The following is a 57671-nucleotide window of genomic DNA, read 5'->3' as shown; positions in this document are numbered from 1 at the left end:
CGCCCCGGTTATCGCGATAGTCAGATAAAAGGGGGCGCCCCAAACGCTCAGCCGATTGTGGACATCGGCCTGCTGTAAGCGTGGTGAGGCCTTGAGACGCAATGCAAACGCGTCTTTAAAAATACGTGGGTGAGATAAGAAACCGGAAATGATCAGGCCGCATAACATGGCGCCCAGTATGCTCACCACAATCATGCCAAAGCTGGTGGGTAGATGCAGGTACAGGTGTAAATCGGTGAGTACATGGGTCCAGTCGTGGGCGACTTTTTCCCCGAGTGTACCGTCGGCGTTTACAAACCAGCCCTGCTCATCGTCAGCCACAACCAGGCGCGGGTTATCCTCGGTTGGCATCAATACGTAGCGGTGATGGTGGTGATCTCCATCATCGGTTGCGTCAGCATCCACCTGCGCAGTTTGCGCGACAAGAGCGTCATAAGCGCGCTGCGCTAAGTCGCCGCTAACAGCGCTAACGGGCTCGACACGCGGCTGCTCCCAGCGTTCAAACTCAGGGTAAAAAACCGCAATGCTGCCCGATAGGCAGACCAAATAAAGCATTGCGCCCATGGCAATACCGAGCCACGAGTGACTGCTTAGCGATTGTTTAACTAAGCTTGGGGAAAGTAACTGTTTCATAGGCATCACACGTAAATAATGGCGGCACCAAGTGCGCCGGCCAAAGCAATAGTGGCGGATGGACGATATTGGTTTGGGTCTGCACAGAGCCAATAGGCGGCCGCGCCCCAAACAACGGGAGTAAGAAATACGGCCAACACAATGGCATTGACCGGTGAGGTGGGTAACCAGGTGGCAAGTCCCATACAAAAGAAAGCGCTACTAACACCCGCGAGCACAACGCCGCCGACCACCCGCGCGCTGTGGCGCAACAAGGCGGTGAATGAAGGGCGCTGCAAACGCTCGCGACCTTGTATTTTAACTTTTTGCCGGCGGGTGTCGGCGGTAAAGGCCATGACAACCCAGGCCAATATCGGCAACAGAATTAAGCTAAATGTTGTGCCAAATTCGGTTCCGGCAGACTGTGACCAGCAAGCGATGGCGCCGGCAAGGGCAATCCAGCCAGAGGCCTTAAGTGCGGTGGAGCGGCCCACTGAGCGCCAAGAAACATAAAGTGTCGCGACGCTTGCGCATACCAATAAAATCGCTGCGAGGGAAAAGTACATACATAGATCTCTTTGTCGGGCTGGTGACCAGATTGCATTCGGCGCAATGACTGTCGCGGATACTCGTCAGTGCATACATGCTAATGATATTGATTCGTAATAGCAATATCTAAAGAAGGGGATTTGCAGTAATCATAGTGAGGTGCGGTTTGGCAGGGCTATTCGGTGTTCATCTTTTTGGGCCAATAACGGCTTTTAAGTGCTTACTCGGCGCCACAAGACCATTTAACGTGGCCGCCACATCACGACTGCAACGTCTTGTTGAGAGCGCTGCGCCACTCATTGAGTTGAGTTGTGCGTATGGCTTCTGACATTTTGGGCACGGCAAGGCGTTCGAGTTGCCAGCGATCGGTGATGTCATCCAACCCCTGATAAATCCCCAATTGTAACCCCGCTAAAAATGCGGCTCCTTGTGCGGTTGTTTCTGTAATACTGGGCCGCTCGGCGGAGCAGCCGGTAATATCGGCCAGCGCCTGCAGTAGCCAGTTATTGTCGATCATGCCGCCGTCAACGCGCAGGGTTTTAATGGGCATCTGCGCATCTTCTGTCATCGCCTGTAGCAAATCGTATGTTTGATAACAAACAGCTTCGAGTGCGGCGCGAGCGATCTCGGCTCGGCCACTGTCGCGGGTCAGGCCGCAAATGCTGGCGCGGGCGTCGGGTTGCCAGTGCGGGGCCCCTAGGCCAGTAAAGGCTGGCACCAGATACACGCCTTTATTGCTGGGCAGGCTTGCTGCTAGTGCTTCTGTGTCACTGGCGTTATTGATAATGCCGAGCTTGTCGCGCAGCCACTGCACTGTGGCGCCCGCCATAAAAATAGACCCTTCGAGGGCGTATTGCGGTACCCCAGCCAAGCGATAGGCCGTGGTCGTCAGCAGGCGGTTGCTGGACGGCTGGGCGGTGTTGCCTGTGTGCATCAGCGCGAAGCAGCCGGTGCCGTAGGTGCTTTTAATCATGCCTGGGCTGAAGCACCCCTGACCTATCATTGCGGCGTGTTGGTCTCCGGCCACACCAGCAATAGGTAAGTGCCTACCGGCGAGCCCCTCGGTCGCCATCCCGAAATCCGCCGCGCAATCTTTTACCTCTGGCAGCACCGATGCAGGAATATTAAAAAGTTTTAATAAGGTGTCGTCCCACTGTTGGGTATGGATATTAAACAGCAATGTGCGCGATGCGTTGGTGGCATCGGTAGCGTGCACCTTACCGTTGGTAAATTTCCAAATCAGCCAGGTGTCTATCGTGCCAAAGGCTAACTCGCCGCGGCTTGCTTGTTGGCGGGCGCCCTCCACGTGATCGAGAATCCAGGCGAGTTTGCTGGCGGAAAAATACGGGTCGAGCAATAACCCGGTGCGGTCGGTAATATCGGGTTCTTTCCCGGCACTTTGCATGGCCTTGCAGGTCTCGGCCGTGCGTCGGTCTTGCCACACAATAGCGGGATAAATGGGTTCGCCGCTGGTGCGATTCCACACCACTGTAGTTTCGCGTTGATTGGTAATGCCAATGCCGGCCACAGCGTCACCGCCTGCCAGTTGCGCGAGTGCGTCGCGACATACCTGCGAGGTGACCTGCCAGATTTGCATAGCGTCGTGTTCAACCCAGCCATCGGCGGGGAAGTGTTGATCAAACTCCTTTTGGGCACGACTTTTAACCTCGCCGCTGGCACTGAAAACCATGGCCCGGGAGCTGGTTGTGCCCTGATCTATCGCCAATATATTGGGGGTCATAAGAGTTTCCTTTACACAAATGATTCATCTACTAAGGCAAGCATAGTCGCCCTCTAACTCAAAAAACAGTGGGGGGAATCATCGGATAAATATGACGTGTAAATCCTCCGTAATGCAAAAAAGATTTTGACGAAGTTCGTGTGGGTTGGCTTTTGCGCAAGCGCTTACCTATAAAAACACAAGAAATAGTACTTATACCGATAAAGTGGCGAGAAATTGTGTGTTTTAATGAATCGTCTGTATCGTTCATGTGGTTTAGGACCAACTTATAATGAGCATGTGTGAAGCATCGTGATCATAGAGAGCGTGGAGAAAACTATATGACATGGAATCAGCGAGTGGCATTGGTTACGGGGGTGACCTCCGGTATTGGTGAAGCCACCCTTAAACGATTCGTTGCATTGGGAGTGAAAGTGGTTGGTTGTGGCCGTCGTCGCGACAAGCTTGATGCGCTTAGTGATGAACTGGGCGCAGCATTTTTTCCTGTACAGGGGGATGCGGCTCAGTCGTCAGTGATTGATGCTATGTGGCAGGCGTGCCAGGAGCAGTTCGGTGATGAGCCAGATTTGGTGGTGGTAAACGCCGGTCGCGGTTTGGGCGGTTCGGTGCTAAGTGCAAATTTGGATGAGTTTGCCGAGGTGCTTGAACTTAACGTAAAGGGGGCGCTCTACTTAATGCAGAAGGCCGGTCAGGCGATGGTGCAGCGTCAACCCAAGTGTTTCCCTGACCGGGCCGCCGATATTGTGGTTATTGGTTCAGTAGTGGGACGTAATTTGTCGCCCTTTAGCGCAGTCTATGGCTCATCAAAATTTGCAGTGCATTCATTGGTGGAAGGTTTGCGCAGGGAAATTGGCCCCAAAGGTGTCAGGGTAACTCTAATCGAGCCGGGGTTGGTCTTAAGTGGTTTTCAGGCTGGGGCCGGTTACAGCGATGAACTGGTGGATGGTTTTAAAGAAAAGTTTGGCCCGCTGCTCTACGGTGATGATATTGCGCGCAGTATTGAGTTTGCAGTCGGTCAGCCTTCACATGTACACGTTGGCGATATACTCATTAGGCCCACCCGACAGGATTACCCTTAGTCATTTTTCACGGAGACATGTGTGAGATTATTGGTTGTTGTATCCATTGTCGCAATCTGTGGGTGCGCCCAGCAAGCTAAGCAACCCCCATTGGTAGTCGACAATGATTCTGCAACGAAGCAGACCACGCGCTGTATGGTGACTCGGGCCCCGGTTGATGATAACCAATACGAATCAAAATGCATAGAAAGCGCCTACCGCACTAATTCAAATGAAAACTGGCTGGCATGGTTTGTCCGCGAAAACTTTATCGACGAGGCATTTCGCAAAGCGTTTGACAATCTTTTTGGGGTGGATGATTAGAAACTCTAACCCACCGGCCGCGTAGGGATAATCTGAATATGATAGGGTTTGGCGTGAACAGGAGCTAACGGCAGATTGCCGATAAGGGATGAAATAAGTGATGACCACTAAGCGTATCTATATTGGCTTGATGATTATGGGTTTGCTACTTGGACTGGTTTTTGTGTTGGCTGGAAATGAAGCCTCGGATGTGGATTCTTTAGAGAGGCAAGGTGGTTCTGAGTATGACAATCCGGCATCGTCGAAATTGCCTGACCAACATGAAAGTATAGTTTCTGCTGTGACCGAAGGTGATCAAGAACCGAAACAACGGCCTCAAACTGACCCTGACACCCGCAATCCTTTTGACGGAAACACCGACAAAAACGGGTACGAACATTACTCGATTGCGGAGTTAGAGTCTTTGGCTGAGGCCGGAGATGTATACGCCATGCTGGTCTTACTGGAGGCTTATGGGGGAGCTTTGCAGCTTATGGGTACTCCTGCAGATATTAGGAGTACTATAACTAAGATTGAATCGATGGCGCGCAAGGCCGTCATTTTCGGTGACAAGCAGGCTTTAGCACTTGTCGAAGAAAATAATACTCAAGCCCCCATTTTTTACTCTGATACATCAACAGACAAACAAAAGTCTGAGGCCATGATTGATGTGCTTGCGCTTTATGAGTTTGCGGGTATGCGTGGCGACTTGAGTAGAAGGTTCTACGGCTACACCTCTTTTTTTGACCACTTTTGGCCCGAGAAAACGTCCATAACCGCCGAGGAAAAGCAGGCTATTCGAAACCGAGCCGAAGAAATCTATCGCGCCTATGAAGATGAGCGCATAGAGTTAGGGTTGGGGCCGTTTGACAATAGCGTCAAAGATAAGGACAAGAAGTTTAATTTTTCGCTCGATGACGTGTAATTGACGCGAAATAATAGCTTTTCGACAGTGCAAATATTCCAATAGTTGATTGTGTCAGACGTCCGACATCAGACGTCTGACACAATTTCCCGTACCCCGTACCCCGTACCCCGTACCCCGTACCCCGTACCCCGTACCCCGTACCCCGTACCCCGTACCCCGTACCCCGTACCCCGTACCCCGTACCCCGTACCCCGTTCACCAAAACCGAATATAAATCCCCACAATTATCCCCACAATAATTACCGAGTGAATTACATCCCATTTGCTGATGCCGGCGCGAATTTCGGCACGCTGTTCGGGTGAAATTGAACTGTAGGTAATGCCGGCCAACTGTTCTTCAGAGGCCTGTTTGGTAAACATGCTGACTACCAGTACGATCACGCTAGGGGCAATAAACAAACCGATGCAGTAGTAAAGCCAGTTCACTGATACCAGAGAGTGCAATAAACCATCCGCGGGCAAGCTATCGGAGAATATTTGCAACACCAGGCGGAGCATGCCCAACACAAATCCGGCCACTAACCCAACAAACCCGGCCGTGGGGGTAATGCGTTTGGAAAATACGCCCAGTAAAAACACCACGGCTACGGCGGGGGCAATGAGCGATTGCACTAACTGCAGGTACTCATAGAGTACATCCGCGACCAGCTGCATAACCGGAATCCAGACAATACCCAGTGCAACAACAACCAAGGTGGCAATACGGCCGACCTTGACCAAATGCTGTTCGCTGGATTCGGGTTTGTAACGCTTGTAAAAGTCGATGGTAAAAAGGGTGGCCGAGGAGTTGAACAATGAAGCCAGCGAGCTCATTAAGGCGGCAATCAGCCCGCCAATAACAATTCCTTTAACACCTGCGGGAAGCAAAGTGGAGACAAGCGTGGCAAAGGCTTCGTCCGGGCTCGACATTTGAATGATGCCCTTTTCGTTCAGCGCATAGGCAATCATACCCGGGAACAAAAAGATAAAGACTGGCAGAAGCTTTAGGTAACCTGCGAGAATAGTTCCGCGCCGGGCGGCATCAATACCGCGCGCCGACAACACACGCTGCACAATGTACTGATCGGTACACCAATACCAAAAGCCGATAATAAGGGAGCCGAATACGACACCGGGCCAGGGGAAGTCTGGGTCAGAGGCGGGGCGAAACAGCTGCATTTTCTCGCCATTGATGCGCTCCAGCTCGGCAAAGCCGCCGACGGCATCGAGTCCGGCCACCAAAATAACGACCGAGCCGATGATCAGCACCGGTGTTTGAATAACCGACGTCCAGAGTACGGCTTTCATACCGCCCATAACGGTGTATATACCGGTCACGACAACCAACCCAATTGCGGCCACCCAAAAGAAGTCAAAGCCCCAAAGGGTTTCGATGCCCAGAACGGTTTGTAGCACCACACCACCGGCGTAGACGGTCACCGAGACCTTGGTCAATACATAGCTAATCAGCGAAATCACCGACAGAAAGGTGCGAGCCGAGGTACTGTATCGGCGCTCCAGAAACTCCGGCATGGTGTAAATACGGCTCGACCAGTAGAAGGGGACAAACAGCCAACCCAATAGAATAATGATAAAAGACTGCAACTCCCAGTGCGCCATGGCCATGCCGGTTTGAGCGCCGGCGCCCGAAAGGCCGACCAGATGTTCAGAGCCAATATTAGAGGCGAATATAGAGGAGCCAATCACCAGCCAGCCGGCGCTGCGACCAGCCAGAAAGTAGTCGGTGGTGTCGCGCTCTTTTTGCAGCATGGCAACCAAAACGGTGCCTGCAAGAACGATAAAGAACAAGCCGAGCACCCAGTAGTCCAGTGTGGCGAATTCAATCATGGGGCAATCCTTCCATTATTGTTGTTGTGAGCTACCTTAATATAAGGCTAACAAAAAGTATATTGTAGTATAATAGTTTGTATGACTATAAGTCATGTGTGGTGTGTCGATCTGAAGTGTCTTTCGCCTTCTATGCTCCTGATTGTAAAAGATAAAACCCAGGTTTGGTGGGCTGGGAGGGTAGCTGCGGGTGTTCAGTGGCACCTGATGTAAGATAAATTCTTGGTTCTATTCATAAGATAAATTGTTTATTTGTAGCTATTGACAGCCAGCTTACGGAGTATTAGCATTCAAATTGTAATACAAATGGCTGTGATTAATCGCAGAGGCTGTATAGCATTTTACGGTTCTCCCACCGTAGATTGTGCCCAAATTTACAAATAATAAGTTAGGTGCGACGTTCCAAATGCCGCACTGCAATAAACGGAGAAAAGCTATGTTCAAGCGTCGTCTACTCAGCTCATCAATCGCTATGGTTGCAGCTCTGGGTTCCCTTAACGTTTCAGCTCAAGAAAACTCAGGTGAAAGCCTGGAAATGCTGGAAGAGGTGATCGTTACGGGTGTTCGTGCCAGTGTTACCAAAGCGATTGATATTAAGCGTGAATCTATGCAGGTTATGGACTCCATTGTCGCTGAAGACATTGGTAAGTTGCCTGACAATAATGTTGTGGAATCTCTGCAGCGCGTGGCTGGTGTGCAGGTAACGAACCGCGCGAGCGGTGAGGTGAACACCGTCACCATTCGTGGTCTTACCGATGTAAGTACCACCATTAACGGTCGTACCATCTTTACCGCTTCTGGTCGTGATGTGGCACTAGCGGACATCCCGTCAACTTTGGTTAACCGTATCGATGTTATCAAAAACCGTTCGGCCGGCCAGTTTGAAAACGGGATTGCCGGTCAAATCGACGTGCAGACCTTCCGTCCTCTGGATTTTGACGGCTCTAAAGTGTCGGTTTCTGCTCGCGGCATTTATCTGGAAGAAGCGGAGTCGATCGATCCGGTCATCAGCGGCTTGTTCAGCAACACTTGGGACACCAGTGCCGGTGAATTCGGTGCACTGTTTAACGTGTCTTACGCCGAAACCACGTACCGTGATCAATCGGTAACTCCGGGTGCGCAAGTGGCCTTTATGACGGAAAATCCAACCGCACCATGGATCCCGTTAGAGCGTATTTTCCCCAATGATGGTCGCGCCGCCGAGCAACCCATTTGGACCCCAGGCTTGGATAATGGTCTGCCAATCGCACCAGGTTCTACGCTGAGCGTTAACGGTACCGACACCGAATACTATCTGTCTCGCGACGCTATGTTTATGGCTGACTACAATGGTGAGCGTGAGCGCCAGGCGGCCAACATATCTTTGCAGTGGGCGCCTAACGATGCGTCTACCTACACCTTTGAAGCTTTCTACAACGGCTTCCGCAACGAAGGTTTCAACTCGCTTAACTTCGCGTTTGTTGACTGGTGGGGTTCGTTGAGTGAGCTGGGTAATGTCGAAGATACCTTCGAGCTGTACGAAGGTACCAATGTTATTAAAGAGCGTACTGTTCGCAACCCCTGGACCTTCACTAGTGGTGATCAATCAACTGGTGAAACCGACTCATTCTTGTACGCCTTGGGCGGCGAGTGGGACTTTACCGATAACCTGCGCTTGAAGTCTGAACTGGTTTATCAGGACAGTACTTTTGAGTCCAGCTTTATCGCGATGCGTTCTGAAGGCGCCCGTCATCAAGTAACCGCCAACTTCAGTAATGACCCTAGTATGGTGTGGCGTGATAACCCAGACACGCCAGACGTTGATGAGAGTGATCTGACCGACATTAATGTCTTCCCTATGGCGCAAATGTACGACAGTGGTGAGAAGAATGAGGGTGAGGCACTCACCTTTACCGCTGACGGTGAGTACGACATGGATGGCTTCTTCCGCAAGTTTACTTTCGGTTTGCGCCACGATGATCGCGATTCTATGGAGTACTCTCGCAACCAGGATGCCGGAGTTTGTGCGGGTGCTAACACGACAGATGATCCAGCGAATTGTGATTTTGCCACCTATGGCGATGACATTGCTTATGTAAACGATGGCTTCCTGGACGGCGAGTTTGACGTGCCTAGCAGTTGGGCCGTGGCCAATGGTTATTACATTGCGGACAATCGTACACAGTTCCTGAATCTTTACGGCCTGGATCCTAACGACCCGCTGGTTGCAGAGTTCTCGGTTAACGAGGTCAATACCGCTTTGTACGCAACCGCCCAGTTTGAGGTTGACCTCGGTAGCATGCGACTGGACGGTGAAGTAGGTGCACGTTACGTTGATGTAACGACTGATACTGTTTTCACCGACAGCGTGACTTTGGAAACCACCGAAGGTACGACAGAAACCTCTGAGCTCCTGCCAAGCTTGGCGTTACGCCTGCACCTTACCGACGAGCTGTTGCTTCGTTTTGGTTATGGTGAAACTCTGCGTATGCCATGGTTCGGTGACCTGAACCCAACCATTACCTACAATGACGACATTACCGGTATTGGTTACGGTACTGCGAACGGTGGTAACTCTGACCTCGCTCCAACTACTTCGCAAAACCTTGACCTGTCTCTAGAGTGGTACTTCGGCGACGCCAGCAACGCCTATGTAACCCTGTTCCAGCGTGACATCGAAGGCTTGGTTATTGGATTCCGCAATCAGGTGACTCGCGATATCGAAGGTTATGAGGCTAACACCTTTATCTTGTCACAGCCTGATAACGCCTCTGATGGTGAGTTGTCGGGTGTCGAGCTGGGTATGAACTACTTCCCAGAGTTGGACGGCGCATTGGATGGTCTGGGCTTTCAGGCTGCGTTTACCTTTCTGGATTCAGAGCAAACTATTCCTGAGCTGAACGATCGCGGTGAGCAAATTGGCACTGAGACGGCAGACATTTTCGGTGTGTCGGATAAGTCTTACTCGCTGGCCGTGGTTTATGAGCGTGAAAGCTTTGATGCGCGCTTGGCTTACGTATGGCGCTCAGACTTCCTGTATGACAACGAAGCGGCGCTGTTTGCCAACCCAATTCGTCGCTACCGCGATGAGCAAAGCTCGCTGGATGCACAGATCAGCTACAATGTGACCGACGAGTTTGTTGTAACGTTTGATGCTGTAAACCTGACCGGAGAAGTGAATAAGAGCCGTTATGGCAACAGCCCTTACCACACCTTTGGTAACTGGAAAATTAGCCGCTCCTTCGCAGTTGGCGCGCGCTACTCCTTCTAATTCAGCTCTCTCGCTTGAGTTGATGGAGGTGGACCCCTCGGGGTCCATTCCGGCCTTCGGGCCGGATCGGCACCAAATTGCTAGGTGCCGGGCAGGCTGAAAACCTGCGTTTGTATTTCTGTAAAGTTTTGGTTTCGGCCGGGACTTTGGTTTTTTGCAGATATACATGGTCTCTTCTTTTTTGTTGCCCCCTTTTTAGGGGGCTTTTTTATGCTCCACGGTCCACCATAGTCTTGTGGGTACATTGCTTGGCTCTCTGGTGGTCATGTTAATGCAGGCGGGGTAAGTCTAAGCCGGTAGCATGTCCCGTGTGAGAACTATAGATGTAGGGCTGGCAGTAATCTCAAGCAATAAAATGTCACCGATGTACAAAATTAAAGTATGCCTTTAGTCGTTTTATCGCGCGGTCGAATAAAATTTCCCCGGAGTTAACAAGATGAAAAACATACATACATTTAGAGTGCTTAGCGCTTTACTGTTGCTCTGCGTATTCGCAAATATCGTGCACGCGGGCGCAATGGAACGTGTAACGGTAGAGCAGGGTGAGTTGCAAGGTTATACCGAGGGCGATCTAACCGTGTTTAAAGGGGTACCTTTTGCCAAGCCACCGGTCGGCGAGTTGCGCTGGAAGGCGCCGCAACCTCCGGCAAAATGGCAAGGTGTGCGCGAGGCGCTGGCGTATGCGCCGTCGCCCATTCAAGCCGGCGAACCTCCGGCCGGTAAAAGTGAAGATTGCCTTTACCTAAATGTATGGACACCGGCCCAAAAAAACACCGATAAACTGCCCGTATTGGTCTGGATTTACGGCGGCGGCTTTAGCTTTGGTACCTCTGCCGAGCTGTTAACCGATGGCACACACCTGGCAAACAAAGGTGTGGTGATGGTATCCATTGCTTATCGGGTAGGGCAGTTGGGGTTTCTTGCTCACCCCGAGTTGAGCGCAGAAAGCCCCCACAATGTATCGGGTAACTACGGTTTGTTGGACCAAATTGCCGCGTTGCAGTGGATTAAAGATAATATTGCCGCATTTGGTGGAGATCCGGATAAAGTTACTATTTTTGGTGAGTCGGCGGGTGGTATCTCGGTCAGTATGTTGGCCGCCTCACCTTTGGCTGAAGGTTTGTTTCAGGGAGCGATTTCGCAAAGTGGCGGCTCTTTTGGCCCATCGCGTAAACACAATTACCCAGGCGAAAATATGAACCTGCTGGCTCAGGCTGAAGCCGATGGGGTTAAATATGTTGAGGGTTTTGGTGCTAAGTCCATTGCCGAGTTGCGTAAAATGGACGCCGAGGACTTTATACCCAAGCAATGGTCAATGCCTGGCGGCTGGCCAATTGTGGATGGGCACGTGATACCCGGTGATCAGTTCGAAATGTATGAACAGGGGCATTTTAACGATGTGCCGGTTTTGGTGGGTTATAACTCAGACGAAGGTTTAATGTTTGTCAGAGGGGACGACCCCAAGCCGTTTCTCGATGGTCTTGATGCTCGCTATGGAAAATTTGCCGAACCTTTAAAGGCCGCTTTCGGTATCAGTGAAGATAAGCTCAATCGTAATGCCCGCAATCTGGTGCGCGATGCCGCTTTTGGTTGGCATACCTGGAGTTGGGCTCGGTTACAGGCTGCGCACGAAAAATCTCCGGCATATCTGTATTACTTTGATCAAAACCCGTCATTTCCGCAGGGCTCTCCCCGGCATGATCACGGCTCAACTCACGGGCAAGAAATAGCTTATGTATTCCAGCGCGTGGACGCGAGTAGGTCAGATGCCATGGCGTCGGACGCTGTGATCTCCGATGCAATGGCGACTTATTGGACCAATTTCGCCAAATACGGGCACCCGAACGGCAACGGTGTGCCCGTGTGGCCGGCGTATAAAACGGGCGCGCCAAATACCATGATTTTTGATCAGCAGCCCGAAGTGGGCACGGTGCCTGATAAAGAAGGCCTGCGTGTGCTGGATGAGTATTTCCAATGGCGACGCACGCCTGAAGGCAAAGAGTGGGCAAATCGCTGAGTCGAGATGCGGTGCCCGGGGCCGGTCAAATGTATGGTCTCGGATCGATTGGGTCCGAATAAGCTGGGTTTTGTTCCGAACGGTGCTAAATTGGCCACTTGTGTAACAAATGTACGACAAATTGTTGCAACGCCGGCGCGGAATCTATACCTTTAATGCCCTGAATTCAGTAATTTTGAGCAAGGTTTAATGGCAGTTCTCGAGAGAAATAATAATTTGTCGCAGCGTATGACCCAACAGTTGGGGCGTGCCATAGTCTGCGGTGATTACAGTCAGGGGGAAAGTCTGCCCACTGAGGCTGACCTGTGTGAGGAATTTGGCGTAAGCCGCACCGCAGTGCGCGAGGCGGTTAAAATGCTTTCGGCCAAAGGGCTAATCTCTAGCCGTCCGCGCCAGGGTATTCGGATTATGCCGGAAGAGGATTGGAATATTTTCGATTCCGACCTGTTAAGGTGGTCGCTGGAAGGCAACCCTTCGATGAGGGTGCTTAAAGAGTTTCTGCAAATGCGCATCGCTATTGAGCCAGAGGCGGCCGCATTGGCGGCGCGCTTTGCAAGGTCCGAGCGCAAGCAGGCTATTGGCGACGCTTTAGAGCGTATGCGGGTGGCGGCAGAAAACACTGAAAACGAGCTTGAGGCCGATATCGATTTTCATATCAGCATTCTCTACGCCAGTGAAAACCGCTTTTATATTCGTATGCGTGACTTTACGCGTACGGCGCTCAATGTGAGTATTCGTCACACTAACGTCATTAAAGCCAACCCCGATGGCGTTATCGAAGATCACGCCAAGGTCTACCACGCCATTTGCAGCGGCAACGCAGAGAGAGCCAAAAACGCCATGTTTCTGCTGATTGATGAAGCCTTAGGCTTTATCGAGCAAGAGCTGGAAAAGAACGGCGACGCTACCTAAACCGCAGTATCGCCTACGTCTGGGCGCGCCTTGCGTCCAGACAATCTCCTAGACATTATTAAGCCTGAGTTAAATGCCCTATAATGTGGTGAAATTCATTCCTCCTACATCTCTGGAGCCCCCCTTTTGAGTAAAAACCGAGTTCCACCAGCGGACCCATTCGCCGATCGTGAGGCGCAAAAATACGAAAATCCCATTCCCAGTCGCGAGCTGATTTTAGAGCTGCTCGACCGCCAGCCGGGCCCTTGCACTCACCCGGCGCTATGCGACCTTTTAGAGTTGACCTCAGAAGACGATATCGAAGCCTTGCGCCGTCGCTTAATTGCCATGGCTCGCGATGGTCAGCTCATCAGTAACCGCCGCGGCGCCTATGCCCGCGTTGATTTAATGGATGTCGTGCGCGCCCGCGTGCAGGGCCACCGCGATGGCTACGGTTTTGCTATTCCGGCCGATGGCGGCGACGATATTTACTTGCATAACCGCCAAATGCGCAAAGTCTTTGACGGCGACGAGGTGCTGGTGCGCCTGCAGGGCGAGAATTATCGCGGCCGTGAAGAAGGCGCCATTATTGAGGTGCTGACGCGCAACACCAAAACCCTTGCCGGCCGCTTTATTAAAGAAGACGGCGTGCAGTTTCTAAGCCCCGAAAACAATAGAGTCACTCAGGACATCATGATCGCGCAGGGCGATGAAATGGGCGCGGTATCGGGCCAGATTGTCGTGGTCGAGGTGACCCGCCAGCCGGAAAAACAACGCCCGCCGCAGGGCCGGGTCATTCAGGTGCTGGGCGACCATATGGCGCCAGGCATGGAAATTAAGTTGGCCATTGAGTCGCACGGCATTCCCAATCAGTGGGGTTTTGAAGCCTTGGCCGAGGCCGATGCGCTACCCGGTGAAGTTGCCGAAGGCGACAAATCCGGTCGTGTCGATTTGCGTGAATTGCCTTTTGTCACAATTGATGGCGAAGACGCTCGCGACTTTGACGATGCCGTGTATTGCGAGGCTAAAAAAGGCGGTGGCTGGCGCTTGTATGTGGCCATTGCCGATGTTTCCCACTATGTGCGGCCGGGCTCTGCATTGGATGCTGACTCTAAGCACCGCGCTACCAGTGTCTACTTTCCCGACCATGTTGTCCCCATGCTGCCGGAGAAAATCTCCAACGGTCTGTGCTCACTTAACCCACACGTTGACCGTTTGGTGATGGTGTGTGAAATGACCGTATCGGCTCAAGGCCTGGTCAGCGGTTATAAATTTTACGAAGGTATTATCCATTCTCACGCTCGCCTTACCTACACCCAGGTTGGCGGTGTGCTGGCGGGCGATGAGGCTTTGGTTGGTCAACTGAAGGACCGATTACCCGAAATTCATACCCTCAATGATTTGTACCAACAGTTGCGCGAGGCCCGCTCCGAGCGCGGAGCCATTGATTTTGAAACCGTTGAAACGCGCATTGTGTTTAATCAGGACCGCAAAATTGATGAAATTGTGCCGGTACGTCGCAACGACGCGCACAAAATAATTGAGGAGTGTATGTTGTGCGCCAATGTGTCGGCGGCGCGTTTCCTCGAGCAGCATGATTTAAAAGCGCTCTATCGCGTGCACCAGGGCCCAACCGCGCAGAAGATGGAAAATTTGCGCGAGTTTTTGGCTGAACTGGGGCTGGGTCTTCGCGGTGGTGACGAGCCGACCTCGGGTGACTATCAAGACCTGTTGGCCCAGGTGAGCGATCGCCCGGACGCCAATATGATTCAAACCGTTATGCTGCGCAGCTTGCGTCAGGCGGTTTATCAAGTGGAGAACGAGGGGCACTTTGGGCTTGGCTACGACGCCTATGCGCACTTTACCTCGCCCATTCGTCGCTACCCGGATTTGCTGGTGCATCGCGCTATTCGTTCTGTGGTGCGCTCTGAGAGTGCGTCCAAGCACGTGGTGCGCATTGACGGTGTGAAGCCAATTCCACTGCAGAAAATATTTCCCTACGATATTACCGATATGGCCGCACTCGGTGAGCACTGCTCTTTGTCTGAGCGCCGCGCCGACGAGGCAACACGCGATGTCGTGAGCTGGCTTAAATGCGAATATTTGCAGGATAAGGTCGGTGACGTTTTTGAGGGGGTGGTCAGCTCTGTAACTGGGTTTGGCCTGTTTGTTGAGCTGGTGAATATATACGTCGAAGGTCTGGTGCATGTGACCTCCCTGCCGCACGACTACTACCGCTTTGATGCCGCTAAGCACCGCTTGGTGGGTGAGCGAACTCGCCAGGTGTTTGGTCTGGGGGATGAGCTTACGGTACGCGTGGTTCGCGTTAGTCTGGACGAGCGCAAGATTGATTTTGAGCTGGATGCCGTTAAGCACAAAAGGCGCTCCAGCAAGGCTCCTGCAAGCAAGGGGGCGGGGCGTTCTAAGTCTGGCAAAGGTGGTCGCAAATCACCTGATTCTAACGGCAGCCACAAATCTCGCCATAAGTCGGCGGACATTCCTAAGCCACGTAAGAGGAAGTTGAGCAATGGCCCTAAAACCGGCGCGCAAGCTGATTCTAAGAAGAAAGCTTCGCAGGTTCGATCGACGCAAGCTAAGCCACCGGCTGAAAAGCGATCTTTACTTGCGCAGGCAACAGCGGGACTTAAGAAAACGTTGGCGAGATTTAAAAAGAAGCCTTAGGCGTACCAATGCCATGCTTTTTTGGAGTGATAAATACGGCGGCAATAACGCTGCCTCCGAGGTAGACGACGGTGAGTAAAACAGAAACCCTGTACGGCGTGCACGCCGTGCAGGCGGTGCTAAAAAGTCAGCCCGAGCGCGTACTGAGCTTAATGGTATTGCAGGGGCGCAGTGATCAGCGTGTGCAAAAACTGTTGGGCGTGGCGCGTCAAAATGGCATTGCCATTGAAGAGGCTTCGCGTAAAAAAATGGACGCGCTGGCGGCAGACGCCAATCATCAGGGTATTATTGCGCTGGCCCGCCCGGGACAGCAGTACGACGAGCATTACTTGCACGAGTTACTGGAAAATTTGGACGAGCCTGCGTTTTTACTGGTGTTGGATGGGGTTACCGACCCGCATAATTTGGGTGCCTGCATGCGCTCGGCCGATGCGGCCGGTGTACACGCCGTCATTGCCCCCAAAGACAACTCGGCGGGGCTTAACCCAACGGCCCGCAAGGTCGCCTGTGGTGCCGCGGAAGTAGTACCCTTTATACCGGTCACCAATCTGGCGCGCGCCCTGGAAAAACTCAAAGAGCGCGGCGTTTGGGTAAAAGGTGCAGCGGGTGAGGCTGAGGATACCGTTTACAGTGCGGATTTGACCGGTCCGCTGGCACTGGTTATGGGGGCTGAAGGGAGTGGCTTGCGCCGTTTAACCCGAGAGACCTGCGATGGCTTGGTCAAAATCCCTATGGTTGGCACCGTAAGCAGTTTGAATGTGTCGGTCGCAACCGGTGTGTTTCTGTTTGAGGCGATGCGCCAGCGTATGTAATTGGGTTCACTTTGACGGCTAGGCCGATCGCAAAGAAATACCGCCTTCGGGCGGTTTTCTGTTTATGCCCCACGGGTATTGGCAATCGCCAGAATCACTAAAAGAATTAAGAATGCCGAACTTTTGTGCTAATATGCGCGCAACTTGCGCCAAGTGAGGCCTTTTCATGCACTGTCCGTTTTGCAGCGCCGAAGAAACCAAAGTGATAGATTCGCGTCTGGTCGCCGAAGGTGATCAGGTTCGCCGTCGTCGCGAATGTCTCGCTTGTCACGAACGCTTTACTACCTATGAGGTGGCTGAGCTGGTGATGCCTCGCATTATTAAGCAAGATGGCACCCGCGAGCCCTTTGATGAAGCCAAGCTGCGCGCGGGCTTGCAGCGGGCGCTGGAAAAGCGTCCGGTGTCGGTGGAGGCTATTGAAACATCGATAGCCAACATCAAACACTTTCTGCAGGCCACAGGTGAGCGCGAAGTAAAATCCCGTCGCCTGGGTGAAAAGGTAATGGACGAGTTGCGTAATCTGGACGAGGTCGCGTATGTGCGTTTTGCCTCGGTCTATCGCAGCTTTAAAGACTTGCACGAGTTCCGCCAAGAGATCGACCGCCTTGAGGGGCAAGAGCGGGACTCGCTCGAAACGCCCTAAATTTCTGTATGACGAATCCCAACATGAATGACAGCGTCTACATGGCCGAGGCGCTTAGCCTCGCTCGCCGTGGTATTTACACCGTAACCCCCAATCCGGCGGTCGGCTGCGTACTGGTGCGCGACGGAGTCGTGATTGGTCGCGGTTGGCACAAGCAAGCCGGCGGTCACCACGCGGAAATCAACGCCATGCGCGATGCCTGCGAGCAGGCAGGGCTAGACCCGAACGACGCGCAGGCGCGTAACCAGGCCTGTGCCGGAGCCGATTGCTATGTCACGCTGGAGCCCTGCAGCCATACCGGGCGCACCGGACCCTGCGCTGCAGCGCTGATTGAGGCTGGCATTGCACGGCTTGTCTACGCCATGGAGGATCCGAACCCCCAAGTGGCGGGACGCGGACTCGAAATGTTGGAGGACGCCGGGATTGCCGTGGCAGGCCCGGTACTTGAAGATGAAGCCCTGGCACTCAATCGCGGCTTTGTCCGCCGTATGAGTCGTGGGCGCCCCTGGATGCGCTGCAAGTTGGCAATGAGTCTGGATGGGCGCACCGCTATGGAAAGCGGAGAGAGCCACTGGGTGACCGCCAGACGCGCTCGCGAAGATGTGCAACGCCTGCGCGCGGCCAGCTGCGCCATTGTTTCCGGGGTAGATACCGTGTTACTGGACAAAGCATCGTTAACGGTGCGCCGGGAAGATTGGTTAGAGGCGCCAGAGGGCGAGGAAATCCGCCAACCGCTGCGGGTGGTACTGGATTCCACGGGGCGGTTAACCGCCGATGCGCCACTGGTGCAGCTGCCATTTCCTATACTGCTAATACATACAGAGGAAGTTGACGCCTCAGGCTGGCCTGATCACGTCGAGCACCTGGTTGTGCCCGCGCGCGATGGGCGGGTCAGCCCACTGGCCGTCGTGCAAGAGCTGGCTAAACGCGGTATTAATGAAGTATTGGTGGAAGCCGGCGCGAAAGTCGCCGGCAGCTTTTTGCGTTTGGGGCTGTTGGACGAGTTGATTATTTACATGGCGCCCAAATTATTGGGCAACAAAGCGCGCGGCTTGTTTGATTTGCCGATTGACGCTATGGCGGGCCAATTGCCGCTGGAAATTAAAGACATGCGCGCCGTTGGTCAGGATTGGCGGATAACCGCTGTTCCCGATTTCGATTCTTAACAGTTATGTTGGTAGGGTAAAGCGAAGCGTGTTTACAGGCATTATTGAAGCGATAGGCGAGATTGTAGCGGTTACCCCGAAAAGCGGGGATATAAGCCTCCATGTTCGCACCGGGAAACTGGATTTGGCCGATGTGGCGCTGGGCGATTCCATTGCGACCAATGGCGTGTGTCTAACGGTGATGGAGCTACCCGGAGATGGCTATCGAGCCGACGTGTCGCGAGAGAGCTTGTCTTTGACCACTATCGGGCATTGGCGCCCGGGAACGCCGGTTAATTTGGAAAAAGCGCTGCTGCCTACTACACGCCTTGGTGGGCACATTGTCAGTGGCCACGTTGACGGTATTGGCGAGGTTGTCAGTCGCAAGCCCGACGCACGTTCCGAGCGTTTTACCCTGCGGGCGCCGGCCGAACTGGCTAAATATATTGCGCACAAAGGCTCGATAACCGTGGATGGCACCAGCTTGACCGTGAACAAGGTCGACGGCTGCGAGTTTGAACTCAATATCGTGCCACATACGCTTGCCGAGACTATTATGGGAAGCTACCAGGCCGGCAGTCTGGTGAATTTGGAAGTGGATGTGCTGGCGCGCTATTTAGAGCGCCTATTGCAAGGCAACCCTGCGGCCGCGAGCGGTGGGATTACCGAATCATTTTTAACCGAACACGGCTTTAATAAGTGATGGAATTGAATACTGTAGAAGAGCTATTGGATGATTTGCGCCACGGCAAGATGATCATCCTAATGGACGACGAAAATCGCGAAAATGAAGGCGACCTGATTATGGTGGCCGAACAGGTGCGGGCCGAAGACATAAATTTTATGGCCAGCCATGCGCGCGGTTTGATTTGTTTGACCCTCACGCCCGAGCGTTGCATGCAGTTGGGCCTGCCATTAATGGTGCAGGACAACAAGGCTAAACACTCCACCAACTTCACCACCTCCATTGAGGCGGCCGAAGGGGTAACCACCGGTATCTCTGCCGCCGATCGTGCGCGCACTGTGCGAGTGGCGGTCGCGGCAGAGGCCAAACCCGCAGACATCGTGCAGCCGGGTCATATTTTTCCGATTATGTCGCAACCGGGCGGCGTTATGAGCCGGGCCGGGCACACCGAGGCCGGTTGTGACCTTGCCCGCATGGCGGGCTTCGAGGCGGCAGCGGTCATTGTTGAGGTAATGAATCCGGACGGCTCTATGGCCCGGCGCCCCGAGCTGGAAGAGTTTGCCAAAACCCACGGCTTAAAAATTGGCACTATTGCCGAGCTGATACATTATCGGGCCACCAAAGAGCAAACGGTGGAGTGTATCAACCAGCGCACGGTGCAAACCCAGTACGGCGAATTTGATTTGCATACCTACCGCGATACCGCACGGGGCGACCTGCACTTTGCTTTTGTTAAAGGCGAAGTTAAGCCGGGTGATACCACCTTGGTGCGCGTGCATGTTATGGATACGGCGCGCGATTTATTGGCTCTAAAGCGCCCGGCGGTTGACGGCGTGAGCTCCTGGGCCTACGGCGCAGCGCTAGACTACATCAGTGAGCAGGGGCACGGTGTATTGGTGTTAATTTGCCACGACGAGTGCACCACCGATGTCGAAGAGTCCATTGACTGGTTATTGTCCGGCCGCCAGCAGCGTCGCAGTCAGGATGTGGTTTACAAGCAAGTGGGCACCGGCTCGCAAATACTGCGCGATTTGGGTGTTGGCAAGATGCGGGTTATGTCGGCCCCTATGCGCTTTTCGGCGCTGTCAGGGTTTGACCTGGAAGTGGTTGACTACGTCAGCCCGGAATCGAATTGAATTGAACAGCAAGTGAGAATCTTATGAGCATTAATGTCATTGAAGGGGATTTTTCTGCCTCTAGTGGTAAGTACGCTTTAATCGTAAGCCGTTGGAACAGCTTTGTGGTTGAAAGCCTGAAGGACGGCGCCTTGGATACTTTGCGCCGTCACGGCATCAGCGATGATCAGGTTGCCATCTACTACGCGCCGGGCGCTTTTGAATTTCCGTTGGTAGCGCAAAAAATTGCCGCCAAGGGAGAGTACGATGCGATTATTGCCTTGGGCGCCGTGATTCGCGGTGGTACGCCACACTTCGATTATGTGGCGGGCGAGTGCACCAAGGGCTTGGCCCAGGTGTCTCTTAACGCGGGTGTGCCTATTACTTTTGGTGTGCTGACGGTGGATACCATCGAGCAGGCCATCGAGCGCTCGGGTACCAAAGCGGGCAACAAAGGCGTTGAGGCGGCCTCAACCGCGCTCGAAATGGTTTCTCTGTTGGGTAAAGTATAATGACAGACAGCAATACCCTTTCGCCTTCGGCTCGTCGCAAGGCGCGCCACTATGCCATGCAAGGGCTCTACCAGTGGAAACTGTCCGGTAATAGCGTCAATGTTATCGAGGCATCTTTTCGCGCCGATTACGATATGAAAAATGTCGATGTGGCTTATTTTCACGAGTTGCTGCACGAAGTGCCAGCGCGTCTGGACGAAGTGCAGGCTGTTTTCGTGCCACACTTGCAAGATCGCAGTGATGAAGAGCTGGACCCAATCACTGAGGCGCTGTTGCGTCTGGCGAGCTACGAACTCAAATACCGTATCGATGTTCCTTACAAAGTCGTCATCAACGAAGCGGTTGCGCTGGCGAAGAAATTCGGTGCAACTGACAGCCACAAGTTCGTAAACGGTGTGCTGGATCGTGCAGCCGCGCAAGCCCGGTCTCTGGAAGTTTCGGCCAATCGCGGCCAGAGATAGACTGTGGCCGGCGGCGAGTTCGAGCTGATCAATCACTACTTTAAGCCGGCACCGGAAGACTTGGTGGCAGACGATGTAGTGTTGGGTATTGGCGACGACGCGGCGCTGGTGCAGCCGCCTACAGGTGAGCTTCTGGCGGTGGCAACCGATACGTTAGTGGCCGATGTTCACTTCCCGGCCGACGCCGATGCCGCGTTGATCGCCGAGCGCAGTATGCGGGTAAATCTCAGTGACCTCGCCGCCATGGGGGCCGAGCCGCGCTGGTTTACCCTGGCTCTGACCCTTCCCGGAGATTGGGACGGCGAGAAGCGTCAGCACTGGGTGGCCGGGTTTAGCCGCGCCCTCAAATCCTGCGCGAACACTTTCGGTTGTACCTTAATTGGCGGTGATACCACCCGAGGGCCCCTCAGTGTTGGCATTCAAATGCTGGGCAGTGTTCCAGCGTCTCAGGCTTTGCGTCGCGACGGCGCAGGGCTCGATGACTTTGTCTTAGTGACGGGAGTTCTGGGGGATGCTGCAGCGGCATTGACCGTTCTAGATGAACCCGCCAGCGACCGCAATGATTATTTGCGTGGCCGCTATTATAAGCCTACGCCGCGTATCGCTGAGGGAAAATACTTGCGCGGTATTGCCTCCAGTGCACAGGACATCTCCGACGGATTACTCGCCGACCTAGGTCATATTTGCTTTGCCAGCGATGTCGCGGCCGAGTTAGATTTGGCCCAACTGCCGTTCAGTGAAGTGCTCGCCGAGCAACCGCAAGCAGAAGCTATCGAGCATGCCATCGCCGGCGGGGATGACTACGAGCTGGTGTTCACTGTGCCCCCTGAGAATATGCCTGAGCTTGCCATGTTGCAGGCGGCGGGCAAGGTGCAGGCCACAGTCATTGGTCGTATTGTCAGCGGAGCCGGCGTGCACTGTGAGCTCGATGGCGCGCCCTATTACAGCAACGCAACCGGATACAAGCATTTTTAGTTATGGCCAACTCATTTCCTAAACCCAGCTTGCGTCAGCTGCTGACCAACCCCAACCACTTCTTTGCCTTTGGTTTCGGTTCCGGACTGGCACCGAAAGCTCCGGGCACATTTGGCACCATTGCCGCGCTGCCCATTTATTGGTTGATCAGTGATATCCCAGTGTGGGCCTACCTGACAGTGTTGATCGTCGGTTTCGCTGTCGGTGTTTATTGGTGCGAGCGCAGCTCGCGCGCGCTGGGGGTGCACGATCACCCAGGCATCGTTTGGGATGAGTTTGTCGGCTATTGGATAACTATGTTTTTGGCGCCCAGTGGCTGGCAGTGGATGTTGGTCGGGTTTATTTTATTTCGGCTGTTTGATATCGCCAAGCCTTGGCCCGTGTCGCTGGCCGATAAAAAGATCGACGGCGGTCTGGGTATAATGGTGGATGATGTGTTGGCTGGCGTTTATGCTTGGTTAGCGTTGCAGGCGTGCGTCTGGGGATGGACATACTTCGCTTAAACACGGATGCAAAAATTCAAGGAGAGTATAGGCATGTGCCACTTACATAAAACACTGATTGCTCTGTGGCGGTCAACTCTCGTACTGGCGTTATGTGCCATAACGAGCCAGGTAGTGGCGGCCGATCTGTCGGCGAAAATGTTGGCAAATGGCACCGCACTGATTGAAATCAATGGCAAGCAGCGCATGCTGCGCGCCGGGCAAACAAGCCCTGAGGGCGTTACCTTAGTGAGCTCCTCGCGTGCGGGTGCAGAGGTGGAGTTTCAAGGGCAAACCTACAATCTCACTCTGGAGCGTCGTATCGCCACCAGCTTCGAGGAGGCCGCCAGCGCCGAAGTGCGCATCAGCAGTGGTCAGGGTGGGCACTATGAAACCAAAGGGTATATCAACGGTATGCCTGCGGACTTTCTGGTGGACACCGGTGCGACTTCCGTGTCAATGAGTGGCCAACATGCCGAAGAGCTTGGACTTAACTACTTGTCGGGAAATCCTCTGCAAGTGTCGACGGCGAACGGTGTCACCACCGCTTACGGAATTTGGCTCGACAGTGTGGCGGTAGGTTTGATTGAGATTAAGCATGTGGAGGCCGTGGTGATACCCGGCAATTCACCACGTACCATATTACTCGGCAACAGTTATTTGGGGCTGGTTGATATGAGCACGGAAAATGGGGTGTTGGTGTTAAAATCGCGCCTCTGAACGCTGGGTAAGTCGTGAAGTGAATGCTTCACTAACATCCCCTCAAAAAACGAGAAAGAGAGTCATCGGTGACAGTAACTTTTGTTGAATCTTCCAAATTGCCCACGCCTTGGGGAATGTTTGTGATGCATGGCTTTGCGGATAGTTCCCTGGATAAAGAGCATGTGGTCTTGACCATGGGCGAAATCACGTCAGACGAACCAGTGTTGGCTCGCGTGCACTCGGAATGTTTAACCGGTGATGCGTTATTTAGTATGCGTTGTGACTGTGGACCACAGTTACAGGCGGCCATGCACAAAATTTCAATTGTTGGCCGCGGCGCTATTTTTTATCTGCGTCAAGAAGGCAGGGGCATTGGCTTATTGAATAAAATCAAAGCCTACCACTTGCAAGATTGCGGGGCCGACACTGTAGAGGCGAACGAGCAGCTGGGTTTTGGCGCGGATATGCGCGATTACAGTATTCTCAAGCCGATGATGGATCACCTGAATATTGAATCCTTAAAATTAATGACCAATAACCCACGCAAAGTTAAGGCGTTGGAGGATATGGGAGTGGCGATTGTCGAGCGAATCCCGCATCAGACGGGCCGGAACCCGCACAATGCCAAGTACCTGGAAACCAAAAAAGGTAAGCTTGGCCACCTGTTTGAAGACGATAACGACGCACAGTCATAAACCAATTAGATTGATAAAGGTATAACAATGGCGACACGTATTGCCGTGACCGGCGCGGCCGGCCGTATGGGAAAAATATTAATCGAGGCGGCGGTTAAGTCGGAGTCGGCTGAACTTACCGCCGCCATAGTCCGTCCTGGTAGCTCCCTAGTGGGTGTCGATGCCGGCGAATTAGCGGGAGTTGGTAAAGTGGGTGTAAAGGTTACCGATAGCCTGGCGGATGTAGTAGATCAATTCGATGCCATTATCGACTTCACGTCGCCGGCGGCGACACTGGCCAACGCAGCGCTGTGCGCTGACCATGGTAAAGCCATGGTGATTGGTACCACGGGTTTCAGTGACGATGAAAAAGCCGAACTGCTTGCGTTCCAGGCAAAAATCCCCCTGTGTTTAGCGGCCAATTTTAGTACTGGTGTTAACCTTTGCTTTAAATTGTTGGAAACCGCTGCGCGTGTAATGGCCGCGGAGTCGGACATTGAAATAGTCGAAGCTCACCATCGGCATAAAGTGGACTCACCTTCGGGAACCGCGCTGCGTTTGGGAGAAGTTATTGCCGAAACCACCGGGCGTGATCTGAAAAAAGTTGCGGTTTACGGCCGCGAAGGCATTAGCGCTGAGCGAGATCGCGACACCATCGGATTTGCTACGGTTCGTGGCGGCGATGTCGTCGGTGAGCACACAGTTATGTTTCTTGCCGATGGGGAGCGTGTTGAGATCACCCATAAAGCTTCTAGCCGTTTGGCGTTTGGTCATGGCGCTGTGCGTGCCGCGAGCTGGCTTTTGACAAAAAACTGTGGCCTGTTCGATATGCAGGATGTACTGGATCTAAAGTAAGCCTCTATCCGCCTTAGGATAAAATACCAAGGGATATTATGAGCATTCAAGCCATGGCAGCCTCTGTCAAGCAGCCTTATTTTCCTCACATCGATGGTCTGCGGGCCATCGCAGTGCTTAGCGTTATACTTTTCCATTTAGAGATTACGTTGTTCTCCGGTGGTTTTATCGGGGTTGATGTGTTCTTTGTTATCTCTGGCTATTTGATTACAGCCCACATTCGTACCGCGGTAACTCAAGGGTACTTCAGCTTCGGTTGGTTCTATGCCAAGCGAGCAAGGCGCTTGCTGCCAGCCATGTTAGTGACGTTTTTGGCCACAATTGGTGTGGCGTGGTTTATTCTGCCCGCCCCCAACTTTGAAAGGCTGGGTCTGGAAGCTTTATTTGCGCTGTTTTCAGTGTCGAATTTTTTGTTCTGGAATGAATCTGGCTATTTTGATACGGCCTCTACTCTTAAACCGTTGTTGCATACATGGAGTTTGTCGGTTGAGGAGCAGTTTTATATATTTTGGCCAATTTTGCTGTGTTTTATTCGGCGAGAAAGTGCGGTTTTTCTAACTTTGCTAGGGTTAGGCTGCATTAGTTTAATCGGTGCCCAGTGGTTGGTAGCAAAGCAGCCTGAGCTGGTGTTTTACATGATGCCATTTCGTATTGTTGAGTTTTCAATAGGCGGAATGTTGGTATGGCTAGAACAGCGACATCAGAAGTCATATCGTTGGCGTGAGTGGCTGGTGGCAGTTGGTTTGATTGCCATTATCGCACCTATTTTTTTATACAATGAAAAAACCACATTTCCTGGTTTGATGGCCGTTATTCCTTGTGTAGGTACGGCCTTGGTAATTGCGTTTGGTGCAAAGTCGATACTGGCTGCCCCGTTGCGTTGGGCCCCCGTTGCGTATGTTGGCCTTATTTCCTATTCTCTGTATTTAAATCATTGGCCTCTAATCGTTTTATATAAATATTTGTCCAATCATTTTGCCGTTGTCGACAAATTGCTGTTGCTTGTTGTATCCATTGTGTTGGCGGTGTTGATGTATCACTTTGTCGAAACTCCATTTCGGCGAAAGCGAGTTAAGTGGGCATCGGGCAAATCCTTTGCGACATTGGCCGGCACTGCCGCAATTCTTGTTGTTACCGCGTCGGCATTCGTCATTGTCAACAATGGTATGCCAGAGCGTTTCGATCGTCCGCAGCTGCTTGAAAGTGATATTGAGGCCGGTAAAAAAAACCGGTTCCAGCTGATTTCTGATGACTGTCGCGAAAGAGGTTGGAGTGCCTGCAATGAGCCGGTAGAGAATGTAGAGCGGAATGTACTTGTTATTGGCGATAGCCATACGGTAGATGGGTACAACATATTGCGGATTGCTTACCCAGAGCAGCACTATATCAATATTTCACTCGGTGGCTGTCCACCTACAGTAAATGATACGTTGAGCAAAATATGGGAAGGTTGGTCAAAGCTTGAAGAGTGTGATCAGCTCAACAAAGAAAGGCTGGATCCCGATTTCTTGAAGAATTTCAGTACAGTGGTGATTGCATTGTACTGGGGACGATATCAGCCCCAGCATTTACAAGAGACGTTGGAGTACATTGAACGTGTTGCTGATGTAAAGGTGGTTGTCTTCGGAAACTTTTTTGCACTGAGCAAGCCAATGCCCGATTTATACAATCAAAATATTGACCCGCGCGTAACCCCTCAGGTGGTCAAGAGCTTCGCTCTCTTTGAGGAGGATCTGGCTAAACTTGCCGAAAATCGCTACATCTTTGTTAGTAAGAAATCTCTATTGTGTGGTGATGAAAGCATAGTGAGCTGCCAGCTCGAATTTTCCGGGGCGCCATTCAGCTACGATGACCACCATATGAGCTACGAAGCTACTTTCCACGCTGCAAAGGTATTGCATGACGAGCATCCCAACTGGGCAGATTTTATAAATCGATAAGTCAAAATATTACTGTTTTCGTGGCTTGGTGTATTGGATTTAAGGAGTGATTAGTGAAGGGGGCAGGCTTTTATTGCACGGCTGTCTCTATTCGTGATTGTTTTAATAGTAGCGCACTCGGCTCTATCAGGTGGGTCGGTCAGAATTTGTGCGAGCCCTTGTATGTAAGTCGCCGGATTATCAGGGCGGCTTATATCGACGGGGGTGTGGAAGCGCTACTTTTAGGAAGTGTGGTAGTACTTGCTTGTTGTCGTTTGCAAAGCTCAGTGAGCCTGAACTGCTCACTGAAATGACATACTATGCCGAAGCCAGCGATTGGCCAAGTATTGCAGATAAATAAGGTGGCGACTCTTTATCTGCTAAATCGGCAATTACTTAATCGCCTGTTCAGCTTTAGCGTATAGTTGACGCAGTTGCAGTGCTTTTACGGTTGCGTCTTGCTTAGTTGGGTCGCTGGCAATGCTTGCCAATGCTTCATTCAGAAGCGCATATTGCGTGTAAGGAGAAAGCCCTGTCAGCTCAAGTGCCCAAACGCCTAGCTGGTGACTCGCCGTGGGTTTCCAGCGGCTCGATATCGGGAAATTGGCAAATGCGAAAGCGGGGGTGTCTTGTTGCCAGTCGGCTCTGCCATCGACAAAAGTGATCTGCTTGTAAATGTGTTTCAATTTGGGCAGGTGATCACCAAAAAACACCACCAACGTTGGCCGCTCACGATTTTTTATGTATTCCTGTAAGCGTTGCATTTGCGTCATAGCATTTTGGGCGTGATAGATATATTCGCGCCATTCTTCCGCAGCTTTTGCGTCGAGCTCACTGGGCGCCTCAATACCATCGCGTCTTTGTGTGTCGAGAACGTCTCGCTTTACAAAGGGGCCGTGCCCCTCCATTGAAATAGCCATGATAAATTGCGGGCTGTTGTCTTGCTCAAGTGTTTTTGTGACCTGGTTTAACAGTGTCGAGTCGGAAATAAATATTCCTTCTCTTTTGGGAGATTTGAAGTCTTGTTTACTGAAGAATTGATCGAATCCTAATAAAGGCATGGCGCGGTTGCGCTGCCACATACTCGCGTTGTTTGGGTGTATAGCGGTTGTCGTGTAACCCAGGCGAGCTAAAGACCAGGCAATCGAACTGTGTTGTTGTCTGACGATGGACATGTAGGGATAATCCTTGGTGCCCAAATCGTGGTAGGGAATGGCCGTCAGCACCTCGAATTCTGTGCGTGTGGTATTGCCGCCAAAGGTGGGTACGTCTATTACACTTTGTTCTTCAGTACTTTGCAGCATATAACAGAGCTCGGGTAGATAGTGACAGCGATCCACACCCGCAATAATACTGGGGTCAAAAAAGCTCTCGCCTAGCCACAACACAATATCGGGTTTTATCGCAGGCGCCCCTAGTGCTGTCGTCTGGGGGGGGAGGCTCGCGACAAAGTCGTCAATTAACGCATGATCGACGCTGGGAAGGTCAAATTTGGTCGAGCGAGCGCCGCTCACCAAAGAGGCCATGAGTCCTTGATCTTGGGCAATGGCTTCAGTCGCCCACGGTTTGGCGCCATGGGCGCGGTCACCATAAAGGGGGCTTGTGGCATCCAGAGGGTGGCTAATGGTAAATAACCCTACCGCTCCTATGAGCACTAATAGTGCCCCCTGCCACCAAGGTTGGGGTCGCTCAAACCTGGAAATTGCCACCGCGATCAGCAGCACCAACCCGAGAGTGATTAAAGCACCTATCGGGGCGTATTCTGACAGTAAGTCCCAGTTGGTAATTGTCTGTGGGGCCAGAAAAGCGTCAGCGAATATCAGCGGCTGGCTTAGGTGGCTTAGCTTGAGGTGGTGCGCCGAGAAAATTAGGAAGAGCACCGCTGTGCACACCACAGCCGCGGTTAGCGGTCTGCGAGTGAGCCCGAGAGCGAGTATGTAGGCCAAAATGACGGGAGTACAGTTTGCGGCCAGCTTCAGTGGGGAGCTGGAGAAGTTAATGCTGGGGTCAGCTAGCAGGGCGGCGGCGCAGAGCGTTAAAGCGAACGTAATGATGAGTACTGGCCGTGACAGCATAGAGCTTCCTTGAGGTGATTAAAGTCCAGACGTTAATGTTTTCCGATCTCAATGTGGCCAGCATTGTAATCTAATGGTCACAATTCTGAAACAAAGTGCCGCGCTACAGAAGGCGCCGATCGATCGATTATTTCTCAGGGGGGAGGTTTTGGGTGGACAATTGGAGCTCGGTTGCCTAAAATACGCGGTTAGTTGCATTAACCCAAGCCGCGCCAGTGGTCGCCACAGAATAGTGAACAATAAGCGAGATGAAGCCCGATGTTTCATCTCGCTTTTTTGCAACTTGCGGCCGGGCTTTAATTATTCCGAAGAAGCAGTAACCCCGCCAACGCACCTGTCCGGTGTGGTCGCTTCGCTCGGCATAAAGAAAGTGAATTTTTAGGAGGTTGACTTGATTACAGGGCCCCACAGACCCGCTTTACTGGTCCTTGAAGACGGCAGCGTTTTCAAAGGTACTGCCATCGGTGCTGACGGAATGTCCGTTGGTGAGGTGGTGTTTAATACCTCCATGACCGGCTACCAGGAGATTCTCACCGATCCTTCCTACGCCCGCCAGATCGTGACTCTGACGTACCCCCATATTGGTAATACTGGCACCACGCCAGAAGATGAAGAGTGTGAGAACATCTGGTCTGCAGGTTTAGTGATTCGTGACCTACCGGCGCGCTCCAGTAATTTCCGCCAAACCCAAAGCCTCGGTGACTACCTGAAAGACAAGAATGTGGTGGGTATCGCCGATATCGACACCCGCCGTCTTACCCGCATTTTGCGAGATAAAGGCGCGCAGAACGGCTGTATTATCGCCGGCGAGGTGGACGAAGCTAAGGCACTGGAAGCGGCTAAAGCGTTCCCGGGCCTGAAGGGAATGGATTTGGCCAAGGAAGTGACCTGTAAAGAGTCCTATACATGGCGCGAAGGCAGCTGGAAGCTTGGCGAAGGCCATAGCGATGCCAACCCCAGCGCCTTTAAAGTAGTGGCTTACGACTTCGGTGTTAAGCGCAACATTCTGCGTATGCTGGCCGATCGCGGCTGCGACGTTACCGTTGTGCCCGCGCAAACTCCGGCCAGTGACGTACTGGCGATGAATCCCGATGGTATATTCCTAGCCAATGGCCCCGGTGACCCGGAGCCGTGCGATTACGCCATTGCCGCGATTAAGGAAATTTTGGATACCGATATTCCGGTATTCGGTATCTGCCTTGGCCATCAGTTGTTGGCGCTCGCCTCTGGCGCGAAAACGCTAAAAATGAAGTTTGGCCACCACGGCGGCAACCACCCGGTGCAGGACTTAGAGTCTGGTCAGGTCATGATTACCGCGCAGAACCACGGTTTTGCGGTAGATGAGACAAGCTTACCCGCAAACCTTAAAGCGACGCATAAGTCACTGTTTGATGGTTCCTTGCAGGGTATTCATCGCACCGATAAGCCGGCGTTTAGTTTTCAGGGTCACCCTGAGGCGAGCCCGGGCCCGCACGATGCCGACGGTCTGTTTGACCACTTTGTAGAGTTGATGGAAAACGCGAAACGGTGACAGAAGGGCAAAGCCCAGTCTAACCACCGAGCAACCTTTAAACCGATTCGCCAAGCGAGACAGACATGCCAAAACGTACCGACATTAACAGCATTTTGATTCTGGGCGCAGGCCCCATTGTGATAGGCCAGGCCTGTGAGTTCGATTACTCCGGCGCCCAGGCTTGTAAAGCCTTGCGTGAAGAGGGCTACCGGGTGATTCTGGTGAACTCTAACCCGGCGACCATTATGACCGATCCCGCCATGGCCGACGCGACCTATATTGAGCCCGTCGAGTGGGAAACGGTCGCTAAGATCATCGAAAAAGAGCGCCCCGATGTAGTGCTGCCTACCATGGGCGGTCAAACCGCATTGAATTGTGCACTCGATTTGGCGAAAAACGGCGTTTTGGAGAAATTCAATGTCGAGCTAATTGGAGCGAAAGAAGAAGCCATTAACATGGCGGAAGATCGCGATTTGTTTGATAAGGCCATGAAGCGAATTGGTCTTGAATGCGCGCGCGCCAAAATTGTCCATACCATGGATGAAGCGTTAGAGGTGCCCAAAGAGTTTGGCTTCCCCTGTATTATTCGTCCTTCCTTCACAATGGGCGGTTCCGGTGGCGGTATTGCTTATAATTGGGAAGAGTTCGAAGAAATTTGCACGCGTGGGCTCGACTTGTCCCCCACCAATGAGCTTTTGATTGACGAATCCCTGCTCGGTTGGAAAGAGTACGAAATGGAAGTGGTCAGGGACAAAAACGATAACTGTATTATCGTCTGTTCCATTGAAAACTTCGACCCCATGGGCGTCCACACCGGTGATTCTATTACCGTGGCGCCGGCGCAAACGCTGACCGATAAAGAGCTGCAAATTATGCGCAACGCCTCGCTGGCGGTGCTGCGTGAAATCGGTGTTGAAACCGGCGGCTCCAATGTGCAGTTTGCGGTCAACCCAGAAGATGGCCGCTTGGTCGTAATCGAGATGAACCCGCGGGTGTCTCGCTCGTCCGCGCTGGCCTCTAAGGCTACCGGCTTCCCAATTGCTAAGGTGGCTGCGAAGCTGGCGGTGGGTTACACCCTGGATGAACTGCAAAATGACATCACAGGCGGTGCAACCCCGGCCTCGTTTGAGCCATCTATTGATTATGTTGTGACCAAGGTGCCTCGCTTTACGTTCGAAAAGTTTGGCGATGCCGATGCCCGTTTGACCACCCAGATGAAATCCGTGGGTGAGGTGATGGCCATTGGTCGTACGCTGCAAGAGTCTATGCAAAAAGCCCTGCGCGGCCTGGAAGTGGGCTCTTCCGGGTTTGAGTCGAAGTTGGACTTGAGCGCCGATGAAACCCCCGCACGTATTCGCCGTGAGCTGAATACGCCAGGAGCCGAGCGCATCTGGTATGTCGGCGACGCTTTCCGTCTCGGTATGACCGTTGATGAAGTGTTTGAGGCGTCCTCCATTGACCCTTGGTTCCTGGAGCAGATTCACGAGTTAATTGAGCTCGAGCAAAAAGTTCGCGCCGTTAAATTAGCTGATTTGAGCTACGACGATTTGCGTATGCTCAAGCGCAAAGGCTTCTCGGATAAGCGTCTGGCTTTGTTGCTCGGTGTGAAAGAGGCCAAAGTGCGTGCGGCTCGCCATGAAATGAACATTCGCCCGACCTACAAACGCGTGGATACCTGTGCGGCAGAGTTCTCGACCTCAACCGCCTATATGTATTCAAGCTACGACGAAGAGTGCGAATCGGCGCCGTCAGATAAAGATAAAATTCTGGTAATCGGCGGTGGCCCGAACCGTATTGGTCAGGGTATCGAGTTTGATTACTGTTGCGTACACGCGGCACTGGCGATGCGCGAAGACGGCTATGAGACCATCATGGTGAACTGTAATCCAGAAACCGTCTCCACCGATTACGACACCTCGGACCGCTTGTACTTCGAGCCGATTACGCTCGAAGACGTTTTGGAAATCGTCGACAAAGAAAAGCCCAAAGGTGTGATTTTGCAATTTGGTGGTCAAACACCGCTGAAGCTTGCTCGCGCCCTTGAGGCGGAAGGAGTGCCTATTCTAGGTACTAGCCCGGATGCCATCGACCGCGCCGAAGACCGCGAGCGTTTCCAGCAAATGATTGAAAAGCTGGAACTGTTGCAACCACCTAATGCGATTGTGCGTTCACTGGAAGAAGCTTTGATTAGCGCCGAGAAAGTCGGCTATCCGCTGGTGGTTCGTCCATCCTATGTGTTGGGCGGTCGCGCCATGGAAATTGTGTATAAAGAAGAAGAGTTGCGCACCTACATGCATTCGGCCGTTCAGGTGTCTGAAGATGCGCCGGTATTGCTGGATCACTTTCTGAGCGCAGCGATTGAAGTTGATATCGATGCGGTCAGTGACGGCAAGCAAGTGGTGATTGGCGGTATTATGCAGCACATTGAACAGTGCGGTGTACACTCCGGTGACTCAGCCTGTTCACTGCCTCCTTACTCGCTGCCCGCCGACGTGCAAGACTTGATGCGCGAACAGGTTAAATCCATGGCCATTGAGCTGGGTGTGGTGGGTCTGATGAATACTCAGTTGGCGTATCAAGACGGCCAAATTTACGTGATTGAGGTTAACCCTCGCGCTTCGCGTACCGTACCTTTTGTATCTAAGTGTGTGGGTGTGTCGCTGGCGAAAATTGCCGCGCGCTGTCAGGCCGGTACTTCGTTGGCTGATCAAGGCTTTACCTCTGAGATTGTGCCCTCTTACTTTAGTGTGAAAGAGGCGGTGTTCCCGTTCAATAAATTCCCGGCGGTCGACCCCATTTTGGGGCCAGAAATGAAGTCCACCGGTGAAGTCATGGGTGTCGGCGCAACCTTTGGCGAGGCTTACGCCAAAAGTCAGTTGGGCGCCAACAGTAAACTGCCCGACGGCGGTAAAGTGTTTGTCAGTGTGCGCGATGTCGACAAGCCAGGTGTGGTAGCGGTGAGCCAACAGTTAATCGATCTGGGCTTTTCTCTGGTGGCGACGCGCGGTACCGCTAAGGTTTTGAGTGATGCCGGTGTTGATGTTGAGACGGTCAATAAAGTGGGTGAAGGTCGTCCACATATTGTCGACAGGATTAAAAACGACGGTATTGATCTGATTATTAATACCACTGAAGGCCGCCAGGCAACACGCGACTCTGCATCCATCCGTCGCAGCGCCGAAGCGCACAATGTTTATTACACCACTACTTTGGCCGGTGGTGAGGCTGTGTGTATGGCACTGCAGCAAGGCAAAGAGATTCAGGTTCGCCGCCTGCAAGATTTGCACAAGGAGGCAACGCAATGAAGAAAGTCCCTATGACTGTTGAGGGCGCAGAAGCCCTGCGCGTTGAACTTGACGACCTGAAAAAAGTACAGCGTCCGCGTATTATTGAGGCCATTGCCGATGCGCGCGAACACGGTGACTTGAAAGAGAACGCCGAGTACCACGCCGCGCGTGAGCAACAAAGCTTTTGTGAAGGCCGGATTCAGGAAATCGAAGGCAAGCTGGCCGATGCCCAGGTGATCGATGTTAAATCCATCGCTCGCACCGGGAAAGTTATCTTTGGCACTACGGTAACCATTATTAACGTCGAAACCGACGAAGAGAAAACCTACCGTATTGTTGGTGACGATGAGGCCGATGTGAAGGTCAACAAAATCTCAATCAGCTCGCCTATCGCGCGCGCGCTCATCGGTAAAGAAGAAGGCGATGTCGTGTTAGTGAAAACCCCCGGCGGCGATGTCGAGTACGAAATTGATTCGGTGGAGCATCTTTAACGGGTAACGGCCTACGGGGAGCGGGGAACGCAGTCGTTTCCCATCTTCCGTTAGCCGTTTACCGCTACTAGCGCATCAAATTAGACAGTTTAGGATTCGGTTTGGCGGCTTTGCGGTAGAGTAGGGCAACTTTGCCGATGGTTTGCACCAGCTCGGTGTTGGGTAGGGATTTCAGTACTTCTACCACTTCCTGGCGATCTTCGCGCTCCAGCAGTGCCAATTTGACCTTTATCAGCTCGTGGTCGTCCAGTGCGCGATTCAGTTCGTTCAAGACTCCCTCTGTCAGGCCATTGCCGGCAATGGTAACAATCGGTTTTAGGTTGTGTCCCAGGGTACGGAACTGTTTGCGTTTATCGGCGCTCAGAGGCATAAGGGTACCTTTACATTCAATGACAACGTCCGCTTGTGGCGGGTGTGTATTGTAACCCATTCTGAAGGAGGCGGGTTTTATGGCCCGGTCCAAAAGCAGCAAAAGATGGTTGGAGGAACATTTCTCCGATCAATACGTCAAACAGTCGCAGAAGGATGGCTATCGCTCCCGCGCCAGCTACAAGCTGGTCGAGCTGGACAAAAAGGACAAGCTATTTAGGCCCGGCATGACCGTTGTGGATTTAGGCGCAGCGCCGGGCGGTTGGTCGCAGGTGGCAGCGAACCGGGTGGGCGATCACGGCAAGGTGCTAGCGTCCGATATTCTGATGATGGATAGCATTGCCGGTGTTGAGTTTATTCAGGGGGATTTTACTGAAAACGAGGTTTTCGATACCCTGATGGCGGCGATCGACGGATCGCCGGTAGACCTTGTAATATCCGATATGGCCCCCAATATGAGTGGTGTAGGGGCTGTAGATCAGCCCAAAGCTATGTATTTGGTGGAGTTGGCGCTGGATATGGCGAGCCAAATCCTTAAGCCTGGCGGTAACTTTGTCGCCAAGGTGTTTCAGGGCGAAGGTTTTGAGCCCTGGTTGGCCGAAGTGCGCAGTGCATTTGGCAAGGTTGTCACCCGCAAGCCCGACGCCTCAAGGGCTCGTTCGCGTGAAGTGTATATTGTTGCGAAGGGTTTTAAAGGCTAAAAGGCGAAGGTTATAAAGGGTAAAGCCTAGGTTTTTATGACGCCGTTATGATCCAAACGGTATGATAGACGGCTATACTCATACAATTGGCGAGCTGAATTTCGCCGGGGGGTCTCCCCAAGGGCTCACTTGGAGCCCAAAGTTGATGTAAAGAGGGTTCAACCTTGAACGATATGACCAAAAACCTGATTTTGTGGCTGATTATCGCTGCGGTACTGTTCAGTGTATTTCAGGGCTTTAATCAACCTACGCAGTCCAATGCTGTGACCTACTCTGAGTTTGTCACCGCCGTAGAGCAGGACCGCGTACGCGAAGTCACTATTCAGGAGATGCAGGTCCGCGGTGTCATGGCTGATAACAGCCGTTTTACCACCAACTTGCCGCTGATTCGCGATGAGGAGCTCATGCCAGATTTGCGCCGACACGATGTTGAAATTACCGTGTTGCCGCGCGAAGAGCCAAGCCTATGGCACCAACTTCTGGTCGCCAGTTTCCCGATTCTCATCATCATTGCCGTATTTCTGTTTTTTATGCGCCAAATGCAAGGTGGCGGCGGAGGCGGTCGTGGTGGCCCTATGAGCTTTGGCAAATCCAAGGCGCGCCTGCTGGGTGAAGATCAAATCAAAACCACTTTTGCCGATGTGGCGGGTGTGGACGAAGCCAAAGAAGAAGTGCAGGAGCTGGTGGAATACCTGCGTGACCCCTCTAAGTTTCAGCGCCTGGGCGGGCAGATCCCGCGCGGTGTATTAATGTCTGGCCCACCGGGTACCGGTAAGACTTTGCTCGCCAAGGCCATTGCCGGTGAAGCGAAGGTACCTTTCTTCTCAATCTCCGGTTCTGACTTTGTCGAAATGTTTGTCGGCGTCGGTGCGTCACGTGTACGTGACATGTTCGAGCAGGCCAAAAAGCAGTCGCCGTGCATTATTTTTATCGATGAAATCGATGCTGTGGGTCGTCACCGCGGTGGCGGTCATGGCGGTGGTCACGATGAACGCGAGCAAACCCTCAACCAGTTACTGGTAGAAATGGATGGTTTTGAAGGCAACGAAGGCGTGATTGTGATTGCCGCGACCAACCGTCCCGATGTGCTGGATAAAGCATTGTTACGCCCGGGTCGTTTTGACCGACAGGTGGTAGTCGGGCTGCCTGACATTCGCGGTCGCGAGCAGGTGCTGAAAGTGCATATGCGCAAGGTGCCGATTTCTGAATCAGTGGAGGCATCCGTGATCGCTCGCGGTACCCCGGGTTTCTCGGGTGCTGATTTGGCCAATCTCGTGAACGAGGCCGCTCTGTTTGCGGCGCGAGCCAACAAGCGCTTGGTGTCCATGGAAGAGTTTGAAAAGGCGCGCGATAAAATTATGATGGGCGCTGAGCGTCGCTCCATGGTGATGAGCGAGCAAGAGAAAGAAAACACCGCCTATCACGAGGCCGGCCACGCCATTGTGGGACGTTTGGTGCCTGAGCACGATCCGATTCACAAGGTCACTATTATTCCGCGTGGTCGCGCGCTGGGTGTTACACAGTTTTTGCCTGAGTCGGACAAATACAGTTTGAGTCGTCGCGCCATTGAATCGCAGATCTGTACCTTGTTTGGCGGTCGCATCGCCGAGCAGATGACTTTGGGAGATGAAGGTATAACCACCGGCGCCTCGAATGATATCGAGCGGGCTACAGATTTGTCGCGAAATATGGTGACCAAGTGGGGCTTGTCGGAAAAGTTGGGCCCGCTGCACTACGGCGAGGACGAGGGTATGATGCCGGGCACCGGCTCACCTAATTACTCCGGTGCAACATCTAAAATTATTGATGAGGAAGTGCGCGAAATCGTCGATCGCTGTTACAAGCGAGCCGAAGAGTTATTGCACGAGAATCGCGATATTTTAGAAGCCATGAAAGATGCTTTGGTTGAGTATGAAACCATTGACTCAGAACAGGTCGACGATTTGATGTCTCGACGTAAGGTGCGCCCACCGCGCGATTGGCACGATGGTGATTTCAATAATCATATCGGTGGCGGTGGTGTCAGCGATGATGAAACCCCCCAAGAGCCAAAAGACGGTAAAACCGGCCCCATCGGTGGGCCCGCTGAAGATCATTAATCGGCTGGCTTTATTAAATGATAACCCCGCTGCGGCGGGGTTATTTTTTTAGTCGCAAATGCAAACGATACATGAGTAGACCTAACCCCTTCAGAGGTTCTTTTCAGGCGGCGCACTACAGTCTCGACTTAGCGCAGCCTCGCGTTATGGGAATCCTCAATACCACGCCCGATTCGTTTTCCGACGGCGGTAATTGCTACCAAAGTGACACGCTCAATCTAGATTTAGCGTTAAGGCGCGCGGAAGCTATGTTGGCGAGTGGCGCTGCGATTGTCGATGTGGGGGGCGAATCGACCCGTCCGGGAGCAACACCTGTCGGTGAGCAGCAGGAGCTCGACCGGGTTGTACCTGTGGTTGAGGCAATCGTCAGAAAACTGGATGTGCCGGTTTCGGTGGACACCAGTACCGCGGCCGTAATACGTGAATCTGCTGCGGTAGGCGCCGCTCTTATTAATGATGTTCGTGCGCTGCGAAAAGAGGGCGCGCTGCAGGCCGCCGCTGCCTCAGGCTTGCCTGTCTGCTTAATGCATATGCGTGGCGAGCCAGGCAATATGCAGGATGCCCCCACCTACGATAATGTTGTCCACGAGGTGAGTGTGTTTTTTGATGAGCGCTTACGTGCTTGTGAAACCGCGGGAATCGAATCGCACAAAATCGTACTCGACCCGGGTTTTGGTTTTGGTAAGTCGCTTGAGCACAACCTCACGTTGCTGCGTGAGCTGGAGCAATTTCACGTTTTTGGTTGTCCCATACTGGTGGGCATGTCACGCAAGTCGATGTTGGGCCAATTGCTGGGACGTGATTTGAGTGAACGGTTGCCGGGCTCGTTGGCTTTGGCCCTGGAAGCTGCAGTGCGTGGATCACACATTATTCGAGTGCATGATGTACAGGCTACTTGCGATGTATTGGCGGTGCATCAGGCATTAAAAATGGAGAAAAATAAACAATGACCCGACAGTATTTTGGTACCGACGGTATTCGCGGTCGCGTGGGTGAAATGCCCATAACCCCAGACTTTATGCTCAAACTAGGCTGGGCGGCGGGGCGTGTTCTGGTTGATCGCTACGACGGCCCCGGGCTGATTTTAATTGGTAAAGATACCCGAATTTCAGGTTATATGTTTGAGTCCGCCCTGCAGGCGGGTTTAATTAACGCGGGCGTAGATGTTGGGTTGCTGGGGCCGATGCCAACGCCTGGGATCGCTTATCTGACCCGAACGTTTCAGGCTCAGGCGGGCATCGTCATCAGCGCATCACACAACTCCTATTACGATAACGGTATAAAGTTTTTCAGCGCTCAGGGTACCAAGCTGCCGGACGATATTGAGCTGGCCATTGAGGCTCAGTTGGAGCAACCCATGCTTACCTCGGATCGTCTTGGTAAGGCGCGACGAATCTCCGATGCGGCCGGCCGCTATATTGAGTTTTGCAAAGGCACCATGCCCTGGGGTATGAATTTAAGTGGTTTACAAATTGTGGTGGATTGCGCTCACGGCGCCACCTACCATATTGCCCCCTCGGTTTTCTCCGAGTTAGGGGCGAAAGTCATTCCGTTTGCAACCGAACCCAATGGTACTAATATTAACCGCAGTTGTGGTTCTACCAGCCCCGAAGCGTTGAAAGAGAAAGTCATGGAAATGGGGGCAGACCTTGGTATTGCCTTTGACGGCGACGGCGATCGGGTAACTTTCGTTGATCACAAGGGTGAGATTGTCGATGGCGACGAGTTGCTTTATATCATTGCGGCCTACCAGAAAGAATACGCTGGCGGTTGCAGTGGGGTCGTTGGCACCTTAATGAGTAATTTTGGTTTTGAGTTGGGCCTCAAAGCGCTGGGGGTCCCCTTCGAGCGTGCCAAGGTCGGTGATCGTTACGTGATTGAGGCCATGCGCAACAACGGCTGGGCACTGGGAGGCGAGTCTTCCGGGCATATTGTCTGTAGTAATGTCACCACCACCGGCGACGGCATAATTTCAGCATTGCAGGTATTACTTGCTATTAGCACTATGGAGAAGAGCCTGCACAGTGCTAAGCAAGGCATGATCAAGTTGCCGCAAACCATGATAAACGTCCACCGGGTCAAAAATATTGATTTGGCCGAAGATCAGACCATTCAGGCCGCAATCGCAGATACGGAAAACCAGCTGGCCGGTCGCGGGCGGGTGCTACTGCGACCGTCGGGTACCGAACCTGTGGTGCGGGTAATGGTTGAAGGGGAAGACCGGGCGCAGGTTAAGGTGCTCGCTCAGGAATTAGCCAGCGTAGTGGAAGTTGCCCTCAGTTAAGGGTATTTGGCGGTGTTTTTCGCCTAATCTGAGGGTTTTTCAGTGTTTCGGCCGTTGTAACTTAAGGCCTGTTCGGCTAACATTGGCGGCCGCTTAACGGAGGGTAGGCTATGGCTTTCGAGCCCGGCATCCGGCGCCGACAAATGGTCGTTGGCAACTGGAAAATGAATGGGTCCAAGCAAGAAAATACCCATTTACTGGCAGAAGTAATGCATAGTTGGGTTCCGTTAACGCAGGTGGATGTGGCTATATGTCCACCCTTTGTGTATCTCCCACAGGTGGCAGATACACTACAAGGTAGTGGTATTGTTTGGGGCGGGCAGAGTATTAACCCCAATGCGACTGGTGCCTTTACCGGTGAGGTGTCGGCCAGAATGTTGTCGGATTTCGATGCCGCCTATGTCATCGTAGGGCACAATGAGCGGCGGCGTTTGCGTGGCGAATCTGACCAGTATGTCGCTGAGCAATTTCTCGCGGCGCAGCGAGAGGGTTTGATACCCATTTTATGCGTTGGGGAATCGGAAGAAGCACGCGAGGCTGGTCACGCTCTGGATGCCATAACGGCGCAATTGTCAGTCGTTATAGAAAAGGCAGGTATCGGCGCGTTTGCCAACGCAGTGGTCGCATATGAGCCAATTTGGGCAGTGGGTACTGGTAAAAGTGCCACGCCTCAAGAAGCTGAGCAAGTTCACAAGCATATTCGCCAATTATTTGGTGATTTAGGGTCTCAACTTACCCTCTTATACGGTGGTAGTGTGAAGGTTCATAACGCAGCGGAACTGTTTGCGCTGGAGGATATCGATGGTGCCTTGCTTGGCGGCGCATCATTGGATGCCAAAGAATTTCTGGCCATTTGTCGTTGCGCAGAGCAAGCGAGCCACAAGGGCTAAATAAACCTACAGTAAAAGTCGCTTACAGTAAGCAGCTCAAACTAGAGAGCAGAGAGATGGAAAAGATAGTTTTAATTGTTCACATGCTGACCGCACTTGCGATCATCGCGTTGATTCTAATGCAGCAAGGTAAAGGCGCATCGGCCGGTGCCTCTTTTGGTGCCGGTGCCTCACAAACCGTTTTTGGCAGCGAGGGCAGCGGTAACTTCTTTACCCGGACCACAGCAATTTTTGCGTTTGTGTTTTTTTGCACCAGTTTTGGTTTAGCTATAATTGCAAAAAACAGCGCGAATATAACTGACGTGGGCATTCCAGCCATGATAGACTCCGCACCCGCGATGAGCGACGTACCTGCAGCAGAGCAATCTGATTCAGACGTACCAAGCGTAGGCGCAGAAGAAAACGGCAGCGACGTACCAGCGGTACCCGCAGAGTAAGGTTTCTGAAAAGAATTTGATGCTGAATGCATCTCCCCTTTGCCCAAGTGGTGGAATTGGTAGACACGCTATCTTGAGGGGGTAGTGGCGCAAGCCGTGCCGGTTCAAGTCCGGCCTTGGGCACCAATCTGAAAACCGATATTATCCTATATCGTCTTGAAAGCCCCGCCAGCCGGGGCTTTTTTGTGTCTGGCCTATCCATAACCGTCCTATGTGCCCCCATTGTATCCCGCATTAAGCGGGGCATAATTGGGGGTATATTCTCAGCGGTGGGGGCATTTCTCAAAATGGCCAGTATCAATAAGCTCAGTGAAGCGGCGGTAAGGCAGGCAAAAGCAAAAGACAAAGCCTATAAGTTGTTCGATGGTGCCGGTATGTACCTGGAGGTCACCCCCAAAGGTTCAAGGTATTGGCGGCTTAAGTACCGCTATGGTGGAAAAGAGAAGTCCTTAGCCCTTGGTGTTTACCCTAAAGTCACTTTAGCCAAAGCCCGCGAGAAAACCCGCGAAGCCAAAGAGATGTTAGAGGAAGGCAAAGACCCCGGAGAAGCTAAAAAGCAAGCCAAGCTCCAGCGACAAGCCGCCGTTGCAAATACCTTTGCCGCCATTGGTGCCGAATATATCGACAAGCGCAAAGCGGAAGGGGCCGCGCCGGTCACGGTGGAAAAACTGCAATGGATACTCGATAAGAAATTATGCCCCCACATTGGGGGCACTCCTGTACTTGAGTTAAAACCCGCCTCCTTACTGTCTGCCTTGCGCCGTATTGAGTCGGACGGGCTACACGAAACCGCCCACAGAGCTAAGCGAGTAGCTGGGCAGGTGTTGCGCTATGCCGTTGCTACTGGTCGGGCTGATCGTGATGTGTCGCAAGATTTAAAGGGTGCTTTGGTGGCAATGAAAGCGACACACCGGGCGGCAATCACTGACCCTAAAGAGCTTGCCCCCTTGCTTGTCGCCATTGACGCTTACCCCGGCACAATGGAGGTTGCTACCGCCCTAAAGCTTACCCCTATGCTGTTTCAAAGACCTGGCGAACTTCGCCATATGGAATGGTCAGAGATAGATTGGGAGCAAGAGCGCTGGGAAATTCCTGCCGATAAAATGAAGATGCGCCAGCCGCACATTGTCCCGTTACCTTCTCAAGCACTGGAGCTCCTGAAGGCAATACAGCCACTTACTGGCTCAGGCCGCTATGTATTCCCCAGTGCTCGCCGTGGTGGGCGTCCGTTGTCAGAGGCTGGCGTTTTGATAGCTTTGCGCACCCTTGGTTATGACAAAGACAAGGTAACGCCGCACGGCTTCAGGGCTACCGCTCGCACCTTACTTGATGAGGTGCTGGGCTTTCGTGTTGATTACATCGAGCAACAATTAGCCCACGCGGTAAAGGATGCCAACGGCAGGGCATACAACCGCACCAAATACTTGCCCGAGCGTAAAGCCATGATGCAAAGCTGGGCTGATTACCTGGATACCCTGAAGGCGGAAATATTGACCCCTTCAGTGGTTACGGCTGACTTTCGCAAGGCTAATTAATAGGGGCTAAAGTACCGGGCTAGGTGTTTTTCCACGTTACACCCGTTACACCCGTTACAAGAAATAAAAAGTGTTTTAAATACAACGGGTTAAATTGTTACTTTCAGGTAACGGGGTGCCCTCAATTACCCGTTACCACCCGTTACAAAAGCGGGCTTTTTCGGTGCAATGAGACGTATTTGCAATAAAAATGCCCATTTACGATTTGCCAAGGCTAGGGTAGCTCCTGAAAATGCGCACACCCGGCGCACTGCCTTGGTAACCTTTTACCGGGTGCCGTAGGGGTACGGTATGGCAGATAAAAAGGGGCAGTTGCCCTATGCAGATATTAAGGATTTGGAGTGGTGCGACCTAAGCAAATATCGGCGACAACTGGCCAGCTTTTCAAAGAGTGAAACATTGCTGTGCCTGGCTGTTTCGTTTGCTTTATCACGGCTGGTCAATTGTCCTGAGCAGATGAGTGATAGGGAACGTGAGCTAATAGTATATGACTCTATTGGTCGCGAAGAGATAGAGGATTTAAAGGCTATTGGACCAAATTTCTATAAGCGCCTAATGGGGGCTGGCCTTGGTGTTGATGTTGCCGGGACTTACGATTACGAGTTTACCCCTTCTTGGAGCGATCGGCGTATTTCTACTGCCGTTGCGCCTTTGTCTTTAATCGATGCGACGGCTGTCTATGATGGGGTTGAAGGCGCAGAGGTGCCGGAACTGCCTGACTACTCCTTTTACCCTGCTGATTTTGCGCTACTTGCGAATCAGGTTTTTTCGGCTAGTGAAGCGCACTTCTCTGTTGATCTTGAGGCCACCAACGCAGAAATACTTCAGGCGTTGGAAAAAATTTTACCGTTATATCGTGATGCGCTTAGAGACAGGGGGGTTAAATTTGGGTTTAGAGAATTTAAAGAGATTGATTACTCAAAAATTATAGACTACCGAGTAATCGAGTACTTTCATATAAAGGCTTGGGCGGGCGTTCAAGGTGTAATGGTTAGGGACACCACATTTGGCAATTATTTGCTCGGGGACGCTCCCGTTGACACAACCCCCGCTGACCGTTTTCGGAGAACGGTTAAGAGAGATTTTATCAGTAAGTTTGATAACCCGGTATTTATTGAGAATCTAATCTCGTGGGCTAAGCACGATTTCAAGAAAGCCAGAAAGTCAAAAAAATAACCGTATTTTTTGCCGGCAATTATTTCTGCCTTTTTTTTGTAACGATTTACTACGGTGTGATCGGTAGCCTTTGGTGACGTTCTGTTAACAACGCTCCTAAGAGGTTCAACCATGACCGATACAGACCATACCGCAACAACCACCCCCAGCGGCGAAACCTTCCACCGTGTCGAAAGTGCCCGTGCTCGTTTTGGCGTGTCCCGCTCGACCTGGTGGAAATGGGTACAAGATGGCTTTGCGCCCGCCCCTATTCGTCCGACCCCCGGCGTTACTCTTTGGCGCTCCTCTGATCTTGACGCCTTCGCTCAAACCTTAATTGATAAAAGCCTGGCCAATGGTGGGCGGGGGGTGTCTAACAATGCCCTTTGATATCCGCTGTGTTGTGCTGCCTTACTGCCTTGAGTTGCAAGAGTGTGGGCGTTATGCCGTGCTGAATCGCAACTATAAGCCGCTGGGCTTTATCGTTGATGACTTTGTGAATTACCAGCAATACCCCGTGCTTTTAACCGTGCGAATTACACCGCGTTTGGCTCGCACTATTTCGCACAAGGCCAGTGCTGACACTTCCAAAATTTACCTATACGACGATGGTTGTCTACCTACGGCAAGCGCCAAAGCTTGGGCCAGTTATTGCGCCCGCCTGAATAAGCTTATTGGTTTAAATGTTAGCGGGCCTGAGCAACGCGAACACAATATGGACGGGCGTAATGTCCGGCGATTAAACCTAATTCAGCCGGTTAAGTGATTAGGCGTGTATTTCGCGCCCTGTGAGTATTCACCGGGGCCGGGGTGATCGAGATAAAAGGGTTTTATGGTGAGTAATAAGCTTAATTTTAAAGTGGTGGCTGATGCTGCCCTGAATAGTGCGGAATCAGTGTGTAGTCACTGGGCACAGGACGGTAAAAGGCAGGGGCATGAATGGGTAGCGATTAACCCGACCCGCGCCGATGGTAGTGCTGGGAGCTTCAGCATTAACCTGAATACGGGGGTATGGTCTGACTTTGCCACCGACGATAGCGGCGGCGATTTAATCGCCTTGGTGGCGTACCTGGAGCGAATAGAGCAGGGCGAAGCGTGCAAGCGTTTGGCCGCGTTCCTTGGTATGGATGCCAGCGACACCACCGCACCCCCACCAGCGAAGCGAAAACCGAAAAAACCGGCTTTTGAGCCCGTGTATCCGCCACCGGCAAAAGCTGCTAAAAGTTGCCCGGTAAAGCATTACCAGCTGGGGACGGCTTCACGCTACTGGGATTATTTCAGCGAGTCCGGGGGCTTGTTGATGCGTGTGGCGCGGTTTGATCGTACCGGCACCGATGGTGAGCGAAAAAAGGAATACAGGCCCGCAAACTATGGCAAGAAAAACGGCTATACCAAGTGGCATTGGCTCCAGCTGCCAGACAATCGCCCGCTTTATGGGCTGGAATTATTGGGCCGGTTTGATGCGTCCGCCCCTGTAGTGCTGGTGGAAGGTGAAAAGGCCGCCGATGCCGCCCGCCTGTTGTTCCCTGATCGGCTTTGTATGACGTGGAGCGGTGGCAGTAAAGCCATAAGGAAAACGGATTTTAAGCCGCTTGCAGGGCGTGTGGTGTGGTTCTGGCCTGATAACGATGAAGCAGGGGCCGCGAGTGTTGGCACATTACAGGCAACATTAACGGCGGCGGGCGTGGTTGGCTTTGCCGTGGTTGACCTGGCGAACTTTGGCCCGGAATGGCCAGAGAAGGCAGACGCGGCGGACGCGCTAGAGCTGGGCTATACCGCTGAGCAACTGAGCGCCCTGATTGCTGATAATCGTTTGTTGGTTGCGGGTGGGGGTGACAGCACCCCCAGTGCCCCAAACACGCCAGAGCTGCAAACTGGGGCCGCTCCTGAGCTTTCAGATAATGCCGCGCCTTTTGGCTATACGGTAGACGATGGCGGCGTGTACTTTTTCGATGCCAAAGCCGAAAAAAAGCGGCGTATTTGTGCCCGGCTTGATGTGTTGGCGTTGTCGCGTGATGGTCACGGAACCGGGCGCAACTGGGGTAAGCTGGTGCGGTTTTGCGACTATGACGGGGTAGAAAAGCACTGGAACATTCCCATGCGCTTATTCGCCACAGAGGGCGGAGCGGAAGTGGTGCGCGGCTTGTTTGATCGCGGCCTTGATATTGATAGCCACCGTGAAGCCAAGCGAAAACTATTGGAGTATTTACAGGGCGGTGATATTAAAAACCGGGTGGCCTTGGCTTACAAAATGGGTTGGCATAAAGGCGTTTTTGTATTGCCTGAGCGCACCATAGGTGAGAGCAAAGACCCGGTTATGTATTACTCGGAAGGTGAGCCACTTTGCAAGCTATCGCCGGCTGGCACATTGGAGCAATGGCGCGATAACGTGGCGAAGTATTGCGCGGGTAACCCGCTTGCAGTGTTTGCCGTATCGGCGGCGTTTTCTTCGCCACTGGTGGAGCTGTTGGGTTATGAGACTATGGGCTTTCACTTTTATGGTGATTCGTCCTGGGGTAAGTCCACACTGTTAAATGTGGCTTGTTCTGTCTACGGTAAACCCGACGATTATAAGTGCACCTGGCGTAGCACAGACAATGCCCTTGAGGCGCAAGCGGCGGCGCACTCTGATTTGTTGCTGGCACTAGATGAAATTAACCAAGTTGACCCGCGCATAATTGGTGATGTGGTGTATATGCTGGGGAATGGGCAAGGCAAACACCGGGCGAATGATCGCGGGCAGGCTGGCAATAATCAGCACCGTTGGCGGCTTACGTTTTTAAGTAACGGCGAAAAGACCCTAGAACAATACTTAATGGAAAGCGGCAAGGCGCAAACCGGCGGCATGGAAATGCGCTTTATTGGCTTGCGCTCTACCTTTCAGGAATCCGAAACAGACCGCAAAAAATACGGTGTTTTTAATACAGCACACGAATTTGAAGGCGGTGCGGCTTTGTCTGAGCACTTACGCGAAGCAATGAACAAATACCACGGCACGGCCTTCCCGGAATTCCTGGAGGCGTTATTAAGCGCGGTGTCAGGTGATAAGCGGGCGGTGTTTTGTGAGCGTTTAATTGAAAAGGTGGCGAACTTTAAAAAGATTCACCTTACCGCGAATGCAGGCGGGCAGGTAACACGGGCTGCAAGTAAGTTTGCATTGGTGGGGGTGGCTGGTGAGCTGGCCACGTCTAAAGGGTTAACCGGCTGGCAAAAGGGCGAAGCTATGCGGGCCGCTGATGCGTGTTTTCAATCGTGGATTGAGGCGCGGGGCGGTGAAGGTAACCTAGAAGATAAGCAAATGCTGGAGCATGTGCGCGAAAACTTGAGCAAATACAGTGAAAGCCGCTTTAAGCGCTGGGATTCGCCAGACGATGAAGGCAAGCTGGTTATTGATAGCCATGTGCCTACTACTGCTGAAGCGTGGGGTTATCGGCGCGAAGAGGTAGACAGCGACCCGCTAGAGGGTGACACCTCCGATGTGGTTTTTTATATCTATCCTGAGCACTTCCGTCGGAGTGTGTGCAAAGGTTGGGATTATAAGCGTATCGCTCGCCTGTTACGTGATCGTGGGGCGCTTATCCTGTCGGACACTGCGCTAAGAAAAGGCGAGTTTACCGTTCCTTCACCGTTGCCAAACCACGGTAAAAAGCGTGTACGGGTGTATAAGGTGCGCAACTCGATGTTGATGTGTGACGATGAAAGCGAAGCGCCAGAGGTGGAAAATAAAGCGGCTGGGGTAGATTCCAGCTTCTAGAAATTAGCGGGTTATGAACCCGCCTTTTTGTGGTCACTTACCTGGCTTAAATGCCGCTGCTATTGGTGAGTATTTCCAGCTGGTGAAGCTGACCCTTTAGATTTTGAAGACACGCCATTAACACTTCAGGTGATGGCGTATGTACAGCGTTTTCTATTTCCTTGTTTGAATCCCAATTCACATAGGCCAGTTCTAATAATTCAATAAGGCCCTGGGCCCTTAGTAGCGTGTAATTGATAGCGTCACTTTTGTTTAGTTCGCAATCGCTGGCTCTTATTGTCATATAGCCTTCAGGGTAAGGCGTGTATTTATCGTGTGTATCGGCTCGGTATTCTGTGCTGCTCTTCATTGGCTTGGCTCCTGCGAGTGATGGTTGATTGTTGCGCGTTCCAAGTGGTTCAGCTGATCGGTAAGTCCGCGTAAGACTGAGGCCATACCGATATAGGTACGGGTGGATAAATTGAGGTAAACGGGCCTTTCTCCTTGCTCTGTTTGTGCATCTGCCTCAAGTATTAAAGCGTCTTCCAGTAGTGCAGTCACGGCGGTTAATCGCTCGATAACAAAGCCTCGGGCACTGGCTACGCTATCGGGTGTGAAGTGCTGCGCGATTTCTTGTGGTGGTGATAATAATTCCTCGGGTGTTTGTGTTTGTTGTTTCATAGGGGTGGTTCCTTTTGGTGGTGCTCGGCTTAAGCGAAGCAGGTGCTTTCAGTTTTAATAAAGGGTTTTGTAAACGCCTGTGCAAGTAATGCGCGGGCGGCTTGTGCGGCGCTGTAGTCGCTAAAGTAAGCCTCCACGGCTAATTGGTCACGTAACTTGGTGTTGCGGTTTAGGCGTTCATCTATGCACACCGTGTACACCACACTGGCGCGGCGGTTGCTCGAGTAGCTGGTTAACCTGGCTGCCTTCACTTTGGCCCATGCTTGGCGCAAAGCTTGAGCAATAAAGTCTTTAGCGGGGTGTCCGTAGCGCTTGGCGGCGCGGCGGGCTGTGTCCCATGCGTCAACCATAACGGCGCGGGCGGTGGCGTTGGTGCGGGTTGACTCGGTAACGGTGGGCTCATCGCTGCCTGACCACACAAAAGCACTATAGGCGCTATAGAGTGCGGCCAGCTCGGGGGCAGTATCTGCAATGGCTTTTAGGCGCTGGGCATTGTCACGGCCTTTGTAATAGCTTTGGCCGCTGGCGTATTCGTATGTCCAATCGTGGGCTTTCAGCTCGTTTAAGTATTCGCTCTTAGTCATTGTTGCCGCTCCAAAGGTAATAAATATTGTTAACTTATTACTAATAATAGTTTAATTTGTTGGATTGTCAATAATATTTGTTGCTTTTGATCGGTTATTTGTTACCTTTTTAATAAATCTATTTGTTGTTGGGGGTGGCATGGTTACCGGAATACAAGTAAGAATGGCCCGCGCCGGGTTGCGCTGGAACGCTAAAGACTTGTCAGATAAGAGCGGCGTGGGGTTGTCCACGGTTAATAAAATAGACCGGGCGGATGGTCTGCCCTCCGTGCGTATCGAGAATTTGCAGGCGGTGAGAGACGCCTTGTTAAATACCGGGCGTGTAACTTTTGAAGGTGAGCACGGGGTAACGGTTAAGCCTGAATAATTAAGAAGGAGGTTTTATTTTGTCTGAAGAAGGGAAAAGTGAATCTGAGGAGCTGGCCAAAAAGCCAAACTATTTTAAATGGGCATTGAGTGCTTACCTGGCAATCATTGTGATTTATGCTGGTTATTTCTGGGGGTGGGAGCGTTATGGTGTGAGCGATGACCCCAATGTTTGGGGCACGTTTGGTGATTTCGTTGGGGGTGTAGTCAATCCGGTATTAGGGTTGATTACTATCCTGTTATTGACCACTACGATTCGGCAAACTGACAAGGCGCTTGCTCAGGCTGACGATGCACTAAGGCAATCTCGCGAAGAATTGAAGCTAACAAGGGAAGAAATGAAGCGAGGCTTGGAAATACAGCAGGCCACAGAGCGAGCTCTAAATGAGCAAATAAAGCAGGCTGAAATGAAAAATTCTTTTGAGATGGCAATTGCATTATGTGGTCAACTCTATAGAGAGGTTGATAGTCTTGAGAGGGATATTGAAAGCACCCGTGGTGATATAAAGAATAGTGCTCTGCAAAAGCAGAAGTTGCTAGAGGATCGCATTCGGACGATTTCGGCGGCGATATCGAAATGGGAAGATCTAATTATGTATAAGCTTCAGCCGGGCACAGAATGATAATTGCTTGGCAGTGGAAGTAACGTAGGTAACGGGTAGCTATTTCGTACCCGTTACACGCTTTCGTATCCACAAGCTATTGAATATTAAGAAATTAATAATTGTTGTAACGGGTGTAACGTAAGTAACGTTACTTTTTCCTGTGTCTGGCTCCCGTCCCCTTATTGACTCCATTAAGCCGCGCCACGAGCGGCTAGACTTGGTAGAGTAGGGTGGCAGTCAGGTGTAAGGATTGCCGCGTTATTTTTGTTGGTATGCTGGGGGTTGTTTGTGGTGTGAGGGTTGGCTTGCGGTTGGTGTCGTGCTGGGCTGTGGCTGTTCGGTATGTGCTGCCCTGACTTACCTGGCTGCCGTACCCTACGGGGGTGGTAAAAACTTTAGGCGGTGCCGGGCGGACACCGCGCCCTAAATAAACTTTTCGCGAGAGGTAAATTTTATAGGGGGGGGTATACCTAAAACCTTAGGGGTATCTACCCGGACACCCCTCACCTTAATGAGATTTTTATACGTGAGTAATTGAAAGGGAATTCACCACCTGAAGAGTGGGCAAAGTCACCCCCAGTAATAGGGGTATCACATTGGTTTTGGGGGCATAATTGGGGGCATAAAATATTTATTATTTTTTGGGGTATTGATATTGCTGGGCTGTGGGCTATTTATCAAGTGAGGCCTTGGCACCATATAAAGAAAAAGGCCTACGCGAAAGCGTAGGCCTTTTTCTTTATATGCCCAGGCCGGACCAAGGGCCGGCGTGGACTCGGCGCCTCCTTGCGCCTCGGTCCTTTGGACTAGCCCTTGCGGGGCTATCCTCATCCGCTCCTGGCGCATGAGTGGGCACCATAAATAGGAAAGGCCTACGCGAAAGCGTAGGCCTTTTTCTTTGACCGAATGCAACAACATCAATGATGGTAATTCTAACTTATGAGAACTAACGTTCTCTTTGTTCGAACTGCTCTGTAAATGGTTCGTTAAAGGAGTAGTCTTCACTCTCAATTTCAGCAATTAATGTGTTGTAGCCATCTGTGTCGCCTTGGTCTTGGTAGGCTCTGGCAAGCCGCCATCTTGCCCAAAAATAGTGGCGGTCGTAGATATCATTACTGGTTTCTAAGTACTGCTCGATAAGTTGAATGCCTTCTATTGGTTTATCGAGCTGGGTAATTGAAATTTCGCCAATTTGGAATACGGCATCCTTCTTATGCCAGCTGTCGTTAGTGTTTGGCATCTCAGTGAGGCGATTGAATAGCTCGACTGCTTTTGCATATTCTCCATTGTCTCGATATAAAATTCCTAATTCGTATATGTTTTCGGGTTTACTGAACTCCATGGAAAAGTATTTTTCCGCTAGTTGTTTTCCCGCTTCTTGCCCATCGTTTTCTGTTGCCATCATGATATTGGCAATTCTCGCGTCTTCCTCAGACACTGCATTAAGCTTTGTCAAATATTTGCGGGCGGACTTTTCGGAACCTCCAGCCATTGAGGGTGCTTCCATATGAAACAGAAATGCATGTTTTATAGCTTTAATATTGGTGGGAAACTCTTCGGCCGCCTGTGTATAGAGACGGCCGCACTTTTTGCCGTACTTAAGGGCGCTGAATATTGAAGCGTGCATGGCTTTTGTGCAGTTCGCTTCCGCCGCGAGTGTGAGTTCCTCTGCGAGGTTAGGTGCAATTGCGAGTGTTGCATCTATATGTTCAAGCGCCGTATCGCCATCATTTCTGAGGATGGCTAGCTTGGCTAAATAGGCATGGGCCAGTTCAATATTATGATCGCCTGCGGCCAGTAGCTGATTAAAGTGAGCTTCCGCTGGGGCGTATTTTGCTTTTTCAAATAACTGCACGCCCAGGTCGTCTGATGCGTTTGGCACAAGTGGAACTGAGGCAAAGCTGACGGCGGTCAGTAGTAAGGCAATGATTAGTATTAGCGAGCGCACGATGATTTCCTTATGCGTAGTTTAAGTTATTAATAGGTGTCAGTGAAATTTTTGGACAGGGTTCGTTGACTAAAGTTCAGCCTTTTTAATAATCCCTTTAAAGACACGCTGAGCACACCGTATACAAGAATTAGTATAGGAAAAATGGCGAGTACCTCGGGTAACAAGGATGCATTGAACCACTGCGGAAAAATCTGAGGTTGTCCGAAAAAAAGTGAACCGGAAGCAAAGAAAAATGAAAAACACATACGCCACAGGTGTCTAATCAGCCGAGCTTCTTGTGAGAGCTTCCTGATAATAAGAACCCGGGCCTCACCAATAAACGCTAACAACCCAACAATTGCAAAAATAACAAAAGCTTCGGGGGGCGAGCCGTCTACACTGCCCGCCTCACTCTGAGAGCCCATATACATGAATAGAAAGCCCATCGCGGAAATTCCCAGGGCCACAACAAGGCCCAAAGCGTTGTAAATGCTGGCGGTATAGATCTTTCTTTTGGCCGCATGAATACCGCTGACCAATAGATAGAGCGCCAGCACGGCCGCCACAAAGTTAGGTCGTTGGCCATCGGATAAAAAGGGTGCAACCATTGCGCCTATAAAGTAGCAGACGAACATGGATACCATAAAAACTTTGCCGGCCCGCTTGTGTAAGGTACCCCCTTTTTTAGCTAAGCTGGCAATTAAGCCCGTGAGCAGTCCGAGCGCCCCGCCAATAATATGGGTATAGAGAATAAAGTTGGCTCCCCAATGCAATGCCACGTGAGCGCTGGGGTTGAGTTCTAAGCGAGTAGCTTGTGCGGACATCGCAAGTGATGCGAGTACCAGTATTGCCGTTGTGTTCCGAACGGTTGAAAAGTTCATGGTCTCCTACCTATGTTTGTATAGTGTGGGTACGCTAGCTGGGAGTCTTCACCCTGCGAGTTTGTTGTCTATGGCTTGCACTGTCAGAGGTCTTCGTCATCATTTTCAAAGGCCAGCAAGTCACCAGGCTGGCAGTCCAGTGCCCGACAAATTTTTTCCAATGTATCAAAACGAATCGCTTTCGCCTTTCCCGTTTTAAGTACGGACAAGTTTTGCGGTGTGATATTGACCTTTTCGGCCAAGGTGTTGAGCCGCATTTTTCGCTGCGCTAAGATGACGTCTAAGTTCACCGTGATAGCCATAAAATTCCCTAGATCGTCATTTCCGATTCATCTTTAAGGTCGTGTCCAATTTCCAGTGTCCACAACAGTGTGTACATCAATCCGAAATAGATGATTGCAACAAGAATTTGAGTGGTAAAAGAAATATCGACAAGCGCGTGAGCCCTAAAGGTATAGACGCTGCCTATGATTGCCTGAATGAATGACATGGTTGCAAAGGCAATTCCCGCCTTTAGCGCTTGATGTACCGAGTCGATTGCGGGTCGCTCAAAAATATTTCCGGCTTCAAAGTAATACATCAGGTTACGGAAATGGTGGGTGATCTTGAGCATCAGAAAAAGCCCAATGGCGTAAAGTCCAAGTATTAAGCCTTTAGCGAGAAACTCTCCCTCGGCGATTTTAACGGGCGTATCGCCCAAATACAGTGTTGCTTCGCCAGGGGTAACAGCGAAATAGGCTATCAATAGCCAAAAGGAATGAAGAACGAACCTTACCGCGCTAAGTGCTCGATATAGGTGTCGGCTGAGCAGCTGGATTTGGGTTGTGCGAGAGTGAAATTGTATGTCCACGGGTTTGTTCTCCACTTGTACAGATGTGGTTACTATAAACATTATTTTATCTGATTCAATAAAAAAATATCGATAAACGATAAAAAAGTATCTATTATGATGAATAGCTAACGTTGATTGTTGGTTATTTCACAATGGAGTTTGGGCTTTTACGGTTTTAAAAGTCTCATAAATTCAACAACTTGGGAGGTTGCTATGAAAAATCTAACTCAATCGAGGCTCTGGGTCCTTCGGGCAATGTATGTATTTATTGTTGTCGGCTTATCCTTAACGATTTGGCCAGAGCTTCGTGAAAGCGTGGGTAGTAGCGCCGATGCCCATACGGTAGTTAGCACCTTCTTAATCGCTATTATGCTGCTTTCATTGTTAGGGGTAGCCTACCCCCTTAAGCTGATTCCCATTTTATTGTTTGAAATTGTGTGGAAAGGGGCTTGGTTGTTGCTTTTCGCGTTACCGAAGCTCATTAGTGGTGATTTGGATGAGTACTCCTACTCGGTAGCCGTGGCCTGCCTTATGGGCATAATTTTAATACCCGCTGCTATTCCCTGGAAATTTGTATGGAATCAGTATGTCCCATTGCAGGTACGGCCAGCTAAATCGCCTATGTGAATTGTGCAAAGATAGGGTGAACGTTGGCTGTATGTAGGATGTCTTTTGCTCTTCGTGGTCGCTAAGGTTCTTAGCTGCATGGATTGGCGCACAGTCGCTGGATAACAATCTGCCTGCATTGTGTGTTCCTTTGAAAATGACAGGTGTCTATGAGCTCTGTTTATCTTTTACCCTAAAGATCTTGAGGCTTTGCGCGTAAACCTTGGGCTTTTAGGACTCGCATGAGGCTTAGGTTCCTAGTGTGTTCGTAATTCGTACGTAAGTTGAGGGATGATTTTGATTATTGAATTTATTAAGTGGCTTTGCTCGTTCGGCGGGGTTAGTGGTAAATCAGCTATATTTTTGCTAGTCAGCATAAATGTCCTGCTGCTGATGTCTGGCTGCTCAACAGTAGGAGAGGTATCGGAAATAAGCACCTCTTATGGCCAGAGCCTGTATCGGTACGAAATGCACGAGGGGCCTACATTAATAATGGAGGTCGGGTTGGCTGATGAAATGGACGATTGGGGAGAAGTGTTAACAGAGTTGTCGTCAATATCGGGCATTTTTACGTACAACAGAGCTGGTTTTAGGGGCAGTTACAGTATAAACAGTGTCCGCGATGCTAAAACAATTGTCACTGAGTTGAATGAGCTGTTGATCGCCGCAAAAGTGAAACCTCCCTTTATATTGGTAGGGCACTCGTTGGGGGGGGCGTATATGGAGCTTTATGCGAAAACGTTTCCGGAGAATATTGCAGGTGTATTGCTCATTGACCCTAATGACGCAAGATATCCCGCGGCTTGCAAAGCATTAGAGCTGGATCATTGCGAACCTCCTGGCTCTATGCCTTGGTGGGCTGAGCTGATTTACCCCCGTGCTGTCGCTGGAGAAATAAAGGCATGGAGTCATTCCCTCGAACAAGTGCGACGTAGCACTACGTTTCCTCCGGTGCCACTTGCCGTTTTGAGTGCGGGCAACGATAAGCGTCGCGGCGATGTTAATGCAATTAAAAGGCAGGAGCTGACTCAACATCTGCATCGGCAACTGTCTGAGCTTTCTAGTGTTTCAAAGCATGAGGTGTGTATGGAATGCGGCCATTATGTTCATCGAGATAATCCGCAGCTGGTGGTAGAGGCAGTACGCTGGATATTAACGTCGGCCGGTAACCTATAGGGTACACGCACGGGCGCTGATATACTCTATAGGTCATTATTGATATTGCGCTTTAGTGCAGACATACGGCTTAACTAGATGAATATATTCCAACTATCAATATACGCGATGGCCTTTGGGTTGTGCGTTTTTACCGCACTGTTGGTATGGCGTTCGTCTGAGAAAAATCACTACTTTCTCTTCTTTTTGCTGGTTCTTTGTGCCGCTTTGGCGTGTGATTGGTTAATGCATCATCCTTCTACGCCATTAAAAGGACTTTGGTTGTTAGGTGTTATGGTTGGAGCTCTGTTGGTAGGGCCTTGCGCGCTATTGTTGGCCAGTAACTTAGGGAATCCGTCAATTGCTGATTGCAAAACATTGCATATTGGTTTGGTGCTGGCGGGGTTGCTACTCTTGCTACCGCTTGCCTCTGCTATATATTGGGGAAATAGCTTCGCGAGCCCAAACTCTCAGCCTTCCAAGTTGTATGCTGTGTTTATTCATACCACCATGCTGCTATCGGTTGGCGTATTTTGTGTACAGACCGTGTTGGTAATACGCGCCTGTTATGGTGTGCTTGAACGGCGTGTGCAGCAAAACCGTATTCTATTATCAGAGCTTAGTGATCCCGGTCTAAATATTTTGCGTATGCTATTGGTGGCGGTTGGTATTAACGCAATTATCGCCATTGTCCGCGTGCTGTACTGCGCTTTGTTAGAAGGCTCCTATTTCTGGCTTAACCTGGCGGTGGTAAGTGGGCAGCTGTTACTGGTCGGATTTTTAGCAGCTTCCTACATGCGGCAACTGGTAGTGCAGGCATCGAATACCGAACATGTACGTAGAGAGCTATTCGTAGAACCTCATTCGATTGAGAAAGATATTCATGGCGAGCAAAGGGTAAGCCAAGATACAAGTCGAGAGGTAGAACGGGGCGGGGGCGGGCTTGAGAAGTACGCTAAATCGAAGGTATCCTCAGACGTGCAAAACGCTATATGGGAAAAACTAAATGCCGCCATTGAAATGGATAAACTGTACAAACGGCCGGGTCTAAGTTTGCGCGAACTATGCGACCATGTGACAGAGAGTCCCCATCATGTATCACAAGTGATCAACGACAGTGACTACGGTAACTTTTATCACTTTATTAATCGCCACCGTGTTGCCGATGCATCACGACTTTTGCAGCAAGATAACGCCTTATCCATACTAGAAATTGCCTTTGAGTGTGGTTTCAATTCTAAATCTTCTTTTAATGCTGTATTCAAGCGCTATATAGGGCAAACGCCCAGCCAACACAGACAAAATCCTCAGGAATTGTTCTATCCACAAGTGTAATCCGTTCGGTTTGGTCGATTATCGCTGTCAGCCACCTTAGATTACCGTTCTCATTCTGTGATTAGGAGGTTGTATGAGGACAGTATTTTGGGTTTTAGTTCTAGTGTGCACTTTGTGTAATGGAGCTCGCGCAGAGTCGGGTTGGAGAGTTGAAACGTTTACTCTGCAGTCTACTTACCTACGAGAGAATAAGTTGAATCTCGCGCTGGAAAGAGTCATTTGGGTGTGGCTGCCACCGGGCTATGATGCAAGCGATAAGCGTTACCCGGTCATTCACTATATTCATAACTACGCTTGGACTGCCCGGCAAATGCATGAGGTCGAGCACATTGGTGATGTATTCCAGCGAGCACTTGAGCGCGGTAAAACGAACGAGTTTATTTTTGTGGTGGGCGACTACCGGGCAACTCACACCCCGGGTACCTTTTGCGGCAATAATTCTGTGGTTGGAAATTGGTGGGACTACACCGCCGACGAGTTAGTCTCTGCGGTTGATGAGCGCTATCGTACACTGCCAGATAAAGACTCCCGCGGGCTGGCCGGTGACTTTACCGGGGGTTATTGTGCCATGCGAGTTGCCATGGAGCGCCCCGGTGTATTTTCATCTGTGTATGCATTACACCCAGTGGGAACAGGAACGGCTTCGGGCGATGAGGAGTTGATCAGTTACCCCAACTGGTTAGAGTTAAATACCGCTACCTCTTATGATTTCTTGGCCAGTACCGACGGCTTTACCCAGGCCTTTCTACTGATGGCTCAATCTCACGCCCCAGATCTAGCCAATCCACCTTTCTTCGCCAATTTTATGGTGAAGTTAAAGGACGGGGAGTTAGTTCAGGATCCTGAGGCCATAGATCAAGTTCGCCGCAATTTTATGATGGCCAATCGTATTGAGCAGTCAGTGCCAGCGCTAATGCAGCTGCGGGGCTTAATGTTTGACTGGGGTAGGAAGGATCCCAATTTTGGCCATGTGAAGGGAAATCGTGAGCTCACACGCACGTTGGATGAGTATGATGTTCCGCATTTTTCTGAAGAGTATCGGGGCTCGGAGTGGAGCGAAAAATGGATAGAGCACGGGCGAGTAGAAGACCGTATGCTGCCGTTTTTTAAGCGTTTTCTGGTTTCCGGTCAATAATATAAGGGGATTGTTTAGGGAGCCTCTGATCAAGTCTCCAGTGGTCTCTGCGCGAGTCAAAACGTTCACTCGGCAAGGCGCGCTTCGCAGGCAATGGCCATAGTCCTTGGCAAGAGGTGCAACACAGCGGATGGACGTTTTGGCCGCGCCCTTC

The 57671-nt window shown here is 51.6% G+C and carries 53 protein-coding genes and 1 tRNA gene (1 of these 54 running past the window's edge); 41 read left to right on the top strand and 13 right to left on the bottom strand.

Features of this window, described 5'->3' with window-relative positions; genetic code table 11:
• The 3 genes from QWI17_RS15470 to glpK all read right to left on the bottom strand — a co-directional run.
• On the bottom strand, positions 1 to 633 hold the start of the coding sequence (locus tag QWI17_RS15470) for a PepSY-associated TM helix domain-containing protein (RefSeq protein WP_302723423.1). It extends 855 nt beyond the left edge of the window; 633 of the gene's 1488 nt are visible here — the first part of the coding sequence; its start codon is at positions 631 to 633; its stop codon lies off the left edge, out of view.
• A 5-nt stretch (positions 634 to 638) separates the two neighbouring features.
• Positions 639 to 1178, bottom strand: a complete 540-nt coding sequence (locus QWI17_RS15465) for a hypothetical protein (protein WP_302723422.1) — start codon at positions 1176 to 1178, stop codon at positions 639 to 641.
• Between the two features lie 242 nt (positions 1179 to 1420).
• On the bottom strand, positions 1421 to 2902 hold the full coding sequence (gene glpK / locus QWI17_RS15460; RefSeq protein WP_302723421.1) for a glycerol kinase GlpK: 1482 nt from the start codon (positions 2900 to 2902) through the stop codon (positions 1421 to 1423).
• A gap of 320 nt (positions 2903 to 3222) precedes the next feature.
• Between glpK and QWI17_RS15455 the strand changes: the two genes are divergently transcribed.
• The 3 genes from QWI17_RS15455 (at position 3223) to QWI17_RS15445 (ending at position 5188) form a co-directional block, all read left to right on the top strand.
• Positions 3223 to 3981, top strand: coding sequence for an SDR family oxidoreductase (locus tag QWI17_RS15455; protein ID WP_302723420.1), 759 nt, complete (start codon positions 3223 to 3225; stop codon positions 3979 to 3981).
• Positions 3982 to 4002: 21 nt separating this feature from the next.
• Positions 4003 to 4284, top strand: a complete 282-nt coding sequence (locus QWI17_RS15450; protein WP_302723419.1) for a hypothetical protein — start codon at positions 4003 to 4005, stop codon at positions 4282 to 4284.
• 100 nt (positions 4285 to 4384) lie between these two features.
• Positions 4385 to 5188, top strand: coding sequence for a hypothetical protein (locus QWI17_RS15445; protein WP_302723418.1), 804 nt, complete (start codon positions 4385 to 4387; stop codon positions 5186 to 5188).
• Positions 5189 to 5386: 198 nt separating this feature from the next.
• Here the strand turns inward: QWI17_RS15445 and QWI17_RS15440 are convergent, their stop codons facing one another.
• Positions 5387 to 7018 carry a sodium:solute symporter gene (locus tag QWI17_RS15440; protein WP_302723417.1) on the bottom strand — a complete coding sequence of 544 codons (1632 nt, stop codon included), beginning with the start codon at positions 7016 to 7018 and terminating at the stop codon, positions 5387 to 5389.
• Between the two features lie 436 nt (positions 7019 to 7454).
• Here QWI17_RS15440 and QWI17_RS15435 point away from each other — a divergent pair, with 436 nt between their 5' ends.
• The 17 genes from QWI17_RS15435 to QWI17_RS15355 all read left to right on the top strand — a co-directional run bounded on the left by QWI17_RS15435 (position 7455) and on the right by QWI17_RS15355 (position 26859).
• Positions 7455 to 10268: a TonB-dependent receptor gene (locus tag QWI17_RS15435; RefSeq protein WP_302723416.1), complete on the top strand. Its 2814-nt coding sequence runs from the start codon at positions 7455 to 7457 to the stop codon at positions 10266 to 10268.
• Between the two features lie 436 nt (positions 10269 to 10704).
• Positions 10705 to 12285 carry a carboxylesterase/lipase family protein gene (locus tag QWI17_RS15430; protein WP_302723415.1) on the top strand — a complete coding sequence of 527 codons (1581 nt, stop codon included), beginning with the start codon at positions 10705 to 10707 and terminating at the stop codon, positions 12283 to 12285.
• Positions 12286 to 12474: 189 nt separating this feature from the next.
• Positions 12475 to 13197, top strand: a complete 723-nt coding sequence (locus QWI17_RS15425; RefSeq protein WP_302723414.1) for a FadR/GntR family transcriptional regulator — start codon at positions 12475 to 12477, stop codon at positions 13195 to 13197.
• A gap of 126 nt (positions 13198 to 13323) precedes the next feature.
• On the top strand, positions 13324 to 15858 hold the full coding sequence (gene rnr, locus QWI17_RS15420) for a ribonuclease R (RefSeq protein ID WP_302723413.1): 2535 nt from the start codon (positions 13324 to 13326) through the stop codon (positions 15856 to 15858).
• A 71-nt stretch (positions 15859 to 15929) separates the two neighbouring features.
• Positions 15930 to 16670, top strand: a complete 741-nt coding sequence (rlmB, locus tag QWI17_RS15415) for a 23S rRNA (guanosine(2251)-2'-O)-methyltransferase RlmB (RefSeq protein WP_302723412.1) — start codon at positions 15930 to 15932, stop codon at positions 16668 to 16670.
• Positions 16671 to 16836: 166 nt separating this feature from the next.
• Positions 16837 to 17313: a transcriptional regulator NrdR gene (gene nrdR / locus QWI17_RS15410; RefSeq protein WP_302723411.1), complete on the top strand. Its 477-nt coding sequence runs from the start codon at positions 16837 to 16839 to the stop codon at positions 17311 to 17313.
• Between the two features lie 23 nt (positions 17314 to 17336).
• A complete protein-coding gene (gene ribD, locus QWI17_RS15405) occupies positions 17337 to 18479 on the top strand; it encodes a bifunctional diaminohydroxyphosphoribosylaminopyrimidine deaminase/5-amino-6-(5-phosphoribosylamino)uracil reductase RibD (RefSeq protein WP_302723410.1) in 1143 nt (380 codons plus the stop codon).
• 28 nt (positions 18480 to 18507) lie between these two features.
• Positions 18508 to 19161, top strand: coding sequence for a riboflavin synthase (locus QWI17_RS15400; protein ID WP_302723409.1), 654 nt, complete (start codon positions 18508 to 18510; stop codon positions 19159 to 19161).
• Positions 19161 to 20279, top strand: coding sequence for a bifunctional 3,4-dihydroxy-2-butanone-4-phosphate synthase/GTP cyclohydrolase II (gene ribBA, locus QWI17_RS15395; RefSeq protein ID WP_302723408.1), 1119 nt, complete (start codon positions 19161 to 19163; stop codon positions 20277 to 20279). The genes QWI17_RS15400 and ribBA overlap by 1 nt, the downstream gene beginning before the upstream one ends.
• 23 nt (positions 20280 to 20302) lie before the next feature.
• Positions 20303 to 20770 carry a 6,7-dimethyl-8-ribityllumazine synthase gene (ribH, locus tag QWI17_RS15390; protein ID WP_302723407.1) on the top strand — a complete coding sequence of 156 codons (468 nt, stop codon included), beginning with the start codon at positions 20303 to 20305 and terminating at the stop codon, positions 20768 to 20770.
• A complete protein-coding gene (gene nusB / locus QWI17_RS15385) occupies positions 20770 to 21231 on the top strand; it encodes a transcription antitermination factor NusB (RefSeq protein ID WP_302723406.1) in 462 nt (153 codons plus the stop codon). The genes ribH and nusB overlap by 1 nt, the downstream gene beginning before the upstream one ends.
• Positions 21232 to 21234: 3 nt before the next feature.
• On the top strand, positions 21235 to 22206 hold the full coding sequence (gene thiL / locus QWI17_RS15380; RefSeq protein WP_302723405.1) for a thiamine-phosphate kinase: 972 nt from the start codon (positions 21235 to 21237) through the stop codon (positions 22204 to 22206).
• A gap of 2 nt (positions 22207 to 22208) precedes the next feature.
• Entirely contained in the window at positions 22209 to 22709 is a 501-nt protein-coding gene (locus QWI17_RS15375) for a phosphatidylglycerophosphatase A family protein (protein ID WP_302723404.1), read from the top strand.
• 33 nt (positions 22710 to 22742) lie between these two features.
• Positions 22743 to 23408, top strand: coding sequence for a retropepsin-like aspartic protease family protein (locus tag QWI17_RS15370; protein ID WP_302723403.1), 666 nt, complete (start codon positions 22743 to 22745; stop codon positions 23406 to 23408).
• A gap of 68 nt (positions 23409 to 23476) precedes the next feature.
• A complete protein-coding gene (gene ribA / locus QWI17_RS15365; RefSeq protein WP_302723402.1) occupies positions 23477 to 24085 on the top strand; it encodes a GTP cyclohydrolase II in 609 nt (202 codons plus the stop codon).
• 27 nt (positions 24086 to 24112) lie between these two features.
• Positions 24113 to 24919 carry a 4-hydroxy-tetrahydrodipicolinate reductase gene (dapB, locus tag QWI17_RS15360; RefSeq protein ID WP_302723401.1) on the top strand — a complete coding sequence of 269 codons (807 nt, stop codon included), beginning with the start codon at positions 24113 to 24115 and terminating at the stop codon, positions 24917 to 24919.
• A gap of 38 nt (positions 24920 to 24957) precedes the next feature.
• Positions 24958 to 26859, top strand: a complete 1902-nt coding sequence (locus tag QWI17_RS15355; protein WP_302723400.1) for an acyltransferase family protein — start codon at positions 24958 to 24960, stop codon at positions 26857 to 26859.
• Positions 26860 to 27230: 371 nt separating this feature from the next.
• On the opposite strand, the gene QWI17_RS15350 is transcribed toward QWI17_RS15355, so the two are convergent.
• On the bottom strand, positions 27231 to 28913 hold the full coding sequence (locus tag QWI17_RS15350; protein WP_302723399.1) for an LTA synthase family protein: 1683 nt from the start codon (positions 28911 to 28913) through the stop codon (positions 27231 to 27233).
• A 391-nt stretch (positions 28914 to 29304) separates the two neighbouring features.
• Between QWI17_RS15350 and carA the strand changes: the two genes are divergently transcribed.
• The 3 genes from carA (at position 29305) to greA (ending at position 34204) form a co-directional block, all read left to right on the top strand.
• Positions 29305 to 30444, top strand: a complete 1140-nt coding sequence (carA, locus tag QWI17_RS15345) for a glutamine-hydrolyzing carbamoyl-phosphate synthase small subunit (RefSeq protein ID WP_302723398.1) — start codon at positions 29305 to 29307, stop codon at positions 30442 to 30444.
• Positions 30445 to 30509: 65 nt separating this feature from the next.
• Positions 30510 to 33731 carry a carbamoyl-phosphate synthase large subunit gene (carB, locus tag QWI17_RS15340; protein ID WP_302723397.1) on the top strand — a complete coding sequence of 1074 codons (3222 nt, stop codon included), beginning with the start codon at positions 30510 to 30512 and terminating at the stop codon, positions 33729 to 33731.
• On the top strand, positions 33728 to 34204 hold the full coding sequence (gene greA / locus QWI17_RS15335) for a transcription elongation factor GreA (protein WP_302723396.1): 477 nt from the start codon (positions 33728 to 33730) through the stop codon (positions 34202 to 34204). The genes carB and greA overlap by 4 nt, the downstream gene beginning before the upstream one ends.
• Before the next feature lie 67 nt (positions 34205 to 34271).
• Here the strand turns inward: greA and QWI17_RS15330 are convergent, their stop codons facing one another.
• Positions 34272 to 34574, bottom strand: a complete 303-nt coding sequence (locus QWI17_RS15330; protein WP_302723395.1) for a YhbY family RNA-binding protein — start codon at positions 34572 to 34574, stop codon at positions 34272 to 34274.
• Between the two features lie 79 nt (positions 34575 to 34653).
• Here QWI17_RS15330 and rlmE point away from each other — a divergent pair, with 79 nt between their 5' ends.
• The 12 genes from rlmE (at position 34654) to QWI17_RS15270 (ending at position 47428) form a co-directional block, all read left to right on the top strand.
• The gene (gene rlmE / locus QWI17_RS15325) at positions 34654 to 35274 is read left to right on the top strand and encodes a 23S rRNA (uridine(2552)-2'-O)-methyltransferase RlmE (RefSeq protein WP_302723394.1); all 621 of its coding nucleotides are present in this window, start codon (positions 34654 to 34656) and stop codon (positions 35272 to 35274) included.
• Between the two features lie 173 nt (positions 35275 to 35447).
• Entirely contained in the window at positions 35448 to 37373 is a 1926-nt protein-coding gene (gene ftsH, locus QWI17_RS15320) for an ATP-dependent zinc metalloprotease FtsH (protein WP_302723618.1), read from the top strand.
• Between the two features lie 71 nt (positions 37374 to 37444).
• The gene (gene folP / locus QWI17_RS15315) at positions 37445 to 38323 is read left to right on the top strand and encodes a dihydropteroate synthase (RefSeq protein WP_302723393.1); all 879 of its coding nucleotides are present in this window, start codon (positions 37445 to 37447) and stop codon (positions 38321 to 38323) included.
• Positions 38320 to 39657: a phosphoglucosamine mutase gene (gene glmM / locus QWI17_RS15310; protein ID WP_302723392.1), complete on the top strand. Its 1338-nt coding sequence runs from the start codon at positions 38320 to 38322 to the stop codon at positions 39655 to 39657. The genes folP and glmM overlap by 4 nt, the downstream gene beginning before the upstream one ends.
• Positions 39658 to 39767: 110 nt before the next feature.
• Complete coding sequence (gene tpiA, locus QWI17_RS15305; RefSeq protein WP_302723391.1) at positions 39768 to 40547, top strand: triose-phosphate isomerase; 780 nt, start codon at positions 39768 to 39770, stop codon at positions 40545 to 40547.
• Between the two features lie 56 nt (positions 40548 to 40603).
• On the top strand, positions 40604 to 40984 hold the full coding sequence (gene secG, locus QWI17_RS15300) for a preprotein translocase subunit SecG (protein WP_302723390.1): 381 nt from the start codon (positions 40604 to 40606) through the stop codon (positions 40982 to 40984).
• A 41-nt stretch (positions 40985 to 41025) separates the two neighbouring features.
• Positions 41026 to 41110 (top strand) — tRNA-Leu (locus QWI17_RS15295).
• 161 nt (positions 41111 to 41271) lie between these two features.
• Entirely contained in the window at positions 41272 to 42519 is a 1248-nt protein-coding gene (locus tag QWI17_RS15290; protein WP_302723389.1) for a tyrosine-type recombinase/integrase, read from the top strand.
• A gap of 291 nt (positions 42520 to 42810) precedes the next feature.
• Positions 42811 to 43695: a DUF6387 family protein gene (locus QWI17_RS15285; RefSeq protein ID WP_302723388.1), complete on the top strand. Its 885-nt coding sequence runs from the start codon at positions 42811 to 42813 to the stop codon at positions 43693 to 43695.
• A 111-nt stretch (positions 43696 to 43806) separates the two neighbouring features.
• Positions 43807 to 44064: a helix-turn-helix transcriptional regulator gene (locus QWI17_RS15280; protein WP_302723387.1), complete on the top strand. Its 258-nt coding sequence runs from the start codon at positions 43807 to 43809 to the stop codon at positions 44062 to 44064.
• Positions 44054 to 44440, top strand: a complete 387-nt coding sequence (locus QWI17_RS15275; protein ID WP_302723386.1) for a hypothetical protein — start codon at positions 44054 to 44056, stop codon at positions 44438 to 44440. Before QWI17_RS15280 ends, QWI17_RS15275 begins: the two co-directional genes overlap by 11 nt.
• 69 nt (positions 44441 to 44509) lie before the next feature.
• The gene (locus QWI17_RS15270; protein WP_302723385.1) at positions 44510 to 47428 is read left to right on the top strand and encodes a DUF927 domain-containing protein; all 2919 of its coding nucleotides are present in this window, start codon (positions 44510 to 44512) and stop codon (positions 47426 to 47428) included.
• A gap of 46 nt (positions 47429 to 47474) precedes the next feature.
• Here the strand turns inward: QWI17_RS15270 and QWI17_RS15265 are convergent, their stop codons facing one another.
• The 3 genes from QWI17_RS15265 to QWI17_RS15255 are packed head-to-tail and all read right to left on the bottom strand — an operon-like array spanning position 47475 to position 48672.
• Entirely contained in the window at positions 47475 to 47777 is a 303-nt protein-coding gene (locus tag QWI17_RS15265) for a hypothetical protein (protein WP_302723384.1), read from the bottom strand.
• Positions 47774 to 48088 carry a hypothetical protein gene (locus QWI17_RS15260; RefSeq protein WP_302723383.1) on the bottom strand — a complete coding sequence of 105 codons (315 nt, stop codon included), beginning with the start codon at positions 48086 to 48088 and terminating at the stop codon, positions 47774 to 47776. Before QWI17_RS15260 ends, QWI17_RS15265 begins: the two co-directional genes overlap by 4 nt.
• A 29-nt stretch (positions 48089 to 48117) precedes the next feature.
• Positions 48118 to 48672: a hypothetical protein gene (locus QWI17_RS15255; protein WP_302723382.1), complete on the bottom strand. Its 555-nt coding sequence runs from the start codon at positions 48670 to 48672 to the stop codon at positions 48118 to 48120.
• Positions 48673 to 48811: 139 nt separating this feature from the next.
• Here QWI17_RS15255 and QWI17_RS15250 point away from each other — a divergent pair, with 139 nt between their 5' ends.
• Positions 48812 to 49039 carry a helix-turn-helix domain-containing protein gene (locus QWI17_RS15250; RefSeq protein WP_302723381.1) on the top strand — a complete coding sequence of 76 codons (228 nt, stop codon included), beginning with the start codon at positions 48812 to 48814 and terminating at the stop codon, positions 49037 to 49039.
• A 19-nt stretch (positions 49040 to 49058) separates the two neighbouring features.
• Positions 49059 to 49661: a hypothetical protein gene (locus QWI17_RS15245; RefSeq protein WP_302723380.1), complete on the top strand. Its 603-nt coding sequence runs from the start codon at positions 49059 to 49061 to the stop codon at positions 49659 to 49661.
• A gap of 928 nt (positions 49662 to 50589) precedes the next feature.
• Here the strand turns inward: QWI17_RS15245 and QWI17_RS15240 are convergent.
• From QWI17_RS15240 to QWI17_RS15225, 4 genes are all read right to left on the bottom strand, one after another.
• Positions 50590 to 51591: a tetratricopeptide repeat protein gene (locus tag QWI17_RS15240; protein ID WP_302723379.1), complete on the bottom strand. Its 1002-nt coding sequence runs from the start codon at positions 51589 to 51591 to the stop codon at positions 50590 to 50592.
• A gap of 29 nt (positions 51592 to 51620) precedes the next feature.
• Complete coding sequence (locus QWI17_RS15235; protein ID WP_302723378.1) at positions 51621 to 52454, bottom strand: hypothetical protein; 834 nt, start codon at positions 52452 to 52454, stop codon at positions 51621 to 51623.
• 83 nt (positions 52455 to 52537) lie between these two features.
• On the bottom strand, positions 52538 to 52756 hold the full coding sequence (locus tag QWI17_RS15230; protein WP_302723377.1) for a helix-turn-helix domain-containing protein: 219 nt from the start codon (positions 52754 to 52756) through the stop codon (positions 52538 to 52540).
• A gap of 8 nt (positions 52757 to 52764) precedes the next feature.
• On the bottom strand, positions 52765 to 53346 hold the full coding sequence (locus QWI17_RS15225) for a hypothetical protein (protein ID WP_302723376.1): 582 nt from the start codon (positions 53344 to 53346) through the stop codon (positions 52765 to 52767).
• Positions 53347 to 53499: 153 nt separating this feature from the next.
• Here QWI17_RS15225 and QWI17_RS15220 point away from each other — a divergent pair, with 153 nt between their 5' ends.
• The 4 genes from QWI17_RS15220 to QWI17_RS15205 all read left to right on the top strand — a co-directional run bounded on the left by QWI17_RS15220 (position 53500) and on the right by QWI17_RS15205 (position 57517).
• Positions 53500 to 53913, top strand: coding sequence for a hypothetical protein (locus QWI17_RS15220; protein ID WP_302723375.1), 414 nt, complete (start codon positions 53500 to 53502; stop codon positions 53911 to 53913).
• Between the two features lie 276 nt (positions 53914 to 54189).
• Positions 54190 to 55068, top strand: coding sequence for an alpha/beta fold hydrolase (locus QWI17_RS15215; RefSeq protein ID WP_302723374.1), 879 nt, complete (start codon positions 54190 to 54192; stop codon positions 55066 to 55068).
• A 78-nt stretch (positions 55069 to 55146) separates the two neighbouring features.
• Positions 55147 to 56382, top strand: a complete 1236-nt coding sequence (locus QWI17_RS15210) for a helix-turn-helix domain-containing protein (protein ID WP_302723373.1) — start codon at positions 55147 to 55149, stop codon at positions 56380 to 56382.
• A gap of 73 nt (positions 56383 to 56455) precedes the next feature.
• Positions 56456 to 57517, top strand: a complete 1062-nt coding sequence (locus tag QWI17_RS15205; protein ID WP_302723372.1) for an alpha/beta hydrolase — start codon at positions 56456 to 56458, stop codon at positions 57515 to 57517.
• Positions 57518 to 57671: the final 154 nt, after the last annotated feature.

Origin of the sequence: Gilvimarinus gilvus, assembly GCF_030518155.1 — a bacterium.
Classification (GTDB): Bacteria; Pseudomonadota; Gammaproteobacteria; order Pseudomonadales; family Cellvibrionaceae; genus Gilvimarinus; species Gilvimarinus gilvus.
The sequence above is the reverse complement of the archived record's forward strand: the minus strand, read 5'-3'. Positions and strand labels throughout refer to the sequence as shown.

Excerpts from the sequence above, each read along its gene's own strand:
- QWI17_RS15465 (WP_302723422.1), bottom strand. The coding sequence starts at position 1,178 with ATGTACTTTTCCCTCGCAGCGATTTTATTGGTATGCGCAAGCGTCGCG.
- glpK (WP_302723421.1), bottom strand. The coding sequence starts at position 2,902 with ATGACCCCCAATATATTGGCGATAGATCAGGGCACAACCAGCTCCCGG.
- QWI17_RS15455 (WP_302723420.1), top strand. The coding sequence starts at position 3,223 with ATGACATGGAATCAGCGAGTGGCATTGGTTACGGGGGTGACCTCCGGT.
- QWI17_RS15445 (WP_302723418.1), top strand. The coding sequence starts at position 4,385 with ATGACCACTAAGCGTATCTATATTGGCTTGATGATTATGGGTTTGCTA.
- QWI17_RS15440 (WP_302723417.1), bottom strand. The coding sequence starts at position 7,018 with ATGATTGAATTCGCCACACTGGACTACTGGGTGCTCGGCTTGTTCTTT.
- QWI17_RS15435 (WP_302723416.1), top strand. The coding sequence starts at position 7,455 with ATGTTCAAGCGTCGTCTACTCAGCTCATCAATCGCTATGGTTGCAGCT.
- QWI17_RS15430 (WP_302723415.1), top strand. The coding sequence starts at position 10,705 with ATGAAAAACATACATACATTTAGAGTGCTTAGCGCTTTACTGTTGCTC.
- QWI17_RS15425 (WP_302723414.1), top strand. The coding sequence starts at position 12,475 with ATGGCAGTTCTCGAGAGAAATAATAATTTGTCGCAGCGTATGACCCAA.
- nrdR (WP_302723411.1), top strand. The coding sequence starts at position 16,837 with ATGCACTGTCCGTTTTGCAGCGCCGAAGAAACCAAAGTGATAGATTCG.
- ribD (WP_302723410.1), top strand. The coding sequence starts at position 17,337 with ATGAATGACAGCGTCTACATGGCCGAGGCGCTTAGCCTCGCTCGCCGT.
- ribBA (WP_302723408.1), top strand. The coding sequence starts at position 19,161 with ATGGAATTGAATACTGTAGAAGAGCTATTGGATGATTTGCGCCACGGC.
- ribH (WP_302723407.1), top strand. The coding sequence starts at position 20,303 with ATGAGCATTAATGTCATTGAAGGGGATTTTTCTGCCTCTAGTGGTAAG.
- nusB (WP_302723406.1), top strand. The coding sequence starts at position 20,770 with ATGACAGACAGCAATACCCTTTCGCCTTCGGCTCGTCGCAAGGCGCGC.
- QWI17_RS15375 (WP_302723404.1), top strand. The coding sequence starts at position 22,209 with ATGGCCAACTCATTTCCTAAACCCAGCTTGCGTCAGCTGCTGACCAAC.
- QWI17_RS15370 (WP_302723403.1), top strand. The coding sequence starts at position 22,743 with ATGTGCCACTTACATAAAACACTGATTGCTCTGTGGCGGTCAACTCTC.
- dapB (WP_302723401.1), top strand. The coding sequence starts at position 24,113 with ATGGCGACACGTATTGCCGTGACCGGCGCGGCCGGCCGTATGGGAAAA.
- QWI17_RS15355 (WP_302723400.1), top strand. The coding sequence starts at position 24,958 with ATGAGCATTCAAGCCATGGCAGCCTCTGTCAAGCAGCCTTATTTTCCT.
- QWI17_RS15350 (WP_302723399.1), bottom strand. The coding sequence starts at position 28,913 with ATGCTGTCACGGCCAGTACTCATCATTACGTTCGCTTTAACGCTCTGC.
- carB (WP_302723397.1), top strand. The coding sequence starts at position 30,510 with ATGCCAAAACGTACCGACATTAACAGCATTTTGATTCTGGGCGCAGGC.
- greA (WP_302723396.1), top strand. The coding sequence starts at position 33,728 with ATGAAGAAAGTCCCTATGACTGTTGAGGGCGCAGAAGCCCTGCGCGTT.
- QWI17_RS15330 (WP_302723395.1), bottom strand. The coding sequence starts at position 34,574 with ATGCCTCTGAGCGCCGATAAACGCAAACAGTTCCGTACCCTGGGACAC.
- rlmE (WP_302723394.1), top strand. The coding sequence starts at position 34,654 with ATGGCCCGGTCCAAAAGCAGCAAAAGATGGTTGGAGGAACATTTCTCC.
- ftsH (WP_302723618.1), top strand. The coding sequence starts at position 35,448 with ATGACCAAAAACCTGATTTTGTGGCTGATTATCGCTGCGGTACTGTTC.
- folP (WP_302723393.1), top strand. The coding sequence starts at position 37,445 with ATGAGTAGACCTAACCCCTTCAGAGGTTCTTTTCAGGCGGCGCACTAC.
- glmM (WP_302723392.1), top strand. The coding sequence starts at position 38,320 with ATGACCCGACAGTATTTTGGTACCGACGGTATTCGCGGTCGCGTGGGT.
- tpiA (WP_302723391.1), top strand. The coding sequence starts at position 39,768 with ATGGCTTTCGAGCCCGGCATCCGGCGCCGACAAATGGTCGTTGGCAAC.
- secG (WP_302723390.1), top strand. The coding sequence starts at position 40,604 with ATGGAAAAGATAGTTTTAATTGTTCACATGCTGACCGCACTTGCGATC.
- QWI17_RS15290 (WP_302723389.1), top strand. The coding sequence starts at position 41,272 with ATGGCCAGTATCAATAAGCTCAGTGAAGCGGCGGTAAGGCAGGCAAAA.
- QWI17_RS15285 (WP_302723388.1), top strand. The coding sequence starts at position 42,811 with ATGGCAGATAAAAAGGGGCAGTTGCCCTATGCAGATATTAAGGATTTG.
- QWI17_RS15280 (WP_302723387.1), top strand. The coding sequence starts at position 43,807 with ATGACCGATACAGACCATACCGCAACAACCACCCCCAGCGGCGAAACC.
- QWI17_RS15275 (WP_302723386.1), top strand. The coding sequence starts at position 44,054 with ATGCCCTTTGATATCCGCTGTGTTGTGCTGCCTTACTGCCTTGAGTTG.
- QWI17_RS15265 (WP_302723384.1), bottom strand. The coding sequence starts at position 47,777 with ATGAAGAGCAGCACAGAATACCGAGCCGATACACACGATAAATACACG.
- QWI17_RS15260 (WP_302723383.1), bottom strand. The coding sequence starts at position 48,088 with ATGAAACAACAAACACAAACACCCGAGGAATTATTATCACCACCACAA.
- QWI17_RS15255 (WP_302723382.1), bottom strand. The coding sequence starts at position 48,672 with ATGACTAAGAGCGAATACTTAAACGAGCTGAAAGCCCACGATTGGACA.
- QWI17_RS15250 (WP_302723381.1), top strand. The coding sequence starts at position 48,812 with ATGGTTACCGGAATACAAGTAAGAATGGCCCGCGCCGGGTTGCGCTGG.
- QWI17_RS15235 (WP_302723378.1), bottom strand. The coding sequence starts at position 52,454 with ATGAACTTTTCAACCGTTCGGAACACAACGGCAATACTGGTACTCGCA.
- QWI17_RS15230 (WP_302723377.1), bottom strand. The coding sequence starts at position 52,756 with ATGGCTATCACGGTGAACTTAGACGTCATCTTAGCGCAGCGAAAAATG.
- QWI17_RS15225 (WP_302723376.1), bottom strand. The coding sequence starts at position 53,346 with ATGTTTATAGTAACCACATCTGTACAAGTGGAGAACAAACCCGTGGAC.
- QWI17_RS15220 (WP_302723375.1), top strand. The coding sequence starts at position 53,500 with ATGAAAAATCTAACTCAATCGAGGCTCTGGGTCCTTCGGGCAATGTAT.
- QWI17_RS15210 (WP_302723373.1), top strand. The coding sequence starts at position 55,147 with ATGAATATATTCCAACTATCAATATACGCGATGGCCTTTGGGTTGTGC.
- QWI17_RS15205 (WP_302723372.1), top strand. The coding sequence starts at position 56,456 with ATGAGGACAGTATTTTGGGTTTTAGTTCTAGTGTGCACTTTGTGTAAT.